Genomic DNA, 57,671 nt, shown 5'->3' on the forward strand with positions numbered 1-57,671 from the left:
AAGATGAAAGTTCCGAGAAGGGCCAACCCCACCAGCGCATAGTTTTTCCAGGTGCTGGAAGACTTAAAAAACCATGTATTAATAAGCGGGACCAGAATCACATAAAGACTGGTGAGAAAGCCACTTTTGGTCGCGGTTGTGAATTTAAGACCAATAGTTTGCAGCAGCAGCATTCCGCCCAAGAGAAGACCGGCGGGAAGAGCGCGAAAAAGATCTTCTTTAATTGTTGTGAATCGGGGCCCTTTGATGATGAGATAGAAGATCTCGCCGATCACCGCCGCAATGATAAATCGATAGATCAAAGTTTCTACCGGAGTAAATGCTTTGAGAGCCCACACCGCCGCCACAAAGCCGAAGCCCCAAAGGACTCCCGCAAATACCAACTCTAAGGCCGCGCGACTTTTAGTCAAAGGCTTCTGACCAAATACGGTGTTTGTCTAAACCATCAACTTCGATCAGTTGGTGTTTGACCTCTTTGATCATGCCGCCGTTTCCGCAAAGGTAGAAAGTTGTGGGGATGTTTTTATAGTCAAACTCTGAGATAAAGTTTTGAACATAACCCTTCTTCCCAGTCCATGTCTCCTGAGGGCGACTTAAAACGAATTCAAATTTAAAATCCTTCAACTCGTTGGTTAAAGCGGCCATCTCTTTTTCGTAGTACATATCCTTTTCAGTGCGAACACCAAAAAGCATGCGATACTTGAGATCGGGGTATTGTTCTTTTTTTGAAAGAAGATAGCAGATGTGTTGAGAAAGGCCCGTGCCCGTATTTAGGAAAACAATCTGTTCCGTCGGGGGCTCCTGGAAGAAGACTTTCCCGAAGGGGCCCGTGAAGTTGATAAGTTCCCCTCCTTTCAGACTCCAAACAAAGGTCGAGGCAATTCCGTTTTCGACGAACTTAAAGAGAAGTCGGAAGCCATTTTTAATGCGGTCATCCGAGGCAATAGAATACGCACGCAATACCGGTTTGGCCTCGCCCTGAGGGACGTTGAGCATGACAAATTGGCCGGCTTTAAAGTTAAACTCTGCCGGAGTCTCGGTTTTGAGAATCAATTCCCTGACAGTCGGGGTATGGTCGATGATTTGTTCAACTCTCATGTGGTAAACTGTACGAGCGGAAGACATAGGGCTCCTTAAGGTGATCTGCTCTTAATAATCTGAAAATCCCAGACAGTCCAATATTTTAGCTTGTTACCCAAGCCTGTATTCAATAAAATTCAAGATATAGAACAGCAGCGAGGTAACACCGTGAATATTGCGCAGCATCTGGTATTTTCCCTTCTTTTTTCTTTAGGAACAGTGGCGCAGGCTCAAGAGGCCGCTCCAGCCGCGAATCCTACCAACCCACCCGAAGCAACTCAGGAAGAGATCCCAGCTCCGCAAAGATCTTTGCTGAAGACGGCGGCAACTCGGGACTTCAATAAAGCCCTATATTTTGACCAATTGGACAATGGCGTTATCTTGCCTCCTATGGAGTTGGAATATGATTTGACCGGGGAAAAGGGCAATGTTTTGAAGGTCGGCAACGTAGCATTGAATGAAAAAAACTTTTTCTTTGCTTTATTGCCCTTAGGAAAAACTCACTCACAGTTGAATCAAGTTTTAAGCAGTGGCGAGTCAGGCAAATATGCTTTGATCATGTCTTGGCCTGATAAGCTCTTGAATCATGGAACTCTTGAGATGATTTCTCGGACGGGAACAGTTCTGTGGACTTATAACTTCACGGCTGAAGATCAAGCTCGCTGGATGAAGCAGCTTGAAGAGTGGCGCAAGGCTTTGATTGGCAAAGGGGTTCCCGCAAAAGAACTTGTTCGTTCGGGAATTTTCGCATCTCAATTTGCCATCTTAGATGCACAATCTGCCAATGCTCCTTTCTGGGGGCAAAAAGAAGTCTTTCGTTTCTGCGTGACTCAAACGGACGGCAAAAATTCGACGAAGATGTGTTCGCAAAGATATGGAACAAAGTCGGCCGGAAATAATGTGGTCATGGGAAAAGTGAGAGTGGATCCAACTCCGGCACGAGTGCTTGTGCAAAATGAGGAGGCTCCTTTAAAGAACTCTATTCCTGTTGCCGCAGATATGCCCACGGCCTTTTTCTCAGAATTGGCCAGTGGGGAGTCCTATGAGTTCGTCAGTTCTCCGAATAAGTTGGAGCTGATGGACATTTCGGATACAAAAAAGCCGGAGGTTCTGCGTATCGTGGGTTACGATACGCGTCCTTTGGGTCGCTCTGTTATTTTGAATCCGGATCAATACAGTGCTTTGACGAAACTTTTGGGTTTTGAGTCGACAATCGGCGATCCTCGTAAGTTTTGGGCGATGGCGATTCGTCGTGATGATCCTAAGGTCTATCTTCCCGGTCAAGGCGGTGGCGTTTTTAAACAAAGATTTGAGCTTTCGGAGATCCCTCGAACTCAGTCACGTGTTTATCTTAGTAAACGGACTCCGACAGGAACCTACATTGATGGCATCAAGCTTGAGGGGCGAAAACAACCTGTGGCAGATGTCAGTTCAGAGCAAAACTCTGTTGAGGTCAATGCTCAGGATCCGGCATCTTTTGTGTGGAACTTTAAAGCAACAGAGCGTGGTAAAATCAATCGCTCTTATCTGAATGTTAATTTCAACGGTAAAACGTATAAGTCTTATTACGAGATCTACAAAGGATTTCCTCGTGAGGTCTCTGGGCGTTTCACCGGAGTTCAAGCTTCGGGTGAATTTATTGTGATGGGGGAAATCGCCTATAACCAATGGTTTGAAGATCTTTTTGGTTGGACGAACTATTGGATGTCTCGTCAGAGATGGGGTGTGAGTGCAAAATTCTTCCAGTCCTTTAATCAGCTTAAAGTTGATGAAGCGGGGAATACAGCTCCGCTCAGCGTGTTGACGGTGGACTTGAAGTATCGTGCCACTCCAGGTTTGTGGGGGCGTGATGAGTCCGTAGGGGGGATGCTTTCATATCAGAGCGTGACCTTTGATCAACTGAAGGCTCCGATGTTGGGAGTGGGGGCGTTCTGGGCCCGTTCTATGCCGAAGGTGTTCGATGATCTTTTCAATATCGTGCCTCTTATGAGATATCCAAAATGGGTGGATATGGAGTTCATTTACTATACCAGCTCTATGGATGCGAATGTGACTCTTCAATCATCCATGTCGCTGAACTTTCACGGTAAAGTTCTTTGGTCTGAGCGCTACTTCGGGGAAGCGGGCTTCGGTATGAAACGTTATGGATTTACCGATGCGGCTTTAAATCAGAAAGCAGAACTGAATACCTTCTATGGAACTGTGGGATTGGGAATTAACTTCTAGTTTTTGACTTAGATCGGGAATATTAAAAGTTTGTTGGCCCCTTATTGCGATAAGGGGCTTTTTATTTTAATTACTCTGCAAAATTGACCCTCATCAAGGAAGGACAACTCTTTCCTTCCTACACTTGGAGTGGGGGGTATTATGTCAAATACTATCAATGACCTAAAAAATGATCACGTTGCCTTTGTTAATTTCTTGGAGAGCATCAAGAGCCTGGGACCTGAGGAGCAGAAGAAGCTATTGACCCTTAAGAAAGCCTTTTTGGATCATCTCAAAAAAGAGGATCAGTATTTTTATCCTGCGCTAAAGAAGGCGGCGGAACTGGATCCTGCACTGAAGAGCAAGTTGAATATGTTTGCTAATGAGATGGATAAGATTTCCGCCGAGGTGCTTGCTTTTTTCGATCGTTTTGAAAAGGGGGGGACTGCCTTGGAGTTTGCCAAAGATTGGGGGCGTTTGGTTTTCCAGTTGAAAACGAGAATGCGTCGGGAAGAAGATATTCTTCATCCTGAATTCCAAAAGCTACAGAAGTGACAAAGTCCTGCCATTTTAGTCACTGAACTGATCTCCTAGCCTGGTGATGGCACGAGGATTTGGAGGGAGGGAAGGACTTTGCTGGCGCTGCGTTCGGCACGGCATCCTGCCTCATCGCTCCTACCTCCGCTGTCGCTCCGGCAGGGGGCCATCCAGGCCCCGCGAAGGCCTCACTTCGGCCATCAAAGTCCTTCCCTCCCTCCAAATTCTGCCTCGACAGTCTAAGAAAATAGTCTGTACTTATTGTTCTTGGCGATTAGAAGATACAAGGCTCTTTCTAGATGCTCTGGAACTTTCGTTGTACACCAACTTCTTCTGACAAGTCTTTTGGTGAGATCTCGTGATCTTGCACAAATGTGATTGATGGGGAAAAGCGGATCAAAGATATGCTTCTCTGTTTTGAGGTCCACTGACCAACCTTCCATTTGCAGCAAATCAGTCACCTGACGATAGCCGTATCTACCATATTCAGAAGCAAGCTCGATGACTCGTGCCTCAAGCTTTTCTTGCTCGGGATTTGGATTTGGCTCATACCGCTGTGTGGAACTGATTTGTCCAATGACTTTGCATGCCCGACGTTCGCTGACTTTCAGCTCCCGTACGACCATTCGAACCGCATCCTTGCGCTTCGCCCGGCTTAGAAGTTTCCCTTAGAAACTTCCTTCAATATCAAATTATCCAGGGCTTGATCGGCGACGATTTTCTTTAAGCGGGCATTTTCTTGTTCAAGCTCTTTTAATCGCTTTGCTCAATCTCTGCGGTTCGCAGATGCTGTATGACTTCCTCAGGTGAATATTTCTTTTGTGCAATGATCGGGTCCTTTCTTGTCCAGATCATAACATAGATTCTGGAGCGGGTTAGCCCAGGCAGGTCAAAAGCTTTAGTCCCTCCTTTTTATTCCGATAAGAATATAGAGTCGGAGGATGTATATGGAGCTACTGGCACTTCCTTTGCTGAAATTATCATTTCTATTTCTAACTCCAATTTTTATATCCGCTTGCTCAATCGATGCAGCCATCTTAGGCTTAGGCCACCAGTCATCTTCTGACCTTGAAGTTCAAAATCGCAAAGAGCCTGATTTCATTTATGGCGAAGTTGTAACGACTCACGGCGGTCGCCCGGGTTATCAAGTGAAAGCCGTCTTTGGCGAGATCTCAGAAAAAACAAGTAGTCTTAATGGCAACAAATGGCAGATCGAGGGCGTCTTTTATGAGTAGACTCTACCGCATCTCACTTGTTCCACTCATATTTTTCCTACCAGGTTTGGTGATGGCCCAACATAAGGGAATTAGCTTCCAAGCCGTGATTAAAACGCCTGCGGGAAAATATCCAACGGTCAGTGGATTAACAGTTACAACGCAGATTCTAGATCCAGTAACTTACTGTGTTTTGAGGGAAGAAGAACACTCTGGCAAAAATCTTTCTAACGGATATCTTAACTTGGTCATCGGCGATAGCAATGCGACAACCCCATTGGGGAAAAATCCTACTCCCGTATTGTCGATTGCTGAAGTAATGGACAACAGTAAAAAACGTGAAGGCTTAAATTGCGTTGATATCAATGATAATATTGTGAGCACTAACATGACCTACACTCCCTCTAATTTGGATCGCCGTATTCTTCGTGTTCGGCTAAATGTTCAGGGTGACGAAGTAGTCGCAGATTTTAATATGCGTGCGATCCCCTTTGCGGTGAATTCAGAAATGCTCAATAGCAAAACGGATACAGATTTTTTGAATGTGAATGAGACAAAGGGTTTAACCCAAGAAAACGCAGAAAGTATTTTTAATCGTTTTAGCAAGCTGGATGCTATTCTGACTCAGTTCAATTCAAGTGGAACCACTCTTGATGCCAACATCACCGGGAATGCTGCGACTGCGACCAATGTGGCGGGAGTTGTAGGGATTACGAATGGCGGGACCGGAGCGACTACTCAAAGTGGTGCGGCGAAGGCGATCTTGCCGGATCAAAGTGGTCAAGGTGGTAAGTACCTAACTACCGATGGAAATGATGTTGCGTGGGTTGATCTTCAATCTATCGCAACGGGAGTTTGGGGAATCAACATAAACGGGAATGCTGCCACAGCAACCACTGCCACGAATTTTAGCGGTTCATTAGCCGGCGATGTCAGTGGAACCCAAGGAAGCACGGTGGTTGAAAAAATTAAAGGTCAAAGTGTCAGTGCCACTGGCAGCGCTGTTGGGCAAGTGTTGAGATATGAAGGATCTAACACTTGGACGCCGGGTTTTGTGGCGATGACGGATTTAAAATCGTCGGTCACTGGCGGTAACTCATTTGCTAGCTCTTGTGGAGCTAATCAGACGTTGGTGTATAATTCCGTTGGTGATGTGATGAGTTGTTCGAATATTTCGATCACAAAATCACAAGTTTCGGATTTTCCAACGCTGGGGACTTTAGCCGCAAAATCCAGTTTGGATCTTGCTAGTACTGACGCCATAGGAATTACTCCGGTCAGCAAAGGTGGAACGGGAACGAACAATGGATCCATCACGGGAACAGGAGCTTTAGCCTTTACTGCTGGTGGTGCAAATCAAAATGTGACACTGAACCCCAGCGGAACTGGCTATACGATTTTGAATGGAAATGTCGGTATAGGTACGACAACGCCGGGGGTCGCCCTTGACGTGATTGGAAATATTCGCCCCGGGTCAACTGGCGTAACGACGGGGGGTGCGTGTATTGGAGAGGGTTCTTTTGGGTATGATTTAACTGCGCATGCACTTGTATATTGCAGTAACACGGGATTGTGGACGGCATTGGGTGGCGGCGGAGGCGGATTTGGTACGGCTCAAACATGGACGGACGTGACTGGCAGCCGAACTCTTGGGACGACTTACACAAACTCCACGGGCAAAGCCATCGAAGTGCATATCTTGGGATATACGGGGGGAGCCGGTGGGGGCTATATTTACGCCATTATTAACGGCATTACGGTCCCAATGGGAAATTGGTATGCTGGCGGCGGATCCTATCCTTTTACGGGTTCTGTCGTGGTACCATCAGGTGCCACCTATTCTGTTAATTATTCAATCACGGCAGGAAGTCCTTCTTACAATCAGTGGGTTGAGTTGCGCTAAACTGAAATAATAGTATTGCAAATCGCATCTTTGTCCTGTCCGGGTTGTGCCGGTTGCTTCATTCACCGCCTCGATAATCTCTTTTTTGAGTTTGAGATCGTAGAGTTTTCCTTTTGCGCTTTTTGGTTCGACAAAGCCGATGCGTTTTAAAACACATTTATAGATCATCTCTTGGCGAAGGTGTCGCTGATACTGGCTCCTGATGTGAGATACTGAAAGACCTGGGGGTTTAGGTCGGCGGTCCGAACCTCGCCCAAATCAGAGCGAGGTCTTAGGCTGGTTGGTATGCACAGTCAAAGGGATCAGTTTTTATTTTGCTACCGCCTTCTTCGTCACTGTAAAACTCTTTGACAGCTGAAAAGCTTTTAAACACCCAAAGACCATGGATTGTGAATTGCTTTAGCGTTCGACGTTGTGAAAGAAAGGACGTCAGATGCGAGCTCTTGTACTTTTCTTAATCTTTGTGGTGGGTCTTATATCGTCTTTTGTGGTGACGGCGGAAAAAGCTTATGCCCAGAGCGCGAAGAATGCGCGTATCGTGAATGATTCTTTGGTGCAGAACTTAAGCTGTCAAAATTTAAGTGTCGACAGTATCTATCGGGCCATCCGAGATGACGCCTTTGAGCAAAGACGTAATATGCCTATCCGTAACTGGTCGTTTCGCAGTGGATGGGTTCCTTTGGCCGGCTGCTGGGGCCTGGCCAGCACTCAGCGTATGGTTTCTTATTTGGCCCGCTACAACACCTCCAGCAGTCAGCGCATGGAAAAAAGAGTTCCGATGCTGCTAGATATGGTTCGCCGCGAGACTCTTGAAGAAAACCCAGGCTACAATGAATACGATCACGACAACAAAACGGAGCCTTATTACTCCAAAAAACTGAAAAACTTTAACGTATTTGCGGTGGAAGAGTCCAACCTCAATGACAGTAGCTACAGTGGGGACCGAGGACTGTGGAATCGCCTTATGCGAGGATACACTCAAGAACTGAATGGTCAGACGGTGAATCGTAATTTTAAGAGTGATATCGAAGTGAATCAAGCCAACCACTTTTTCCGCACCGGAAATATCGGTATGGGAATGGGGAACGGCGTTCGCTCCGAAGAAAAGAATCGCGAAACAGTTGAGCAGTTAATGCGAAATCTTGACGGGAAACGTCTGACTTTGATCAATCTTCGTTTCAACCGCACCACTCAGCACGTGGTTATGGTCAAATCCTATCAGCGAGCTACCAAAGATCTTATTGAGTTTACAGTCTATGATTCGAATTCGCCTTACAGAGATCAGATCGTGTATTTCTCTTCACGTGTTGATCATTTCTATTCTCCCGATGTAATGGGTTTCTTTGAAGGCGTCGAGGGAAGCAAAGCCTTGGGCGTTTACATAGTGGATGAGGAAGAGCGGGAAAGTCTTGAGCAGGCGATGTTGGCGTTCTATCGCTCTATGTGTCGATAGGAACAGCAGTCCTATAATAAATACCAAAGACCGCAGGGAATAAGCGGTCTTTTTGCGTGAGAACGATTTTAGGGAAGAGCTATTTGGGAATTGGATGACATTTTTTGGCCTGCTCTTTGCTGAATCCGAGGCGGAACTCGAGAAGTGGGTCTTTTTGGCACTGCCCTGAAAGGGGTTTATTGAATGTCCCTGAGAATAGTAATTGTCTGTGCAATTTGTTTGATGATGCTCTCTATTGCGAGTGCCGAGAGTGTTTCATTGCCTTTGAAGGCTATTAAAAAGCCGTCGTCAGATTTAGTGAATAGTTCCGGGGTTCCTTTAGATGTGGGGCAGGCAGCGGCTTTGGCGGCTCAAGGAACTGATCTCAGCGCTTTAAACCCACTTGAAAACAAGATGTGGCAAAACCGCATTTATAGCGCGGTTGAGGATGTTCCAGGTTCCTATCCGGCGGCGATGGGTGGAGTTCAGTTTCTTTCTGAAGAAGCGGCCCTTCCTTTTACCTACATGTCTCGGGTTCAATCTTTGGAAAACCCCAATCTTTTTTATCGTTTGAGTTTGAGCCGCTACACCCACACCACCCTAATGCGCGCAGCACTTTTAAGAAAGCTGGGATACTATGTCCCCTCACCCAAGTACTATCGCAATTTGCGCGTCTACTTCTCAAGTGAAGAAGAAAAGAAGACCTTTTTAAAGAACGCCCAAGAGTCGATGATTTCAGACTTTGAAAGTCGGGGGTGGGTTCTTGAGGACAATACGGAAAATCATTCTGTGGTCTTCTCTGATGCCATGATGGAGCCTGCGGTTGCTGAGTACTTCGATATTCAATGGGGTTATGCTCCAGATCCAAACAATCCAAATCAACTTCCTGCAGTTCAAAGGTATTCAAGATCTCGCGCTTACCGTGCTTTGATTTTGCCTTTTGCTTTGGTCGATGTGCCAGAAAGTATCAATCGGTTTTCTCCGAAGCTGGGATCCGTCCTCTCGGGCCATGTTGTTATTAATCATCCTTCTGCAGAATCTTTTGCGGCTTGTACTTATGAAGACGCTCGTTGGTTGGTGCGAAGACTGGCGAATCTTCGCCAACAAGACTTCCAGGATATCGTCAAGGCCGGGGCCTTTCCGGCCGAGCTGGAAGAGTTGGTTTTAGCAAAGCTTCTTCATAGGGCCAGTAATGCCCTGGAGCTTTTTGACCTTAAGGGCAAAGCGTCTTGGAATCTTCCTTCTTTAGATATTAACTCCCGCAATGGCCTGGTTCAAAACGGCAAAGTGATGAAAGAGTTTGTCCCTGGATACCCTCAGCGTTTTGCTCACGGCGACCGTCAGTCTCCGTTCCAAGACGGAGATTTAGAGCGTTACATGGGCATTCGCGGGAAGACCGCCGCGATTGGAACACTTCTTAATCATATTAATGAGAGATTAGATCTTCTTAAAGTGAGTGATCTTTATGCCGATCGCCGCCAAGAGGTGACCGAGAGAATCTATAAACATATGAAAGAAAAACCACTGGAACCCCTCTATCAACAAGTGGAAGCTTGGGGCGGACCTGTTGGTGGCTTTAAAATGGCGGCGACTCGCCATGTGACGACGGGCACTTATTTTGGAAGCTCAGCTCCGATTCAATTAGTGGATAATCTCAGTGTCGGGGGCAATCTCGGATACTTCATGGCTTTAGATGGTGTGCCCAACATTACCCCCTTGGGCGGCGCCAATGTGATGGTCCTAAGAGACTATACCCATGTGAGACCTCTTCTTTCCATTCAAGAGGGAACCAAAGTCCCTTGGCAAGATCTTGTTGTTCCCCATTTTATGAGCAATCTTTCGAAAGTCCTTACTGAAAAAGAGGCGATAAAATCAGCGGAAGGAAAGACCACTCAACCTTTGGATGCCTTCCTGGCGGAGCTTCGTGAGGGTGAGGTTTTCACAGTGACTGATTCGGTCGCCTTGTCAGTTTATGCGCAGTTGGCGTCTTCCTTGGATGTTTTGATGGGGATTTCTCCATTAAGTTTTATGAATTCGGTGTCGTTGAGTGCGGATGGTTCCCGGGTGATTTTGCGTCAAACCAATTTCATGAGAACCAAAGAGGGTCTTCAAGTCTATGTTCGTTCGCAAACTGGAAAAGCGATGGGCATGACACTGGACTTGAACTACTTCATCAACGTTCTCAGAGTGCGTGCAAGCACGACCTGGACGGACCTCAACACCGATGCCTTCGTGATCGACTACAATCCCGAGTACGCGGATCTTTTGGATACGGATCGTGTGGATCAGAAGTTTGTTAAAGAGTTTATTCAAACACGGGACAACCTGAAGCCCGCCTTAAGAGCTCTTTTTAAGAGCAATGATCCAGAGCTTCTTTATGCCAAGTTTGCCCATAGGAAGTTTGAAATTGATCATAAACTGAAAACCAAGGAACTGCGTTCTAAGTTTTTGGCGATGAGAGTGAATTCTTTTAATGAAGATCATCTTTTAAAAATTCGCTACCCTCGCAGTCCTGAGGCTCCTGAACTCAATCCCAAAGATGAAGAGGTCACCTTGTTTGCCAATAAAAAAGGCGAACTGAAGGGGCGCGATCTGTTAGGTTTTGCGTTTGATTGGGTTGAAGGAATTCTGAATAAATGGTCATCAAAAAGCCGTGTGGATGTCGCCCGCAGTGATGATCCTAATCCCGCCAACACACCCTTTGGAAAAGCTTATTGGAGAATGGTCACCACCGAGTCTGATTTGACTGTGAACGCTAAACAATATCCTTCCGTGGCTGTGGTTCAACATGTGTGGGGCGGTTGGCATTTAAGTCGTAAAAAGTTCTTTAAGTTGTTGGATGAAGTTCAAGGGGAACTGAATGGGGCGCCACTGATGTCCTACCGTTTGATTGAACCGGAGGCTTTTGCCAACGTGACGGCGGTGGACTTCTATCGAATTACAGCGAATCTTTCGATTCTGCCTGGAGGACTAGATAAGATCCGTGATCTGGTTTTGCAGCCAGAAGCTGATGGTAAACCAGTGAAACGCTCAAAATTTATCAGCGGTTTATTTCAAAAGCTCAGTGAAAAACTAGGTAAAAAAGCTCGCGCCAATGACCGCGAAATGTTTGACGATATGTTGCGGGTCTTAGGAAATGGCGATTACAACCAAGGCAAGGCTCGTTTCCTTCAAGCCTGCGAAGAGCATCAGCAGAACTCAGCAGGGGGGCGTGATAATTCCAACAACATCCCGACCTCTGCCTGGATCAACGGAACCAACTACGAGTGTATGATTCCTTGGATGGAACAGCTTTTGAAGCTTTCTGCAAGTTATCCTAAGGATAAAAAAGCGCAAACCCAGTGGATGACGAATGTGATCTATGTCCTGGAACAGGAAATTCCACTTCCTCAATTGTTAAAGCTTCTGGGTGAAGAAAATTACATCTTCTTTGTTCGTATCAACGGCTTCCGCAGTGGCGATGAGGACGGGGACTTGGAATACTTCTCGAATTCTTTAGGTGATCCGAAGAAGAACATTGATTATGCCAGTGGTTTAATTGCGATGTTTGCTAATAAGACCCGCATTTCTCCAATCGAATTAGATCGCTCACAAGGAAGCTTCCGATGAGAAATAGTGTCGTAATACTTTCCCTTTTTATGTCTTTCTCGGCACAGGCGGCAGACCCCTTTTCTCAATTTCAATGGGGCTTGAGCAATCAGGGGCAACCGCAAATGGTCGACTTAGACCCCATGCAGACCTATCGCTTGCCGGCGCGCCCTCAAGAAGACGTGCGTCTGCCTCTTCCACAAAAAGCCACGAAAAAAGTTTTGGTGGCTGTCTTGGATACGGGAATTAATAAAAGTCATCCGGACTTAAAGAATGTCATCCATAGAAATGAATCTGAGTGTCGGGCTTTGACAAAGTTTCAGAGTTGCCTTGAAGAAAAAGACCGCAAACAGTGTGAAGCGATTTGGATGGATCTTAAAAATCCTGAAGTCGATCAAGATAAAAACGGTTACCCTTTGGATTGCCAAGGGTGGAGCCTTCTCGGGGGCGTGAATTCGGCCGGAATCCTCGGGCGTCCTGATTTTGATGATGACCAGGGGCACGGAAGTCATGTCGCGGGGATCATTGCTGCTGAAGTGGATAACAATATCGGCGTACGTGGTTTGAGCGAGAATGTCGAGATTCTTCCCGTGCAAGTAATAGGCGTTCAACCCAGCGAACCTATTAAGCCTCTGTCAATTTATGATTCTCCACTTGAAGAAGGCCGAGAGAATATTAAAAAAGGTTTGGGAGATCTGGTTGCTCGGGGCGTGATCTATGCCATGCGTTCGGGAGCTCAGGTCATCAATTTTTCAATGGGCTGGCCGCAAACATCAGATTCTGAATTTATGAGAAAAGTGATTGCTGAAGCGCAAGCTCGCGGGGTGATCATCGTCGCTGCGGCCGGTAATGACTCCACACGGGCTCTTTTAAGGCCGTGTGCGTATCGCAACGTCATCTGCGTAGGTGCCGCGGGACCTGACGGCGCGATGGCTCACTTCTCGAATTTCGGAAGCGGCGTGGATATCGTGGCGCCGGGTTTAAATATTTTAAGCACCTTCCCGATGGCGAAGCGTCCTGTGCGATTCCGCTCAACTTTGGGTTATGAATATCTTTCTGGAACTTCTCAGGCGTCTCCTTTCGTTGCTGCCGCCGTGGCTGAGTTAATGGCACGGGGTGTTCCTGCCGAAGAGGTTTACGCGCGTCTCGTCCTTGGTGCGCGCCCTCTGCAAAACAACCTGTCCTTGGTTGCTGGCGGCTCTCATGACAAAGGACAAATCTTAAGCCCGGAAAGGGAAATTTATAAAAAATATTCCGTCGCCGGAAATCTCGACGTGGAAAGAGCTTTAAAAGTTCAACCACAGCCTCTGATTGTCGTTGATAATAAAGAGAAGCTTGAGATTCCGTGGGATCGGAAAAGCAAAGATCTCTTTTTTGAAGTTTCCTTCGTGAACAAATGGGCTGACGTTGCAGTCTCAAAAGTTCAGATGAACGCCCAGTTTTTAAAACCTCACCCTGAAGCTGTTCGTCCGTGGATCACTTCGGTTAAAGAAGTGGCCCCTTATGCCTCCACTTGGAAGACGGGTGAAGTCCGCAAATATGTGGTGGCGATGAGTATTGTGGACAGCGCAGATCCTTCTCAATCGCGGATTCCCAGTGAGCTGGACCTGACTGTCGACGTAAAGGTGGAGGGGCAAGAGGCCCGTCGTTATGTGGTGGAAAGCGAAATCACCGTCGAAGTGAATGGGGATCTTGCGGGGAGCGATGTCCATGTCTTTCCTATTGAGGGAATGCCGAAGGGACGTTTGTCTTTTATTCCAGTTGATCAAAATCTAGATGCTCATCCTGAACAGCGCGATTATCTGGCGCTATCGGAACAAAAGAACACTTGGCAGTTATGGGTGGTCGCAGATTCAAATGCGGGGACCTATAAGGCCACGGGTGGAACGAAGATCCGTATTGAGGGTAATAGTGACAACTTAATGGATAAGATTACGGCCCGTATGGATCTGAACGGCGATGGGCAAAGTGAATATGTTCTCGGTGTGCTTGAAGACACGAGTGAAGACGAAGAAGCCAAGGGCATGCCGATGAGTTTCTTTGTCTTTGATAAATCGTTAAAACTGCTTGAAAGCTTCAAGTATGACGGTATTACGGCGGCTATGCCCTTAGATGCGTCTCAGATCTATTGGCAAAAGATCGGATCTACCAAACGCCCGGCATGGATCGGGGGAGGAAAAGATCCTGATCGTAAAAGATCGTTGAGAGATCGTTGGGAGAATCCAAACGACAATGAGCAACGCAAACTGCGATTTTATTTCTTAAATGAAAAAAATGAACTCAAGGCATTGTCGGAGCATGAGGACTACAAGATTGTCGACATCATTCAGCCTCGCCAGGATCAGATTGAGGCCGGTCGTATTTCCATTTTGTTGGCGAAAAACTTAGGCACGGATGCGAAACCTTCATACCTTTACAGTTTTGCGATCGCGGAAGTCACAGATGGCAAAATCGAAAACTTCATGGAGTTGGATCTCTTCCATGACGTTAATGTGTATAGAAACATTCTAGATACTCGCGTCGATAAGATTCAGTCCTTGGACTACAGCAAGGATGAGTCTGCGGGCAGTTTTTGGTTTGGTGAGGGGCTCAATCGCCAACAGCGTCTGACTTTGTTTGACAATAAAAACTGGGATCTTTTGGATAGACAGCTTTCTGCCGAGCGGTCCCAATTTGACTCCGCTTTGCGTGTGAGGGCTGTTTTCGCAGGGCTTCAGCGGAAAGGGGCCTTTGTTCTTACAAACTCTGAAATTCAATATCACGATCTGGTGACGGGGCAAGTGCGCAGCCGCAGTTTAGATAGATACACGTTTTTCCCTGACAATTTGTTTGTAAGTCTTTATATCCCTCTGACCGTTCGTGATGTACGCGACGCATCAGCAAAGCTTCCTGCTATGTTTACGACCGAAGGCGCGGGGCTCAGTCGTGGTGTCAAAATGTTGGTACCGATTTTTGCAAGGGATGGATCTGCGATCGAATTGGTGTCACCAGCTCGCTTGAGATTTAAGTCCTCTGGTTGTCGTTCAATGGAAACGCCAGTGTTTGAGGGCGCCAAGGGAGCTCACTCGTTCGATTATAACTGCGGGGATAAATTACTTAGAATTAACTTAACGTATTAATGAATTCGGGAGGAACCACAATGAAAAATATGATTCGTGCGATATTAGCGACAGTAGTAGCTACTAGCTTTGCAGCCTGTGGAGGCGGCGGAGGCGGTGGTGGGGGCGGAGGCCAAGTTCTTTACTACCCTTATGAGACTGTTTATGGTGATGTTTGTAAAACTCAGCAGGCCACTCCTGGTTGTACATTCTTCAAATCCAATGGACAGAGAATCACGGTTACTGAAGATCCTCACTATGGTCGTACGGGCAGAGGATCTGATGATATGTGGTATGTGGTCTTTGACTCTAATGGGAATGCCGAAGTGTATGACCAATATGACAGATTCCAATATGTCGCGGATGTTTCAGAATTTGCTGGTTACATCGGTGGAACAACTATCGGTGTAGGGACGACGGGCTTCTTTTGGGAAAACGTCGCCGGTGGAACATACTGGCTAGGCAAAAACGGAGTTCTTTACAGCGCCAATGTGGGAGAATCTAAGTACGGTCAAGCTGTGAATGATAAGACCGCTTCTTCTGCAACAGATACAAACTTCGCAGCCTTGAATTCAGATGCCAATAAAGCACTTGTAAAAATGGCTTCTGATAAGTTGATGAAAGAATACGGCTTCAAACAAGATAAAGCAGTTGCAGTTGCTTCTGCATTGAACTCTTGGGCTGTCGCGGCTTCCGAGCGTGGTGTGACTTCGACAAAAGATATGGACAAGACTTTCAAAGCGGTATTCGGAGTTCAGTTCTCTGACGCTTTGGCGGCGGCAAAAGATCTTTCATTGGGTGACAGCGCAGCGATGCAGGATCTGACAAACAGATCAGCTTCTGAATTGGGATTGAAACCTCACCAAGCTCAAAAGTTCATGAAGGGCATGTACAAAAAAGCTCTGGCAAGTTGGGGCTACGACGAGAACGCATTTAACTGGTAATCGTCTGATATTTAAAAATCAAAACTCAATAAAACCCTACTGCGAAAGCCGTAGGGTTTTGTTTTTTTCCGAGGGAGAATGCAAAATCTGGCCCTTGAAAAAATTCAACTTTTTACAAAAGCATGTACACTTTGCGTCACCAAGGATATGTAAGGGGCTCTTCACTGAAAGGTTCCTTATGAAAAGCTTTGCGCTATTCTCTCTTCTGCTTATTTTCTCTTTTGAAGGTCATGCTGTTATTAAGGCGAAGCTCAGTCTTACAAACAATCCCACGGCACAGCATATTTTAATAGCTGGCGAAGGGGGAGACTTAGGGACCATGTTTTTAGAGGCCGCACTGGGGAAAGCTCATCGAATTTTGGAAGCGGAGCCGGATGCGGAAGTAGTTCTTTACAGCAATATTAATTCTTCCTTGGAAAAAGAAACGCAAAAGGTCCTGGTTGCGGGGTTGATGATTGAGCGGGCCGATAAAAAGGAATTCGGTCTTCATAGTTTGGTTGAAGAGATTCAGAACGGTCTTCCCATAGCGTCTTTAAGTTTCCTCACTCACTCGGCCGTTTCTTATGGCGTTCACATGTATAAGGGAGGGCGCTTTTCTAGCTCCAATCCTCTTTGGGAGGGTTTGAAGGGACACTTCACCGACAAAGGTTATATCTTTCTTTCTGGTTGTAATACCGGTTTTGATTTGGCTCCGACATTGTCTCGACGGTTGGGAGTTCCTGTGGCCGGAACTTTGACGTCAGCGGAGTTTCAGTATCTGGATGAAAAGAGTCAATGGCGCTACTCTGCCCCGGTGAGCCCTGTTACTTATCCGGAAGTGAGTTCGAACCGTAAATCATTTTTGACGCCAGTGAGTTGTGAAGCGGGCGCCTGCATCCGCATGCAACCTCTTTTCAACTCTTACAGTGGCTACTGGGGCGAATACAAAAATGGCAGTTTCCCGGCATTCAAATTTTTCTGTGGAGGCGTGAGCAGCTCTCGATGTGAAAAAGTCATGGCGTACTCTGTATTTCACCAGTTGACTGATATTCCTTTGACTGCGCAGTCGTCCTATCGTGACTTCCGCAAAGCCCTGCAGTCCTATATGTGCCCGCGATTCAACTCGGCGGCTGCGATTCAAAAATGCGAGGCGGAGCTTGAACGAATTGAAGCTCAAGGGGAGTTCTCGACCTTTTCTCCGGCCTTGGATACGACGTTACAGTGCGATGCAAATGGTTGCCAATTTGCCTTCGAATGTAAAAAGGCTTTTTTCAGTCGTGATGAAAAATGCTCTCTCAAAAAGAGTGAGATCTTATCCACAACTTTCGTGGATGAATACAGAAGATATCTTCGTGGATTTTTAAACTAAAGACCTTTGAGATAAGATGGGATCTTCAGAAGAGCTCCCATCTTGGATTCTTCAACTAGAAGTAAGCCATCAGCCCGGCGGCCAGGTTCAACCCTGAGACGGTGCTTTCTCCGATACCGGATTGTTTTTGATAAATGTAGCCTGCATCCATGCGGAAACCGACATTGCTGCCGGTGGGGAACCACTTCATGAAGGGCCCGACAAAGAAGTCCATGATATCGACTTTGGATCCAGATCCGCTGTCACGTTGGCCGAAAGAGCCCGTGCCTCCGACGCCGTATAAGAAAGCTTCTCCGGAGATATTCGGAATCATGTTGTAGTCTGCAAATCCGCCCAGCCTATAAAGTGTCGTCGTGATACTTCCTGTGGCATCCGAAGAGTAAGACAGCGAGGGGCCCACCTCATAGGTCCCCATGTTCCAGCCAAACTTACCGGCAAGGGTGATGTCGGTTTCGTTCTCTGCACTTGCGGCATCCGACTTTGTGTTCATAAGGCTAAAACTCATGGCGACGACGTACTTACGGGAGCTGGAAGCCTCCGAGGGTTCGCTAAATTCATCGTGAGTTAACTCATAGACTTGTCCCTGCTCAAGACGTCCCCCCGCAAACTCGACGACCGCTTGGTTGCCTTTGACTTTACGAACTTTGATTTTCTGAGCAAAGGAAGCGGAAGAAAAAGTTAAGAGAGCCGTAACCAGAAGCCACTTTTTCATAAAAGACCTTTCCTAAGGAATTAAACGATAGTTCAAAGTCTTTCAATCCTCTCTGAGGCTGTCAACCGGAAGTTGTCTCATCTTGAGACTCAAAGATTTCTCTAATTTAAGTTTTATATATTTAAAGCCGAAAATTATAAAGTTAGGGGAGAAGGGAGCCATATGTCGTCTTCCTGGGGAGACATTCCTGCGTGGGCCTATGAGGCCGCTCAGGCACTCATGCAATCTTTGAACGTTGTGGATCCAGCGACATATGCGCATTGCTGTCGTGTGGGCGAAATGTCCCGTAAGTTATCTCGGGATATTGGCCTGAATGAGTACGAACAAAAGCTTGCTGAGTTCGCCGGACTCTTTCATGATATCGGCAAAATCGGCATCCCTCAGTCTATCATTGCCAAACCAGGGAAATTGGATGAATCCGAGTACCTGATGATGCAAAATCACTCTGTTATTAGCGAAGAAATTGTAAAGCCTTTGGCAAAACATAACTTTTTTGCCGAGATTCTTCCCAGCATCCGTGGGCATCATGAGCGTGTGGATGGGACGGGGTATCCTGATAAGATCCGAGGCGATGAGATTCCCCTGATTGCGCGGGTCATTTTAGTCGTCGATACTTACGATGCGATGTCGCAGACACGAGCTTATCGTAAAGGTTTGTCTGATGAAACGGTCTATGCGGAACTAAAAAGATGTTCCGGGACGCAATTTGATTCACAACTTGTGAAGACCTTCCTCGAAGTCCATAGTTCTTGGAGCAAACAAGAGGTGGATCAAGAAACTCTTCACCATCTTATCAAGCGAGTTGCTTAATAAAAATCAATGAAAAGATTTTGTAAATGGCGAGGTCGGCACAATGTGCTGGCGAAGGACTTTGGCCGACCTGTTATTTGTTATTAAAGTCGATTTGTACTTTCAAAAATCTTATCTGCAGAGGCCGCCACAAATCCCTGATAGAGTTTTCCATTTGCTAGAGGATAGCGTTTTGCGAACTCGTAATAACACCCGGGAATATTGTGAGTGCCATCGTCAAATGACACGGGAATCTCGGAAGCCATTGTGGAACTTTGCTCTAGGTAGTCGGCAGGGGACCCTTTGATTTCTCCGCCTGATTTATTCAAAGTATAGCCTTTGCTTTTAACAAAATCGTTTAAAGTTTGAATGTCGTTAAACTTCTTAAGATTGTTGATGTTCACTGTAAAATGATTGGGTCTGAAACCATAGGCCGCCACCCATGAGACGTATTCACTTTCTTTGGCAAGTTCTGCGTAAAGAGCATAAGTCATTTTCCAAGGGCGACCGGCCATAGCAAAAGCTTCATTCTGAATCATGGAATCGGGGATTTGATCCACCAATTTATTGACGGTTTCGCGAACGAAGGGAGAAACCTTTTCTAGTTCCAATTCACTAATAAAGATCTTCGGCATTTTTTCGTTAGGATGCTCATAGTGTTTTGCATAGAGTTTCTTCTCTACGAAAGTATAGTCTCCCTTTTCAACGTAGCCGTACTTTTTGAAGTGCTGAGCCAGAGACTCGATCCCGAGGCGAGGATGATTAAAGGTACGAAGGGCAATGTGGTCATTGAGGACCGTTTCTCCTTCGGACGTAAAAATATCATAGATGCGTTTTGCCGCAGGGTTGAGCTGGCAGTAGTCTGCCCACATTTTTTCCAGTAGAGTGTCAAGACTCATCATAGGCTGTTCTCCTCATCTGCGGAAGGTTACCGCTCTTGAAGAGGGGGCGCAATGTCCCATCTATGGCTTTGAGCGTTATCCATTGGAGGGTGGCGATAATTCGCCAAGAATGGAGTTTATGAGTTCACTTCCTGAGATCCAACAAATTGAAAAAAGAATTCAGACCTTGGGGGCGTTGGCGCGCTCGGAAGTTCTTGCCTACAGTGAGCAGGGATCACTGCGTTTTCCTATTTATAAAATCAGTTTTGGAAGTGAAGATCCGCAAGCACCCGTTTTAGGTTTTATCGGAGGAGTGCATGGACTTGAGCGTATCGGTGCCCAGGTCTGTGTGGCGCTGATGAATTCGCTTTCAGAGTTGGCTTTGTGGGACGAGACCTTGCAAAAAACTTTGCAGAAGGTGCGTATCTTTTTTATTCCGACGGTGAATCCTATTGGGATTTACAAGAAAACACGAAGCAACCCCCAGGGCGTGGATCTGATGAGAAACGCTCCCGTCGAGGCGGAAAATCCCGCACGCTGGGTCGGGGGGCATCGCTTCAGCAATCAGATTCCATGGTATCGGGGCCCCCTCGGGGCCGCGATGGAGATCGAATCCCAGGCTTTGATTTCGGCGGTAGAAAAAGAAATTGCGCGCAGTTCATTGGCGATCACAGTCGATGTTCATTCGGGTTTTGGCTTTCAAGATCGTCTGTGGTTTCCCTATGCAAAAACGGTGAAACCGTTTCCTGATCTTCCGTTGATGTATTCTTTGAAAGAACTGTTGGATCGCACCTATCCTCATCATTTTTATCGCGTCGAACCCCAAGCCCAAAGTTATACGACTCACGGAGATCTGTGGGATTATCTCTACGATCAACATTTAGGGCGCGATCGGCAGAATAAATATTTACCGTTGTGTTTAGAGATGGGCTCATGGATGTGGGTGAAAAAAAATCCTTGGCAGATCTTCCGAGCCGAGGGGCCTTTCAATCCGTTGATAGGACATCGCCATCAAAGAACTCTGCGCCGCCATAACACATTGATGGAGTTTTTAATTCGAGCCGTGGCGTCTTCGCAAGCCTGGGCGCAATTTCCTAAAGATAAGGAAGAGGAACTTCATAGAAAAGCAAAGGAGTTGTGGTATGACCCCGTCTAAAAAATGGATTCTGCTGCGTGGTTTGGCCCGAGGAGTGGGGCATTGGGGTTCTTTTGTTGATAAAATGAAAGCGCACTTTCCGCAGGATCAGTTTGAGCTGATAGATCTTCCTGGCAATGGAGCCCGCTATAAAGAGAAAAGCCCCACCAGAATTTCTGATTACGTGAAAGACCTACGAAGTCATTCTGAGTTTGTAAAGTCCGGTGAGCCCTTTCATATTTTGTCGGTATCGCTGGGGGCCATGATCACAGTGGAGTGGATGCGCGAGTTCCCTCATGAAGTGCAGAAGGCATTTTTAGTTTGCACAAGCTCGTCAGGCTATTCGCCTTTTTATCATCGCTTCCAGCCGGCGAATGTTTTGAAGTCCACCTGCCTTTTGTGGGCGCAAGATGAAGTGCAGTGGGAAAAGACGATTTTAGAGATGATCACCAATAGCCGTGAACGTCGAGATGCCGAGCTGCTTTCTTTGGTGACCTACACCAAGGGGCATCCCGTGAAAATGGAGAATATTCTTCGCCAGATGATCGCGGCTTCAAAATATCGCTTTCCTCATGAGGCTCCGGGGGAGGTGCGTTTGATAGGAAGTCATGGAGACCGCCTGGTCTCGCCAGACTGCACGCTGCAAATTGCCAAGGGGTGGGGATTAAAGCCCGCAATGCATCCTTGGGCCGGGCATGACATCCCTATTGATGACCCTCAGTGGCTGCTGGAGCACTTGCTCTAAAACCCCCGTTCCCTGGTAAATTTTTAGGGGTAAGTTTTTCAAAAGAAGTGACGTTTTTTTACCACCAAACCTCATATATTTGAGAGGGAGCCTGCCAACGCAAGGCTCCGTTGACTCTAAAGGCCTTTTCTTATTCTCTATGAGCTGGACTTTTATCCAGAGGAAAATGTGAGGGGAAAAACCTACATTGCCGCGGTGCTTGCAAGCATGGCGGTGACCACAAAAGCAAAAACTCAATCCCTAAGTTTGAAGGACCTTCAAGCTCAAGGGGTGAGTTCCATTGAAGGGCCTCAAAGCTCTTCTCCGGCGCAAGTCTATGGTCAAATCCGGATGGAAGGGATGCAGTACTTTACGCCCATCCCTGAGTCACCTCAATTGACGTACAGTCAGCTTCTTTCCGCACGTCTCTCAGCCCTCAAAGAAACCTCCTTGGTGGATCTTGCGGCGGATATCTCCGGCGGAACTTTCTTCTCGCGTGGTCAGTCTCATTTTGTCGTTCACGAGGCGTACTTGGCTTCGCATGGTATGGGCTCCTTCCGGGGCTTTCTAGGGCGCAAGAAGAAAGATTGGAGTGAGTTGGATCGTCGTTGGCAATTGGGCTTGTGGCAGCCGAACTTCGCGATCGATGCTCTTCGACCTGAAGAACAAGGACTGTCGGGTTTGTTTTTAGATTACAACACCGAGGGCTGGGAACTTCTTGGGTTTGCGACCCCGATGTTTATTCCAAGCATGGGCCCCGATATTCGCGAAGAAGGCGGGGGGCTAGTGGCGGACAGTCGCTGGTATCGTGCGCCCTCTCGTGATTATGATTTCAACAACCGCATTAATAACATCCGCTACGAGTTGGATATTCCCGAAACGGCGAAGCTTGTCGGCAATGGAGGCGTGGCCTTCATGGGGAGACTGGGGAATAAAGAAAAGGGCCCTTGGGTTGTAACCAGTGCCGGTTATCTTCCGGTGAATGAGTTGATTCTTAAACGCAAAAACTTTAAGGACGTTTCGGAAGATAAGGTGGACGTGACGGTGTCACCTGATGTGACCTATCACAGTATCTACTCTATGGATGTGGGGTACTCTTTTTCCAATCTCAAAGCCTCTATTTCCTATTTGCAGGATGACCCTCGTGAAAAGTTGCCGGAAACGGAATGGTCTATTCAGCGGTTGAATCCAATTCAAGCCTATGCGGCAGCTTTTGACTTTTCTCTTTCCAATGTTTGGACCAAAACTTTGGCCTTTCAGTTGGAGTATCTGAAGGTTGAGGGGGGGGGCATTGTGGACGTTCTGGCGAATGGAACTCCGGATGACTTCACTCTTTTCGATAAACGTTTGAAGTTCACCAATGCGTTGTCCTTCCGAGTAGAGGGGCAGTTGGCGAGCTTCTTCCGTCGTCCTTTTGTAACCAGATTTAAATATCTTTATGACTATGATCAAAGAGGCTCACTGTTAAATACTGAGTTCCTCTATTATCCAAGTCAAAAGTGGGCCGTGGTCATGGGAGGAGACGTTTTGGGCGTGCAGGATGAGTCCTACAATGCCTCCAGTTTCCTCAATCAATATCGTGCGAATGACCGGGTCTACGGAGGCATGACGTATGTTTTCTAGATTCGAATTTAAAAAATCTCTGATCGTGTTAGCTCTTTCTGTGGTGGGGTTGACCGGCTGTGATACCAAGGTGGGGGAAGAACCGCCTCCGCCCAGCAGTCAGGAGTTCAGTGGGACGCAGTGCCTTTCTGATATGAAACCGGTGGTCGAGTCCTTCATCAAGGGGACCGCGAAAAATGACGAGCTTGAAAACAGCTGGAATTGCGTGACGGGGGCGGTTGAGAAATTTAAGCGATATGTGCGGGGTCGTACCGCCGATCGTTATACGGCGCAGGAGCTGGCTACTTTTCTTGAAAATAATTTTTTAGACAAATCAAAAAATCAAAAAATCTCTACAGGTTTGCAGATCGAGTTCATGAAATTGAAACAGCTCTTTATTGGTGGCAGTCGAGAGCATATCACCCGAGCGGAAATCGATAAGCTGTTGGTGTTGTTTCAGAACTTCCGCGAGATGACGATTCGCTTGAACCCCTACATGAAGGTTCTTTCCTTGAATTGGACTGTTTCTGAGGCGAGCAGTTTGCAAAGTGATATTCGCTATTTTGAAGCCGCCAATAAAGAGATCCAAGTGGCCGCTCGCAATCTGGCCTCCCTGGTCGAGAAAAACGGGCAAGGGTATAAGCTTTCTGATTTTGCAGTTTTAATGGAAGAGATGGGAAATTTCTTTGGGGAAAAATGGGAATTTCCGAATGTCATTAAGAAGTACATGCCCATTGCAAAGAAGGTGAAAAGAGCCCTTGCTGGAGGAGATGAAAATACAATCGCTCCGAGTGAATGGGGACGTTTCTCATTGTTGGGCGCGCGCGGTTATGTTCAGTATTTGCGCTATTACTATTTCATCAAGTCTGTTCCTGAAACAGGAACAGGTTATCGTCTGTCGTACTTGTCTCGCACGGTTGAAGACGTTCTTTCCGTTTTTCAGGATCTTGTGGCGGAAAAACCCGAGGGTGTGGTGTCGCGTGATGAAGTCACGGACTTATTGAAAACCCTGCAAGTGGTTTGGCCGGACTTCAAGGTTTCAAACAATCTTGTTTTTGAAGCGATGAAAGTGAAGCAGCTTTTCTTCGGTGGCAGTGTGGATTCTTTTACGACCACCGATTTTGAGACGGCGCGCTTAAAGGTCAGTCGTATTAAGATTCTTATTGAAAGATTCTTACCCTATTACTCAATCTATGGACGCGAGTGGGAACCAGAAATCTATTCTCCTGAAGAGGCCCAAAAGCTTTTCCTTGAGTCACAGTTTGTTTTGGAAGCCACCGTCCGAGAAGCCGGGGTTCTGTTTGAGGGATCTTATGATCTTAATGACGTTGTAAGCCTGATTCGTGAAATTGAATCTCTTTACCCTCCTCACGGGGAAAGCTGGGCCGACAAAGTGAAGAAATATCTTCCCTTGGTTGTTGATTCCAAAAACATGATTTTAGGTGGCAATGACTCTTCGCTAAAGAAGGGGAATTGGAGTGTTCTGCTGGGATTTGCCGCGCGATTTTATACGGACTTTCTGTATTACGACTACTTCTTGAAAGAGAAGGCTTATGAGCAGCCTTTGATCATTAGTTATTTGTCGGTCTTATCCAATCAAAGTTTTAATATTTTACGAGACCTCTTGGTTCAGAAGAAGGACAATCAGTTCTCTAAAGCGGAACTGAATAAAATTGTACGCCATTTGCTAAATTTGGAGCTTCTTCCAAAAGGACTGAAAGCCGAGTCTATTGATCGTCTTTTGGGACTGGTTCTTAACAACTTGATGGTCGCCCCAGAGAAGCGCATTGATGGGTATGTTCCCAACGCTCTTAATATGGCCTCCATTGAGGTGGTTCGCAATGAACTTCAGGTGTGGTTGGATACCGAACTTTTTATTGCTCGTTTGACCGAGAACTGGCAACCGTCGGAAGGGCTTAATACGCTCAACCTGATCGAGCTTCTTAAAAAATCTCAGAATGCCCCCAGCTCCACTGAACATTTGGAGGCGGGACTTCGCGAATTGCTTTTGTCGGTGCAAAGCCCCGTGCCGGTAACGATTGATAGTGAAGGGCGTGTTATCATCTCCAACAAGTTTGATCAGCTTTACACCCAAAAAAGTCTTCGTCGTCTGAATATCAATAGAGCCTTGTCGCGCTTCCTCTTGCGTTCTTTTGTGACAGACAAGGGCCGCATCGCTAATTACTCCGGAGCGACTCTGGAGGAGGTAAATGGGGCCTTTATGGAAGTGCGACCTATTTTGGTTGAACTAGATCTCATTGAATCGAAAAACGTCAGTTTTGCTTCTTCACGTTTTCGTGAGGCCAATATCTTTACGCCTCATTCAGACGGAAATATTTTGGCGTCTTATGCTGAAGTGACGGACCTTGTTGGTTTGATTTGGTCCGGGGTTCATATCAACACCTTGTTAAGAAAAGAACTTGTTCGCGTTTGTTTTAACGGGCGAGACGATGTGAAGGACACAGAGACCGTGACCTTGAGTTGTGCACGAGCTTCCTATAAGGATGCCATGCCACAGGTGATGTCGGCCACTCCCGAGTACGTTCGCTTTATGAAGACATCCAGCAAAGATGAGTGGGCTCTATACATGAACAACGTCTTTAAGGCGGCGGGATATGTGCCGAACAGTAAAAATATCGCTCGTCTTGAAGAAATCGCTCTGACTCCGCATGTGATTCAGTATATCGAGATGGTTTTTGCTCGATTTGATAAGAACAAGGACGGCTTTATTTCCACGACGGAGTCCTTAAAGGCATTCCCGGCGTTTAAGGGTATTTTGCTTGAGTTGGCGAAAGATCAGATTCAAAAGGGCACCCTGAAAGAGTCAGATCTTTTGGATCTCTTTACGTATATTCTCCGATATGGGAAGCCCCCTGAGACATTGAAAGAGAAAATTCTTTTTGCGTTAAAGTGGAGAGGGAAATCCGAAAATTGGGATGTTTGGGCCGATCGTCTGCAATTATCTGAAATCTTAGGGTATATTGCGGATCAAGTGAACAAGAGCGCCAAAGCCGTTAAGACCCTGCCTGAAGGCCCTGTTAATCAAGAACCTTCTGAGACTCCAAACGGGCCGCTGACACAGTCGAGTTTTGAATAATCAAACCAACATAGGGGCCGACACCTTTTTGTGTTGGCAACGTGGACTCAAGATCTCCCGATCTGTTCGAGTCCACATCCGCCGTCTCTGGAGCATATTCCACCATATTTCTTCGCCAAATGAGGACTCGAGCCTTCGAGCCGACATTGTGAACCTCGACAATCACATCCAAAGAAGTGGGGAAGTAGTAGGACATCTTGGTGGTATTCACCATGGCGGAATTGCCGTTGATGCTGACTTGTCCATTGACGCTGGCACCAGAGCGACTGAAGGTCACCATCACGCCATCGTTTGTGGGAATACCAGAGTTTGCAGAATAGAAAACAACAGCTACCGAGCTTGAATTAAGCTGATCTAAAGAGGCTTTTAATGCGATGGACTTACTAGAGTTGAGGGTGAGGGCTTCTGTAAAACGAACGACCCCGCTGCCGCTGATGATGGAGTTGTCGTACTGAGTGAACGAGCCAGAGACAATCGTATTAGGATCAATACCGGAAATTTCTGTGACCTCGGCTCCGGAGCAGGCCACTAAGGATAAAACACTGATTGTGAGAAGGGATCTTAAAAAGAGTTTTTCCACATCATAGACTCTACAGGAATAGGTTTTTTGTCGTTATACTTCGCCGAAGGTTTGACGTTATAAGCCGTCAAAATATCGCCCTTCACTTCAAAGTATATCAACTGACCAATCGGCATGCCAGTGTAAATACGAACCGGCTGTTTTACCGAGATTTCCAGAGTCCAATAGTTACAGAAACCGACATCTCCTTTGCCTGCAGTGGCATGGATGTCGATTCCGAGACGACCTACACTTGATTTACCTTCTAAAAATGGAACGTGCTTTAGAGTTTCTGTGTACTCCATAGTGACGCCCAAATAGAGGGTGTCTGGCATTAAGACGAAACCCTCTTCAGGAATATCAAAAGTGCGAATCTTGTTATGCTTCTTTGCGTCCAGCGTCTTCTCTTCATAAACAGCCAGAGTCTTGCCCAAGTGAACATCGTAAGAGTTCGTTCCTAGGCACTCTCTGCGGAAGGGTTCTACTTTAATAGAACCTTGCTCCATGTGTTCGAGAATCTGCTGATCCGTAAGAATCATTACTTAGTTTCTCTGTGAACTGTGTGACGCTTAAGATTTGGATTGTATTTCTTTTTCTCAAGACGGCTTGGAGTCTTAGTTTTGTTCTTTGTCGTTGTGTAACGAGAAACAGGTTTGCCTTCAGCGCGAGCTTCAGTGCACTCAAGAGTGATGATGATTCTTCCTGATTTTTTTGCCATTGCGGTGCCCCTTATTTATTCACCCTGACCTCGTCAGAGTGGACTTCCTTACTACACCAGATTTGCCGGAGTAGGTTACTTTTGAATCAAATATATCGCCATGCGTAATTTAGAAAAAATGACAATACCTTTTCAAAGGGGGTCAAGGTATCAAAGGAATAGGGAAACTTCAACAGACAATTTGATGTCTAAAAGGGGAATTCATGAACTCTTGGAGTCTTTTTCTTGTATCGGTGCTTTTATCAGCCTGTGCTCATGCCCAAACCAGTGGCATTTTGAGGGGAAACACCCATCAGCCTGTGACCTTGGAAGAGGCTGTTTCCACCGTGACTCCCGGATCTATCGTTGTGATCGGAGAAAACCACGGATTTAAGGAGCATCAGGCTCAGCAAGTGGACATCATGAAGGCTCTTCGCGCCCGGGGACTTCGGGTCTCTGTCGGGATGGAATTTTTTACATACACTCAGCAGTCTTTAGTGGATTCCTATCGGGCCGGGGCTTTGTCTGAGGCGGACTTTTTGAAAGCCATCCAGTGGGGCAACCCCTCTTATGATTACTATCGTGACCAGGCTTTGTTCCCTAATATGAGTGAGGGCGCGCAAACCCTGGCTTTGAATGCTCCTCGCAGTTTGACGGGGAAAGTGTCGAAGAATGGTTTGGATTCTTTGACTGATGAAGATCGCACGTTGTTGCCGCCTCAGTTCTCCTTGGGGCGTGATAGTTATAAACAACGCTTCTTAAGCATGATGCCTCACTTGCCGTCTCCGGCGGCGGGCGAACGGTATTTTGCTGCTCAGTCGATTTGGGATGACACCATGGCGTGGACGGCGACAGAGTTCATCGTGAACCACCCCGAGCAGGTCTTGGTTATTGTCGTCGGGGATTTTCACGTGCAGTTTGGTGGCGGTTTGCCGGATCGAATTCATGCCCGTGCACCTCATGTCCCGGTTGTGAGTTTTTCCCAAGTGAACACTCTGGGACTTAGCGATGATGATATTGCTGGGGAAATCGCCCCCTCTCCGACAGAGGGGCCTCGTGCGGACTTCTTGTGGTTAGGACCCGCACAAAGTCTAGTGATGTAAAGATTCTTTGAGCTTCCTCGTACCTTTTTCCTAAAATAGAGGAAGCTTTAAGGAGTCCACATATGTTTCCTCCAGAGACCCGCATTCTAGTTATTGATGATATGCCGTCCATTCGTGATCTTGTGAAAAACACATTGAAGGTGATGGGATATAAGAACATTCAAGAAGCGGCGGACGGGGAAGAGGGACTTAAACTTCTTGTTCAAAATAACAATCCCGGGATGCAGTTTCAGTTGGTGATTTCTGACTGGAACATGCCCAAGATGAAGGGGTTGGAGCTTTTAAAACAGGTTCGCGCCACGGCAGAGTGGAGCAATCTTCCTTTTGTGTTGCTGACGTCGGAGTCTGAACGGGATCAGGTGACTGAAGCCGTTTTGGCGGGGGTTTCCCAATATATCGTGAAACCTTTTTCGGCGAAGATTTTTGAAGACAAGTTGAAAGCCGCTTACGCCAAGCATAACAAAGCGTAAAATACCGCAGACTTTGTATTAAGCCGCTGCGGCGGTTTTTGTCTGAGTTTTCTTAAATTCGGTAATATAGGGGACTTCAATCAAAAGTGTTGTGCCCTTGCCCAACTCGGAATCCACCCACACACGTCCTTGCAGTTCTTCCGCCGCCACTTTGATGGCATCCATTCCTACTCCGCGACCAGAAATATCGGTGACCTGATCTCGAGTTGAAAATTGACTGTCAAAAATATGTTGAATGACTTCGTGGTCTGACTTGTTTCTTGTGTCGACCATGCGTTTGGCAAGTTTTTCGCGAATCTTTGAAGGATCAATGCCTCCGCCATCGTCTTTGATGCGGATTTGCAATAGGGGACGAGGCGTTGCTTGATGAAGAACTTCAAGCTCCACTTCCACTTGTCCCTCGGCGGGTTTGCCAAGATCTACGCGCTGATCGGGGAGTTCGATTCCATGATCGACGGCATTTCGGAAGGCGTGCACCAGGGTTGAGAAAAGTGAATTATAGATTTCTGGAATGACCATGACAGAGCCATGGGTGATCTTTAAAGGCGCCATCATCTTGTCGACTCGTTCGGCAAGTCGTAACATCACTTCGTTGTACGGTTCTAAGAAGCGGGACACGGGCTCCATGGCAAGCTCCAAAAGCAGTTCCTGCGCAACAGCTCCGCCTCCGGGAAGTGTTCCCACTTTGCGGGCAATATCATTGAGCTTGCTAATCGCAATTTCAATCTGACGTTCTTCAGAGAGGGCCGAAGAACCCAGAATCTCTCTTGTTTCATGAAGGAACTTGAAGAAGTAATCTTCGATCTCAAAGCACTTTCCACGAAGGGCAATAAAGGCGGGGTGAGTCCAGTTGTCTTTAAGTTCGCTAAGAATAGTTTCCGCCTGATGGCATGATTCCGCGACCTCGGTCACAGAGAAAAGAGCGGCGCCCCCTTTAAGGGTGTGCAAGTGGCGATAAAGGCTTTCACTGTCATAAGGGCCTTCATCTTTAGAGACCTCTTCGCGGATGGCCATCAAGAGACCTTGAGCTTCTTGAATGAAACGATGGATCTCACGCTTACTCTTAATCATATTGATAATAAGTTTGGCGTGTTCTTTTTCATTTTCGGCTTGTTTTTGAGCCTCGACAAGCGATGTGATATCGGAGGCGACAACCACAACGCCATCCATGGTTCCTTCCGCAGAGCGAAGAGGATGATATTCCAAGGCGATATTGCGCGATTGAGAGTGTTCAAAAGTGGTGGGGCCCAGCGGAGCTAGGTCCTCAAAGGGCAACATTTCCATGAAAAGAGTTTGCATCCACTTTTTGAAACCTTCGACCTTGTTTGTAGGAAGCTTCAAAACATCCCAAATCAGTTTGCCATCGGGTTTACACTCCACCGTGTTTTCGCAGGCTTTGGAGGAAACATCCAGGATGTGACCTTGTGGATTAAAAATGAAGAACCCTTGGCCCAAACTATCGAGGAGGGCTGACATTGTTTGATTTAAACGTGACAACTCACGGGTGCGATCCGCGACCATCTGTTCGAGGTTTTTACTATAGTGTTCTAGTTGAGCTTTGGCGTCTTCCAACGCTTTGATCACGCCTTCTTTTTGCTCAAGTTCCGCGCGATATTTTTTTTGTAGACGTTCTTCGAGTGTCACGTCGCGAACAAAGACGATCCAGTTTTTGTCGCCCATGGCATCAAAGATAGGCTGCAAGGTGATTTGTACTTTGCCTTCGCCACCTTGAGGTGTTTTGAAGGTCACTTCTTTGTAAGGAGTGGCGTCGCAGACGTTGATAAGTTCATTCAGCCCCTCAATAGGCTCGCTGAATTCGAAGAGGTCACAGAACTTCATGCCTTTCGTGATTTTGCGAATAGAAAGGCCCGCGACGAGGGCGGCAGTTTCGTTGCAATAGACCACCTTTTGTTCTGTGTTTAGAACAAAGACGGGTTCTAAGAGAGTATCGAATAGTGAGTATTGAATCTTCATTTTACAAAAGTCTCATTCTTCTGATGGTAAAGGGTGAACTCACGTTGTGTTGCCCAATCCGAAGGCTCCACGTCTTCTTTCGCCTCAGCCCGTACGCGCCAGTAGATTTTTCCAAGCGGGACTTTTTCTTTAATTAAAAAACGATTGCCGGTGAGTGACTTTGCAATCAAAGTTCTCGAGAAATCAGGTTTATCTGAGATTTCGATGCGATAAGTGGAAGCTCCTTCGACCTTTTTCCACTCCAGCCAAATAAATGGTTCCATTTCTGTTTGCAGGAAGATGGAGGCGTTGTTGAAGGGCTCCGTCAACAGCGGTGCACTCAGAGGTGAACGGAAGGTGTAGAGAACTTCTTCGATGTTGGAAAATTCCGTCAAAGGTTTATTGTCTTCATCCAAGGCTTGAACGCGCACGCTGTAGCGACCGGGATCCGGCAAGGTCAAAGTCCCGCCGTTGGCATTGAATTCCATCTGTTGGGGCGCTGAGAAATCTTTGCTCTTATCCATTTGTAAAAGATATGACTTAGCAAAGGGGACTTCTGTCCAAGAAACTTTGGTTTCTTTGGGGACAGGAGTTGTGCCGATGACTTTGATTTCTTTGAACGGGTTCAGTGTCAAACCGCCGACGCTGACGTCAATGCTGCCGACCTCACTAGGTTCACTGAGAAGACCATTAAGCCCTCGAGCATACACTCGATAGTAGTGTTTGCCCGGCCGGTATTGCGACCACGAAACTTGAGTTTGTGCGACATCATATTTTTCTATGTTCTTAAATGTCGCGTCCTTGGAGATCTGTAGTTGATAGCTCTTCGTTTTTAGCACGGGCTTCCAAGCAAGTTTCGGAGCTTCGGGGGACGCTGGATTGCGATCTTTCTCTGTGGGGGTCTTGAACTCGACCGCCTTGGTGACGAGGATAGGAGTGGCGGGGCGTTCTTCCTTGTGAGCAAAGAGATTCAGCGTGAATGAAACGGGTTGTGACCACGGAGATATTTTCTGATCTTCCGTTTGGCCTTGAACACGCAGCCAGTAAGTTCCGCTGGGCAACTTAGGGGTCAGCGCGGCAAGATTGTTTGTCTGAGCTTCTTTAAGAATTTGCGTGAACTCCGCATCTTGAGCGATTTGCAAAGTGAAGTTCTTTAAGACAGGTTGTGCTTTCCACTGAACTTCTGTGGCCGTGGCAAGATCCTCTTTGGGTTTCACTTTTAGTTCCAAATCAAATTGTGCTGCCGGAGCGGGGAGAACAATTTGAGGTCCCGCCAAGTGAGAAATTTGCATTTGCTGTGGCGGAGTGATCGCTCCAATGTGTCCATTGGAGTCCAGAGCCTTCAGACGCCAGTAATAGGCGCCGGGCTCCAGAGGGTCCGTCACTTGTACGGAAGTTCCCGTGGTCATTTTAGAGACAGCAATAGAGCTAAAGTCTTCCGTGGGAGAAATTTCAAGTTCATAGCGAGCCACATCGCCTTTGCTTTGCCATTCAAAATAAAGGGGATCATCGGGATTGAGGCGCAACCACGAAGCGTTGTTGGCGGTGGTCAGAGTCAGCTCTGTTTTTTCAACCTGTTTGACTTCGCCCTGCTTGTTGACGGCCACCACGGCGTTCTTCGGCAGTTCTTTGACGGCTTTCTTTTTCTTGTCGATGTATTTGACGTCTCCAGAGAGGAGCTTCAAATCCACGGTGCCGCTATGAGCCTTGTTAAATTGAATTTTTGATTTTTCGGCAGAGTCTTTTTGGCTTTCTAACAGGAACTCTTCTGTTCCTGATTTAATTGTCAGTGAAGAGCCTTGGGCAAGTTCCCCGATCAAGTTACCGTACCGCAGATCCAAGTTCATTTGACCATTTTTAAGATTTAAGGTGATCAATGAATTGGGTTCGATTTTGATTTGTGTTCCATCTTGCAGTTGAATGGTCGCTTCCGAGCGATCTCCGGTGAAGATAGAGTCATTTTGGAAAACTTTGTCTTTATGAGAAGCTGGAACCCAGCTAAAAGTATCCAAGTTTTTTCGGCGAACATCATTCTGAGAGACGGCCACGCCGCCAATAAGCTCTAGTTTTTCATTGTTGGCTTTGGGGAATAGCAAGGAATCATCATATAAAAAATATGAGAACGCCATGAGAGTGATCATAGCGACCATAAAGATGATTTTTTCTGTGTGTCCAAAGCGTGACATAACACTCCTGCTTTAGGCCTTATCGGCTGGAAATGACGGATGATTTACGGACCTAAGGCTAAGTTAAATCAGAATTTCTTTTCGGGTTTCCGCGAAGAGGGCATACTGGAGTCGTGAAAAAACGTGGCATATCAATAAGATATAAGATTCTTTTACTGCTTACTTCGCTGCCTTTGATTACACTTTCTGTGTATTTGGTTTTGGCTTTACGCATTTTTGAAGACGACAAGATTGCTTATGTCTTTGATTCTTCCAGTAATATGTCAGGCACCATGGCGGCTCAAATTAAGACACAGTTAAACTCTGTCTTGGGAACCACCAAACCCATCTTCCAAGATTATCTGACCCAGCAAAAGTTCACGTCCATTTCTGATTCGATCTTTCTGAATGAATACAATTTGGAGGCCGTGGTCGTTTTTACTCCCGGGCAAGCGGGAAGCTATCAACAGACGGCTCTTCTTGAAAAGGTTCCTGGTCAGACGGTGGGCGTTTTGGGAGGTTTGCAAAGTCAGATGGCGACCTATTTTACTGAGGTCGAAGTCACACGGCGCATGGTGAAAGTTCCATTTAGTGATGATCGGGTTTTTATTTTTGAAAAGGTCAGTGACGAAACAAAAACTCGCAACACCATTTTTCTGGTGATCGCACGAATGAGTGAAGCGACTGAGATGTTTCGGACCGCTCTTTCTCAGAAGATGTATTTGATCTCTCAGGATGGAACTGTTCTTTTTGGACCCGATGGCTCGCCGGGGTATAAACTGCAAGAGACCGTGGCTCCCGCCTTTCTGAAGAACATCTCCTCACAGGTCGCGCAAGGGGCCGAGACGACCAAAGCCAGTAATGGGACAGAACTGCTGGTTTCGTTTTCTCGAGCAGGCTTTGGTGACTTGACGGTTGTGACGACAGTGGAAAAAGAGAAAGCTTTGGGGGCTGTTCAGATTCTGATTCGCAAGTCTTTGATCTTTTTCGGCATCTTGATTGCGGCCACGGTGATTTTAAGTCTGTTTGCTTCCAGCGGGATCACCCAGGCATTGACCCAACTTTTTTCGGCGACTCAAAAAGTGGCCGAAGGTGATTTCAATATTCGTGTCGATGTGAAGTCTAATGATGAAGTGGGCAGTCTGGCTGACAATTTCAATATCATGGCCGCAGAAGTGTCGCGTCTGTTGGAGCAAACTGCGGAAAAAGCACGGATGGAATCGGAACTTCAGACGGCAAAGACGGTTCAAGAAACTCTCTTCCCTGAAACTCGTGCGAAGATTGGTCCTTTGGCGATCGCAGGATACTACGAACCTGCCAGTGAGTGCGGTGGCGACTGGTGGCACTACTGTCAGATCGGAAATAAAATCTTTTTGTGGATCGGGGATGCGACGGGGCACGGAGCGCCAGCGGCTTTGATCACAAGTGCCGCAAAATCTGCATCGACGATTATTGAACGCTTGAATATTTCTCCGGCGAAGGCGTTGGAACTTCTAAATCGTTCAATCTATGATGTTTCCAAAGGGCGCATCATGATGACGTTCTTCTTGGCCTCTTTTGATTTGGAGACCGGGGAGCTGGTGTATTGTAACGCTTCTCACGAAGCTCCTTTTCTAATTAAAAAGGGTGAAGGCCCGTTAAAGAAGAAAGATTTAATTCCCCTGAATGAGGTGAACAACCCCAGACTAGGGCAAGCTCGTGATTCCGTTTACGAACAAACCAGTATTCAAGTGGAAGAAGGGGATTCCGTGTTCTTCTATACGGACGGCATTCCTGATATTCAGAATCCTGGTAAAGAAGCCTGGGGTGAGCGTGAATTTTTGAAGGCTTTAATTGCGGCCAATAAAGACTATCCGGGAGTGAATGATTCGGTGGATCGGTTTGTCGTGACTTTTCAGGGCCATCGTCAAGGGGCGCCCTTGGTCGATGACGTGACATTTTTTGTGGTCAAACATGAAGGTCTTCAATAGATTTGAAGATACGGGAACGAGGAGAAATAAGAATGGGTAAACTCGATGTGAAAATGAATAAAGCCGCCGATAAATTAACGGTTCAGATGGCGGGCACAATCGATGAAGACGTCGACTTTTCTCAGTTTAACTTAGCCGGCAATCAAGCCATTGAAGTGGAGCTGAGTGGTCTTAAGAGTATCAACTCTTGCGGGATCCGCGAATGGATCAAGTGGATGGGGACGGCTGGCGGAGCCAGTGTGTCTTTCAGTCATTGTCCCAAGGTCATTGTAGACCAGATCAATATGGTGGATGGCTTTTTGCCTGCAACAGGTAAGGTGACCTCTTTCTATGTGCCTTACTACAATGACGATTCGGGATCCGAAAAGAATGTGTTGTTCCGTTATGGGACAGAATTCCAAGAGGGGTCCGTGACGCCTCCATCCTCGGTGAAGGATGAAGAGGGCAATGAGATGGAGATGGACGTCATCGAGTCCAAGTACTTCAAGTTCATCAAGAAGTAAAAACGCTAGATAAAGGTCCAGATTCGAAAAGCGGGGCGCTAGACCAGCCCCGCTTTTTAATTTTTATTCTAAATAGAACCTCATGAAGAGCCGAAAAGAAAATGTGGAACCGAGTAAATCAAGTATTTTGATATTAGAGGATGATGAAAGCGTCGGCTTGGCTTTGAAAGAAGTCTTAGCGCGTGCAGGGCATAACGTCTTTTTGGCGTCACGTCCTGACGAGGCGAACACCGTTCTTTCCACGCATCCCAACATCGAGTTCCTTTTTTGTGATTGTCTTTTGCCGCAAATGACCGGTTTGGACTTCATCAAGCAGGCTCGCACGAACTATCCTTCATCGCGCTTTAAAGTGGTTTTGATGAGTGGTATCTATACGGATAAACAATTCATTCAAGAATCCACTCAGAGCACACAAGCTTTGGCTTTTTTAAAGAAGCCTTTTGAGATGGAGCAGGTTCTAAAAATCGTAAAAAAAGACGAAGCCCCAAAGCGTGAAGAATCCAGCGCGCGTAAACTTTTGTATCAAATGTTCGCGAATCCGACGGTGACCAGTCGCCAGAAAAGAAAGGTGATTGAGTCCATCGAGGAAGTGAGCGGTTTTGATTTACCTTTTCTATACTCCTTGTTGGTTGAGACCAAGAGCAGTGGCTATTTGAATATCTATAATGCGGATGGATCTGTATCCGGGATTTCATTCTGCAATGGGAACATTGTTGGTGTTGACGTTGACGATAAGACGACCTTTTTGGGGGAAATGTTGATTCAGAGTGGTTATGCCACCCCCAAGGACGTTCAGGCGGCCCTGCGCGATAAGAACAACCGCCGTATTGGAAATTATTTAATTCAAAATAATCAGCTCAGCCCTCATGCCTTTGATCTTATTTTGATGGAGCAAATGAACATCCGCTTGGTTCGCACTATTGTGGATCAGAAGATTCGCGTGAACTTTGCGGCGGCTGATGTAGATATGAGTAATCCCAGTATTGATGCCGACACTTTGTCTTACTATCTTCATGATTGGGTGGCTTCTAAGATCTCCATGAACTGGTTGAAGTCTTTGTATGTGATGTGGTCGGGCAATGTGATCGTCAAGAGTCCGGCCTTCCGGGAAGATCATCCCGCATTATCGATGTCTTTGGTGAAATCTTTGGATGGCTTCACTGTGAAGCTAGGTAATCAGATGACTTTGACTCAGCTTCTGGATGTCAAAGGATACAATGAAATTGCCGTATATAAAGCAATCCACTTTCTTTTGACCAAAGGTTTGATTGTTTTTGCGCAAAGGGCCGCTTTCGCAAATCCTCAAGAGCAATTGAAGGTGCTAAAGAAGATCTGGGCGGAGCTCGATGGGAAAAATGGCTATGAAGTCGTGGCTCATATGGAAACGGGCACAGGCGGTGGCTCTTTAGAATCCACATTGAAAGATTTTTTAACCTTGATCGGCGAGCCGCCTCAGGACTCGAGCTCGGAAGGTTACCTCATTTGGAATAACATTAAGAAAGCCGCAGAAGACGCTGTCGCGACAGCAAAAGACTCAAATAAAATTGATCAGTTCCGTCAAGCGACTCAAAAAACAGAGGCGGAAGCGAAGCTCAGAGCGACCTCTTTAATGGAAGAGGTCAAGAAGTCGTTGCAGTTCAATCAGTACGCAAAAGCCTTAGAGTCATTGGCGGAGGTTGCCAAGCTCAACCCTCAGACCCAGCAGATGCATCTTTACAGTTCGTGGGCAAAACTAGGCTCTATGGATCCAGCTAAGAAGCAATTCATCATGAAGGAAGTTGAGTTGGAGCTTATGCAGGTTCCTCCAGATGAACGCTATGACACTCTATTCCCCTTCGTGATTGGCCTTTTTAATAAGGCCAAGGGTGATGTCATTGCGGCAAGAAAATCTTTTGAGAAGAGTGTGGCCTTGGATCCTTCGTTTATCCCGGCACGCCGAGAGATCTCACTTCTCGTGGCGCAAAACAAAAAGCAAGACGTCTTCAACGTCGATCTGAAACAGGTTGTTTCGGGTTTCTTTAAAAAACGTTAGAACTTCCAAAGCAAACCGACATTAATACCCAGTTGGCTTTCTTCCTTCGCAGCCGCAGGATCGTACTTGTAGTCGCTAAAATCCAGTCCATAGCGCAGATACCATTGTGAGTTCATCTGCCAATAAGCTTGCGCTTTCAAGTTGTAAGCCGACTGCAATTTAAAATCACTTCCTGAAGATCCCGCAAAATATTGCAATTTCAACTCGGACCATTGCATGAAAGATTTAAGCCAGCGGGGAGGTTTCTTTAACCAAAAAGCCCCCAAACCGTAGGCCATGGCACTGGCACTTTCGCCATGAACCATCTGCAGGGGTAAAGTGAGTCCCCAGCTTTCGTCGACCAAATTAAACCCTTCTTTGGCTCGCCACAGAAGCTCTAACGTGGTGAAGTCCACTTTTGCGACTTCATCTTTTTCGAGGATGTGCTGTTTTCGCTCTAGCGAAAGTCCCCAGTGGAAACGGGACCAGTCCGCGTTGATCATGAGGAAGTTTTCAAGCCACCACTGAAACTCAAGCTCGGCAAAGGCGACTCCGGAGGGGGTTAAATAGTGAGCTCCTAATCCCAAGGCAAAGGGTTGGCCTCGGAACATATCGTAACCGACGATAAAGTCATGTTCATTGGCTTTGACCAAAAGATAGCGGCGGGTTTCAACGCCGGCGGGAATTCCTTTGGTTTGCCAAAGGAACTGATTCTTTTTGGGGAACTCAACTTTAGAAAGAGTGTCCTTTTCGGGAACCTGGATTTTGACTCCTTCGGGGGCGACACCTGAAAAAAAGAGCTGGGAAGAGTAGGTACGAGATGGTGAGCGAAGAGAAAGGTAGGGGCGGTTTTTCTCTCGAGGCAGGGTGCCGCGGATGTAAAACTCTTGGCGCATCGGAATGTCGCCATCGCCTTTCAGGTAAAGAACCGGGCGTCCTTTGGGAAGTGCAATTTGCCAGTCAGAGTCTGAGATCTTTTTAACTTTATCTTCTTCCACCGGTTCGGCTCCGGAGGCGGTCAGGATTATTTTTTCACCGTCATCTGAAACGACGACGTCTTTGAAGTCGACGTCCTTTTTGCGGGTTTCAATTTCCAAGAACGCTCCAGATTGAGTTTGCGCTTTGAAGGCGACGCTTTCGCTGCGCTCATTCAGATAGATGATCCCCTGGTTGCCAACCACTTTGCCGTTGATTTCAATCTGAGCAGATTTTTTTGTAGTGGAGCGAGATTTAACAGTCATCAGCCCCTGTTGCGAGCTTAGATAAAGTTCCTTGGAGCAGAGATAGAGGCGGGTCTCATCACTTTCACGGTAAAGACAGAACACCATGAAGGGCAGATATTTCATGCTATCAACAAGATTGGCCTCGACGTCATCAACGGTGAATGTGGCGATTTCGGAACGAAGACTTTCTTGTCCTTGTTCTTGTTGAGTCGTGGCTTGAGTAATATGCACTTGGGCTTTGGAAACCAAAGTGTTGAGAATCGCTTTGCCGGAATTGTTTTTGACGGCTAATTCGCCCTCTTTAATGAGTCCTGCGGGCCAGGTAAAGACAATGCGGTAAAAGCCCTTTTTGTTCGGGGACGGTTGAATCTGGAAGGTCACCTGGGTGGTATCAAGAAGGATGTCGCCGACCTTGAAGCGATCTTCGTCGAGCAAGGTGTACTCGAATCTTTGCGGAAGGACTTGCAGATTGTTTTTGTCCGCTTGGAAATAGAGAGGCTTTAACTTGCTCGACCGAGTTTGCGCCCAAGAAGGAAACGCCGACAGAAGGCACAACAGCAGCAGAGTCAATCTTAGCATTGCAGGATCTCCTTTTTGATCTCGTCGGCGCTTTTGTGCGCCATGATCGCGTGGATGACAGCCAAAGACGTTGTCATTTTCGAGAGAAAGTCCTCGTTGTGAGAGATGATCACGCGACGAGGGTGTCCCTCCCAGGCTTTTTTGATTTTAGCATTAAGATCCCAAGCCTCTTGAAACGTTTCCGTGCGAATGGGATTGGTGGTGTCGTAAAACTCCACAGAGGCTGTGTCTAAATGAATGACCCAGTCATAACGGGCGAATTCTTTTTCTTTGGAGCTTTCCATGGCTGAGAAAAAATGCGCTTCACTGTCAGGCCAATAAGCGACGCTATCTAAAGAGCCGCGATCGCAGACAATAAGATTTTTTTTGCTGACGATGCAAATCAGTTCTTCCAGTTCTCTTTGGGTAAAGTAGATCGCCTTTTGCGCATGAATCATGGCTTGAGCTTCTTTGTAGCGCGGGAAGCCTCCACGATACAAGATACTGGCCGCTTCAGGAACGATAGCGCACTTTTGGCCCAACTCTTTTTTTAGAGCTTCGATAAGAGTGGTTTTTCCCCCGGAAGGGCCTCCAGTAATAGCGATTTTGACGTAGGAATTCATGCTTCTAGGATCACCAATTCGCAGGCAAGGGTCAAAATAAAAAACTACAGCATATAACGCAGGCGGAAGGCGATGCTATAGAGGAGGCGCGCCAACCAAGAAGGGGCGGCAAAGTCTTTTTCTGAGACAAGTTTTGAGTTGTCGATATCCATCTGCCATTGTTGCAGCATATTGTGCAGGCTGTCTGGGTCGTTCAAAATAACTTCCACCTCAAGATCATGAAGAACGCTGCGATGATTCAGATTGAAGGACCCGATAAAGGCTTCATTATCAATGATCATGGTTTTGGCATGGAGGATGGTCTTTTGATATTCGTAAATGGGAACCCTTTTGTGCAGCAAAAAACGAATAATATAAAAGGCAGCCCACTTCACCATTGGAACATCGGATTTCCCTGGTATAAGAATTTTCACGTCAATTCCCCGGCGGGCCGCTTTCATAAGGGCTCTCAGCAAAGCTCTTTTGGGAAGAAAATAGGCTGTTGTTATGTAAATGCGGGATTGCGCCCGATTGAGTCTCATCAGAAGATCTTTGTAAAGACGGCGTCTCATGCGTTGTGTGGTGTTGAGTCGCAAAAGAGCTTCGTGGGGTTCGGACTTGGGGCGCCAGCGTCCCAGCCAATTAATAATCCCCTTGAGATAAGTGCGAAGATAACTGATTTGAAAAGCCAAAACCAGGCGGCGAACAGCGGGGCCTTCCACCCAAACACCGGTGTCGCGCCAGGCTTTTTTACCGATCAAGCTTTCACAGTGATCTTGAGTGAAGTTGAAGCTTCCTAAGTAAGCTCGTTTTTCATCGATGATCGTGATCTTGCGATGGGTGCGTCTGTTGATGCTTTTGAAAACCCAAGATCGTTGCGAGGTGTGTTTAGAGAAAAGCCGTCGAACCCACAAAAGGGGATAAGGGAAAGGGTGGAAAACGCGCATTTCAATTCCGCGCTGGGCGAAGAGTCTATCTAATTGCGGAATGGAATAGTAAGAGCCAAATCCATCGACGATGACTTTGACGGTGCACCCTCGTTCGCGGGCCTTTGTCAGTTCTTCTATAATCGAATTTGTAAGCTTATCTACGGCAAAGATGTAGGATTCAATGGTGACGCTGGATTTCGCCTGGCGTATATCTTGAATGAGACTGAGATAGTACTCGTCCCCAGAGTGAAATATGCGAACTTGGCTCCATGACTCCATATGTCGATTGTTCAATAACTTATTAAAAAAGTCGACAGCAAAGAGGAGGGGAAGGCAAACTGACTCTATGACTAAGTGCAATCTATCGAATCTAAAAAGCGTTTTGGCTGGAACCTTTATGATTGTGGCGTCTTGCGGGGCGACATGGGCTCAGGCGGCTTTGCCTTCAGGTAAAACAACCGTGATCTATTTCGGCCAACAGAAGGCTGAAGACTTTGAAACGAAAGTGAAACCCTTGTTTGCAGAACAAGCGCGTCCTTGTAAGTCTTGTGAGATTGTGAACTACACCCCTTATACGAAAGACGGCGCTGTTGACATGGAGGCTTTGCGAGAGCGTATTAGCTCTTTGCCCCAAGGAACGAGCTTTGTCTTTTTTGATTTTAATATGAAGGTGAATGATCACAATAAGGAGCTTGTTGAAGTCCTTAATAAAAAAGCCGAAGCCGGATTGGTCGTTGTAGGTACTGCCGGGGCGCCGCAGGCTAAAGAGGCTTCAAGTCCATTGAGTCGTACTGTTTTAGGGCAAGTGCATGGGGCTTTGATTATCGGCGAGCTGGCGGAGAGAGATCGATTGATGCCAACGGGCTTTTACGGACCTGAAATGTTAACAGCACTTCGTCCCCCCAAAGAAATTATGGGGCAGGGATACAGTCCTTTGATTTTTGCGGCGGTTTTGGCGGAAAACTGGCAAAAGCGCAGTTCGCAAGAATGGGTTGAGTATTTCCGTTCTAAAAAGATGAAAAGTCGCAAAATATGGCTCGATCTTGGAGATATGTTCTAAGCGTGCGTCTATCGCCCCGGAAAGAAGACGATTTTGTCTTTAAACTCCTGGGGAATTCTTTCGTTTAAAATTCGCAACGCCTCTTTGTCGGAGTAACGACTGGAGGCGTGAATCAAAACAATTTTTTCGCTTTCGATCTCTTTCAGGCGTGGGAGAATTTCATCCAGGTGGGTGTGTCCCCATTGGCGGGCTTGCTCGATGCTTTTACGTTCGTCAAGGTAAGTCGCTTCCATAAATAAAATTTTAGATTTGCGAACCCAGTCGCGAGAGTCGAGGAACTCAATCTGAGTGTCTCCCGTGAAACTCACGGTTGGGATGTGTTGAACTTCGTTCACCTCAAGTCCCTGGCGACGGAGGTTGATGATCTCGTCTTGGTGCAGGCCCAGATATTCAGATTTTAGTTTTTTGTGAATCTCAAAAACAGTGTATCCAAAAGATTCAATGCGATGTGTGGTTGGGAACACCTTTATATAACATTGAGGGTTGAGGGGGATCTCATCATCCGCCTTAACTCCTATGAAATCATATTTGTATTGATGGTCTTCGATCTTTTCCCAGATTTTCATAATTTGATCCAGGGGCTCTACCAGCGAAGACGGCATGTAGAACTTGCCAGGCTCTTGGGAGTTCATGGCTTTTTGAGAAATAATATAGGGGACGCCGGCGGCATGATCGAGGTGTCCGTGGGTCAGAAAAAACTGCTTGAGATTTAAAAGAAAGGGGTACCCCTGGGCCACGTCGAAACTCAAGGAAAGCTCAGGCATGGCGATCGCTGTGCGGATTCCCGACAGCGAAAGGCCATGAAATTTATATTTGGAATGATCCCAGCTTTCTCCGACTTGCACTGACATCCTACATGCAGCGAGCGACGAGGTCGTGACCTATCCAGGCCACGGGGCTCTTGGGGCTCCAGGAATCATGAAGCATGACATAACCACAAGATTTAAAGACCACTTCGCTGAGGACGGCCGTGAGAAGATTTTTTTCGTCTTTATGAAGGCTGAAAAGATAATCGGAGCCTTTGAGCATGTGCTCCATTTGATCCAGGCGCGAGTGCTGAGGCCATTGATCGTACTTACTGAATGCCAAAGTGAGATCGTCCGTGAGATATTTATCGGTGAACTCAATGATCTGTTCAAAACTGACGTCATCTTTAAGTAAAGCTTTGCAGTCGTTCAGAACTTGCGCCACGTGTTCTTTGTTTGTGCCATCTTTTTGGATAGCTGCAAGAAGAGGATAAAGTGATACTTCAACCCCTTGGAACACGGAGCTTGAGTTCGTAAGGATCTCAGGGCAGTTGTAAACACAACAATGAACGCCTTTTTGATAAAAGGTTTCAGAGATTTTCTCAAGAGCCATTTTGGCCCAGCCCTGAAAATAGCAAGTGTAGGTTTGCCATTTATACTGGCCGCGAATCATCACTTCCGTTCCGTGATAACCATAAGCCGTATAAGAAACATGAGCACCTTGGGCCTCAATTTTTTGGCGTAAAGGTGCTGAAAGTTCGATCAAGTGGCGGAGAGTCTCTGCGGTGACTTCATTGAAGCTTTTCAGGCAAAGTTGACCGATATCGGTGTTCAGCAGGTCTTGAGTTGAAATATGACGATCTCCGACACCTTTGAACGCACGATTTAAAAGCGGCATCAAAATTTTGGCGCGAGGAACACCCCCCGCCATAAGGTGAGCGAATAAAACATTGGCACCTGCGGGGATGTGCTTTTCAAGTTCTTTCATGAAAAGTTCGGTGTTCTTTTTAAAACGAACAACACCTTTTTTTTCAGACTCTTCAATCGAGGTCCAATTCAATTTTACCTGGTCCCATTCGCCCAGCTTTACGTCTTTCAATTGATCGCAGGGAGTCACGCCGTGAGAGTCCGGCTCCATATCAAAACCAGCTTCAAGAGGCACGTTGATAAAAGGCTGTGGAATATTGGCAGACTCTTCGGCGGTGAGGGGACGAAGAGAGCCATCTTTTTCGCGACGACCAACAGTGGCGCGAACGATGGTCATACCACGACGTTCGGCTTCTTCAACCAAGCCGTTGGCATAACCGCGAGAAAAGAGTTCGCCAAACAACACAAGAACGTCTCCCTTTTTGTAGGGACTCAATGCCGGCTTGTCACGAAGAGGGAAGAGTTGCGTCATAAATAACCTCACTGTTCAAGCGCCTATAGTGTGTTGGGCCTGTGGACTCGTCAAGTTTTGACTCTGGATGGCTCAGTGGATAATCTGGTTTTTTTGGAGGCAAAATGCGAGTGGTAAGCATGGTTCCGTCATGGACAGAAACATTATTACGGGCCGGAGTGCAAGTCGTTGGACGCACTCGCTTTTGTATTCACCCTCCGAAAATGATTACGAATATCCCCATTGTTGGGGGGACGAAGGATGTCTCCTGGGATTTGGTGGCGGATCTCAAGCCTGATCTTGTTTTGTTGGATGAAGAAGAAAACCCCTTAGAAATGGCTGAAGAGTGTCCCGTACCTTGCCTGACGACTCATGTTTCTTCGTTACAAAATCTTCAGGCAGAGTTGGTGCGTTTGGGAGAGTATTTTAAAAACCCGATGCTCATGGAGTTGGCTGTGGACTGTTTGGATGTCCTCGAAGCCCCGAAGCCGACTTGGAATTTCGAAAAGATCCCTGGTTTTCTGGAGTGGGTGAAGCCGCCATCTCGCGAATATAAAAACGTGGTTTATCTTATCTGGAAAAAGCCCTGGATGAGTGTAAGTCGCGAAACCTATATCGGATCAGTTTTAGAAAAGCTGGGCGCCACGATTGTGGAGTTTCCCGAGGGGGAGAAATACCCCGTCATTGAAATCGAAGACTATAAAGACTCTTTTTTTCTATTTTCGTCAGAGCCTTATCCTTTTCATAAAAAGATCAGTGATTTGAAGGCCCTCGGAATCGAGGGCGCCATCGTCAATGGAGAGTCTTATTCTTGGTTCGGCGTGCGTGGCGTAGAGTTTCTGCGCGAAGCTCTTTTACTTCGCTAAGTAAACTCCGGGATAAGCTGGGCCCGACATCTTAAAGAGTTGCTCCATCATCTGCGTGGCCTGCTCTTGAGTTTCTTCTTTTTGCTGGTGAGAAGCCGGCATATTGACTTGTCCTCTCATGGCCAAAACAAAACGGTTGAAATCATTGCTAGAACGAAGCGTGATGAAGAAGTTTCTGTTGCGCGCATCCCCGTTGTCCTGCATCTGAGAGCTGCCAGACTCTTGAGCGATCAAGTAGTAGTTTTCCATGATGTCTTTGGCTTCCGTGCGGACTTCACCCTCACAGATCATCAAACCACGTGTTGTCGCAGTCGCCATTTCCTCAGCGGAAAGCTGTGGATTGAGGATCGCCAAATAATCACGACGACCAAACCAAGACTTGGTGTCTTTGATGAATAGGGTTGGGTTCAGTCTGACCACGGCACATTGTTCGTGTTTATTGACGCGAACTTTGAAGGTATTTTGTTGCACCGTCATCGAGGTCGAACCACTGACGCTGACAGAGTTGCTGGAAGTCTTGGAGTCTGAAACACCCCACGACATGGCGTAACCAAAATCCACACCGACAGAAAGAACATCCAAGAATTTCTTAGAAAGTCCAATCTTGGCATTGATGCTTGTCGTGCGTGAAGAGAAGGCGGATTGCGATGTACTTAAAGAAAAGCTGGTCCCTACAGAAAGACCTTGATTCAATCCTTTGACGAATTGAGATCCGCCAACCTCTTTAATAAGAAGCTGTTTTTCAACCTGGAAAAAGCGAGCAGGATCTTTAGCGACCGCATGGTAACAGTCCATGCCAAAGCCCATCACGTGCTTCATTGTTACGCCCCCTTTTTCGGCGTAAAGTTTTTTGAAGTAGTCACCGCCCCAGAAAGCGCAAAGTTTTTGAGCCGTTTGTGGTGTCAAAGTTCCTTTGGTGATGATCTCTTGCAGATCCGCCTTCGTCACGATCAGGCGAGGGTTGAGTTGAGTCGAGCCCACCAAGGCTTTGACGAGGGGCGCTTGCGCGTCCGCCGTTTTCAAAGAGATCAGTTCTAAGTTGTTCTCTTTAGAAAACTGAACTTTATCAGCGCGAGCTTGAATCGTTTTATATTTTTCAGCGCGAACTTTTTGTCCTTCGGTGATCACTTTTTGAATGAGGAATTTTTCGCTGCTGTTGTTTTGGCCATGGCCTGTTAAAAGCAAGCTGCTGATGGCAGAAGCATCGATCATTCTTAACGGACGAGAAGCCTCATCTGTGTTCAAAGTGATAGGCCCAATAAATGTCGGAACTTCAAGGCCTGTAGATTCGTCAATCAAAGATGTGAGTGGCGCAGAAGTATCTTTCTGAATCACTTGGCCGTCTTTGAGGTCCACTTTGTTTTCGTCAACAGGATAAATCTCAACAAGTAAGTTGTTGCGATTTCCCAACGCCTTCAAATCTTGCGTCTGAAATGTGATGTCCGTATTGACTTGGCCATTGATCACATTAACCAGCTTGTCTGAAGATGTAACATAAGTGTTGTTGGTGTCATAGTCACGGTTTTGTACGACGGCCAGACGAAGCATGTAGATACCATCGCGGAGTTTTTGAACCTCGGCGCGACCGTTGGACAAACTGGAGTAGATAAGAAGACGCGTGTCCATTTTAAATTGAATCTTCTTCGTCACTGTCAGGTTTAACAAAGAGTCGATGCCATAGTTGTATGAAAGCGTATTGTAGCTAAAACCATCCAACATCACTTGCGTCTTGGGACGGTTTTCTTGAGAGCAGCTCAAGATCAGTTTTTCTGTAGGCTCGACATAGCGCATGTCGCGGGCCAAGGCACCACCGTTGGATTCCCAAGGATTGACGATGATGTCCAGTTTCTCATTCATTCCCAGATCTTGGTTTTCGATTTGCACAAAACCTTTTAAGTAGTGTTGACAGTCAAAGTACTTGAACGTGATTTTTTCATCCCAGTTTAAGCAGGAGTTGTTGTCCGTCTTAAGCAGGGCCGTGGAAGACGTCTCTGTCTCAGATTGTCGGAACTTGGTGATCTTGAATGTGTGAGACCGGGTGGTTTTTTGATCAAGACCATGGCGCACGCAGGCTCTGATATTGTAAAACACTTCGCGAGTCGCAGTTTTTTCCTCACCCACGCGAATAAAGCGGAACTCCAATTGAGAGACTTCAACCTTCGGCTTTTGGTAAGTTTCCGCCTCGACAGCTCCGGTTTGAGAGCTGCGCGACACTTCCGTCAAAGACGAGTTCACGAAGTTGGCAATTTTGAAGTCTTTAGTTTGTGCCACCACGGTATTGAGTTTCAAGAAGGAAGAACCTTTGATTTGATCGTATTCACCCAAAAGATAGATGCCATCAAAGCCTGTCAAACCTTGAGGGCCATTCACAGGTTGAAGCTCCATGCCGATAATAATCTGACCGCGCGTGGGAAGTGCCGGCAAAGACATAGAGGATTTGATCGCCAAAGAAGCATTTTCCATCTTCACCGTCATCACTTCAGATTCAGAAAGAAGACGGCGGATTTCTTTGTCATTTTGTTGATAGAGATGAATCAGCTTGAGGCGCGCCTTAAAAGTGCCTGCAGTGAGAGGGCGCAAGAAAGTTTCACCGTTCATTTTAGTCAGTTGAATAGAAGGATTGGGGCGCATTTCAACCAAAAGAACCACGCCGTCCTTTGTCATCTTTTGTTCGGTAACGAAAAGACGACCGTCTTCTACCCAAAGTGGGCGAACAGTGGCTTTGTTATCAGAAGAAAAGCCTTTTAAAGCCATTTTACCTTGCTCTTGATCATCGACCAGGCGAGGGATGTTGTTTCCGTCATTGGGATTCAAAACAGGAGTCAAAGTTTCGCCATGGGACCAAGGGTTGATCGCAAAAGCAACGTTTTGATGGCCCTTGTGAAGGCCCAGGCCTTTAATGCTTCTTTCGATACGGATGTATTGAGACTCTCCAAGAAAGTTGTAGTTGATACGCTCTGCCCAAGTCAGGCAGCCGGCTTTATCTGTGACCACAGTTTTGTTCACTTCTTCAACGAGGAATTCATGTCCCGAAATGGCTTTGTCATAAGCGACGTCCTTCACGCACGCTTGAAGATTGAATACTTTTGAAGACGGTAAAGCGAAATCGCCTTGAACAGAGGTCTCAAGGGCTTTTGACTTTTCCGCCATGGCTTGCACTGTAAAAGTGGCCGCACCGGATCCTGTGTCCGTCTTATCTTTGGGGCTTGGCAGATTGCAACCCGCCAAAGAGCTCAAAGCATAAATGCTAAGAATGGTTTGAATGAAGGTCTTCTTAGATGCTTGCATAGAAGGTCTCCAGCTTAATCAACAGGGTCTTTTCGCGTGACTGAATGGAATTTGAAAACATGACTTCGGCGTCCGTGTATTTGATGCCGATGTTAAAGCCCTCTTTCTTAAAGGAAAGAGAACTTTCCGCAGAATAACCAATGCGATTGGTTTCAAAGCCCGCAGCATTGAAGTAAGCGACCGCAGCCTCAGGAGCGACAGAGAAGTAGCTGCCCTCAACGATCAGGTCTAAGTTTTTGCTAAGATGGAATTCGCCGTTGGTAAAGTAGCGGTAAGCAGTATTTTGATCTGCAGGACCCTTGTGATTGATGAGATAGTCGGCACCAATAGTCAAATCCAACGCACTCATAAGAGGGAACTGCAATTCGGAAGAAGCTTCCATTCCTTGGTATTCACTTGTGAATACGTATTGAGCGTCTGAAATTTTGTTCACTTCATTTCCCAGAAGGCGAGACTGCTGAGCCACGGCCGAGGGCAAGTTATTATAGATGAAGTAGCCCACCGAGTTTTTCCAGTAAAGATTCTTGGCTGATTGCCAGTGAAGCTTTAAAGAAGCTGAATTTAAAGACGGTGTTGGCTCGAGTTCTTTTGTATTTGTACTCAAAGACGTTGAAGTGGGGATCGCGGACTCCACCGCCAAGCTTGTCTTGAATTCATTAGATTTGAGAACTCCCTCCACGCGAGCGGCAGGGAAGGCGATAGGATCCATCAAAAGACCTGTGTGCATATATTTTTGATTCAAGGCCCCAGCAGAAAGGCGAAGGGATTGGACGGGAAGATAGTGAGCCGCCGCTTGTGACAGGGAAATCTTGTTTTCGGGTTTGTCGGCCCCATCCACAGACTGTGTTTGTCCTGATTGCAGGCGCAGGGAGGGTTGGATGTCCAAATGAAGGGTATTGCTAAGAAGATACTTGGCTTTGATTTCGGTACGAATATCAACGATTTTGGATTGGCTTTGTTCGTCATGGACGTCGGAGCCGGAGAGGCGTAAGCGCCATTCCGCAGAGAACTTACTGTCTTTGTTAGCCTCAGGCAAAGCCGTGCTGATCTGACCTTGTGCCCATGCTTGAGCGGTCAGTATCAAAATGAGACAAACTGTTGATAAAGCGGTTCTTTTCATTCCAACCCCGTATTCCTACCCAGGTCATTTCAAGTTCCGTGCTTGCAGGAGGTTCATTCATTTCAAAAATAGAAGACTTGGCGAAAATGCTTTTTACAGATGACGTTTTTTGTCGGTCAGTCGGGACACAGGTCGAGCATTTCTGTCTCATATTAAAAAGCGGTGTTTTGATTTCTGGCCTAATGTTAGGATTTTTCTGGAACCTCTATGAGTGCTGGTGATTGATCTGGGAGTATCAGGATGAAACCATCTTTTGTTGTGCGTAGCGGAATGGTCCCTCTTTTAGTGTTCGTGGTTGCTTGTGCGGAAAAGCCTCGTCCAGAATCGCTGACCTTGAAAATGATGAGAATGCAGGCCGAAACAACCTATAAATCGGATGTTTCATCTGTCGACCCTCAAGATGTGAAGAAAGTGGAAAAAGTGGTTTTCACTTGTTGTGTTCACCAGAGCGGGGAGCAAAGTCTTTGGCAGCAAATAAATAAAGCGCAGCCAGACCTCGTGGTTTTGGCGGGCAACTCCGTGGACTCAGTTCGCTTTGATGAAAAACCTCTGTCAGCTCAATATAAAAAATTGGATCAAGTGGAGGGGTATCGCGATTTGCGATCTCGCGTGCCCTTCATGGCGGTGTGGGACGAACAGGATTACGGCGTGAAGAATGGCGACTCTGAATTTGCATCTAAAAATGAAAGTCGCGAAGCGTTTTTAAAATATTGGTCCTATATTCCCAAATTGCAGACGGCGGATGCCAAAGGTGTTGAACACTCCATTATCTTGGGCCCTAAAGGTCAGCGTTTGCAGTTGATCTTGTTGGACACGCGTTTCTATTCAGCTCCTTTGCGTGAGGAAAACGGTGAATTTAAAAAGAACTGGAGAAAAAAAGACTCTCGACTGGGAAAAGAGCAATGGAAGTGGTTGGAGTCAGAGTTAAGAAAAGAGGCGGATTACCGCATCATCGTGTCTCCAGTTCAGATGGCCGCAAACTCTTATCCTGGAGAGCGCTGGGGCCTGAGTCCCCTTGAACGGCAACGCCTCTTTGATACATTGAGAGAGGTGAAGGCGCATAATGTTTTGTTCATCAGTGGAAATCGCTCTTTAGGGGCGATCGGAAAAGTGGATATGATTGACTACGGTCCTTTATATGACGTCACCGTGGGGCCTTTCAACGGAACGGCAGCGACTTCAGAAAAAGACTGGCATTATGTCGGAAAGCAAGTGGAAGAGCCCAACTTTGGAATGATTGAGTTGGATTGGAAGAAAAGAGAAGCTCAAATAAAAATTCTTAATCGCGCTGGAGTCGAACACGGGACTCTCTCGTTGAAGTTTTAAGTTTTCGACTTTGGGCTGGCCCTTGTTTTTCGGATCTGATGCGGATCTAATAAAAAAAGATGCAATTTATCGCCCTAGTAAGCATTTTAATATTTTCACTCTCGGCAGCCGCTGAACGCTGGGTCGTCGCTACGGTGGAGTGGCCACCTTATACTTGCTCTAAATGTTATCGCAATGGTGCAGCGGCGGAGGCTCTTAGACAAGTTCTCGAGAAAAAGGGAATCTCTATCGAGTTCGTTTTTTATCCCTGGATTCAAACCCAGAAAAATGGCGGAAAAAGGTCTTTTGTTGGGTACTTTCCCGCTTGGAAGGACGAGATCCTTCCGGGGTTTTCCGGTGCGGGACCGCTTTTTTCATCGCCCTTGGTGTTTCTGGAAAAAAGAAGTAAGCCCCTTGTATGGAAGACTCTGGATGATCTGAATGGGAAGACATTTGCGATGACCGAAGGTTATGGCAGCACCGAGGAGATTGCTCGTAAGGTTCGACGGGGAGATTTTAAGACGATCTCTGTTTTAAGCGAAGAATCAACCCTCGTGAAATTGGCGGAAGGTAAGGTGGACGGGGTGTTGATGGATCTTAATGTCGGAAGATATTATTTGAAGAATATCTTTCCTCAATATCAAAACAAGATATCGATCAATCCAAGGATCATAGTTCAGAAAGATCTCTTTTTTGCGTTCAATAAGCATAGCAAAAATAAAGAGGAGCAGTTCAACGAAGCTCTTAAAGCGACGAATTTTGAAAGAATTGTCGATAAGTATTTAAAAAACGTACCCTAGGCAGCGATCACTTCAAAATTTTATCCAACGAGGACAAGACCCGCGTTGTTGAGTTGCGGTTTTTTCCGATCTCGGCCCGAATCTCTTCCTTGATATGGGGAATCTGATCTTGGCGCTTCTTCATTCTTTGTAAAAGAACGACCAGATCATCAGAGGAATGAATGACCTGAACGATCATTCCTGAAGAATAATTTTTCTTTTGATAATAAAGGGCTTCACGATTGTTGCGATGCTGGGGGCCGACCATGACAGGCAAGCCAGCGGCAAGGGCCTCCATCACACTGTGAACTTGCTTTCTAAAAGAGCCTCCAACAAAAGCGATGTCGGCCCAGGTGTAGAGTTCTGCCAAGATGCCCACCTGATCAATGATTAAAACAGATCCGGCAGGCCAAATCTGCGCCTGGGAATACCTGACGTAACGAAGGCCTCTTTGCGAGAGTTCTTTTTCTAATTTTTCTAGGTGGCTCGAAGTGGTTTCGTGCGGGGCGATGATGACTTGAATATGTACATTTTTGAGCTTTTCCAGAGCCGGCAATAACACAGCTTCATCTTCAGGCCACGTCGAGCCGGCGATAAAAACGAAATCTTCGGGACTGGGAATGAATTCACTTTTCAAGGTCTTGGGATTTTCCAAACGATGAAAGACTTGGTCAAAGCGAGTGTCGCCACTCACCAGCAAAGGGGGTTGCAGTTCTAAAGATTGCAAGCTTTGAATGTCCTCTGCCGAGACACAGTGAATCTCAGAAAGGTGATTCAAGGTGTATTGCGTGAGGTAGCGCGTAAGCCCTTTCAAGCGGGACGAGTTGTCAGCAAAGGTGGCCGAGAATAAAGCCAAGGGAATATGCTCTTTTTTGGCGACAGAGACAAGCACCGGCCACACATCGGTGCGCGCAAAAAGAAGAACGCGAGGGTTCCATTTTTTAATAAAGCGAGTGATTAAAAAATCCAACTCCCAGGGAAGAGCGGCCCACACGTCGACATCGGCGAGACCTTCTAAGATCTTTTTGGCCGAGGGCGACGAGTACGTCACCAGAATAGGAGCCTGGGGATGCTGTCGTTTGATTTCACGAATGACGGGGCGGGCGTACTCAATTTCTCCACTGGCGGCATGGATCCAGTAGGGACGTGCCCCCGCGATGGTTTGTTCAGTTTCTCCGCTCTTGATTTTATAGAGGCCTCTGTTTTTGTCTTCAATCATCTCACGAAGTTTGCCCTTAAAAAGGGGACGGAAGATCTGCATGAGCACGTAAGCCAAGGGCGCGAGAACTAATTTGTAAAAATAGAAAACGAAAAGACTCATGGTTGGCGACCTAGCAGCGTTTTAAGTTCGGCGGCGACCTGAGTTGGCGTGATATCGACAAGACATTGATGGAACTTTTCTTTATTCACGCAAGGGCCTTGGCCATGTTTACTGCACGGGCGGCAGGGCAACTGTATTTCCATGATTTTTGTCGAAGGACGGGAAGGGAAACCAAAGGGGGCGGGACCCATCAAAGCAATGGTCTTCTTTCCTAATTGTTCAGCGACGTGCAAGAGGCCCGTATCATTACTAATTAAGACGGATGATTCAGCAACCACGCTGGAACTCACTTGCAATGAACATCGTCCGGCAAGATTTAAAACTCTTTCGGGGGCGACGGCTCGGATGTCTTCGATAAAAGAGTCTTCGGGTCCCCCCAAGAGGACGAACTTATGTTCAGGACATAATAAGATCAGTTCTTTCCAATACTCTTTAGGCCATCGCTTGAGGAAATACGCGGCCGAAGGTGCTAAGGCGATTGTGCCCGCGTAGTCCTTTAAAACCTCGCGCGCTTTTTGACGACTTTCTTCACTAGGGAAGATCTGGGGTGCGGGCGGAGGAAACTTCGAAACACCCCAAGGCAACAGAGGTTCTAACAAATCTCTTTGACCAGAAAAGGGCATCTCAAAAGTATTGATGCGCAAACGAAAGAGCAAAAATCTTTTCCAGCGGCGAATGGACCGACGAATAAACTGCGGGCCCACGCCAAGAAAGCCCCAGGGTCTCAATATAGAAACGATGATGCGAGAACGTGCATTGTTGTGAGCATCATAGATGTGCGTGAATTTTTCACCGCGCAGGGCTCTTGTCAGTTTGATAAGTCCCAGGACGCCTTCTTTACGGTCAAAGTCCCACACCTGATTGATGGCGGGGTGCCCTTTAAGAAGAGGCGCCATATCCTTACGTGTGATCCAGTGGATTTGTGCTTCGGGATAGGTATTTTTGATGGCCGCAGGGACACTCAAAGTCTGCACGACATCTCCGAAGGCGGAGAAGCGAATGATCAAAAATTTAGCATTTTTAGGGTCCCTTACTAACATGGTCTCTAGCCTAGCAAAGGCGCCAAAAAAGGTCACTTGTTTAAAAGTTTTTAATAGGCCTGCTCATAAAATGTCCCTGGCCGGGCATGGGCTTTGATCTATAAGTCTATGAAGGAGGCCTATGCCTTTTATCGCTCGCCCCACTTTGGGGGGTCTTTTATCATCTTTGTTAGGGATGCTGCTGACGCTGTTGGGCCCCTTATCTGCGTTTGCCCAAGTGCAGACCGAGATGCGACTTTTTTCTGACTCCTTCATCAGTCCGTCCTTTGAGGCCACGCAAAAAACCAATTATCAGTTCGTAGGTGCTCAGATCAAAACGGACCCCTTTTCTGACGAAAATCTTAAAATGGACGTGGCCGGTGGAGTCGCCATGGGCGCCCCTCTTTTAAACTATTTAAATATCTCTGAGTTTTACGTACAGAATCGCCAAAATGAAACGGAGACCTTCTATTTAGGTCGTAAGCGTATGCTGTGGAACGAGCTCGATGCCCGCTGGGATTTGGGAGTGTGGGAGCCCCTCTTCAAATGGAATCCCTTGTCTCCAGAGCGTCAGGGACTGACCGGTATTTTCTGGCAAGTGGATAAACCTTTTTATACTTTGATGCTGTTTGCGTCGCCGTTTTATTTGCCGGATCAAGGGCCTAGTTTTGAAATTGAAAATGGAAGTTTCGTGAAGGGAAATCCCTGGTTCCGCCGTCCTCCCGAGAGCATTCGGATTTGGAGTGAGGCGACCGCTATTGACTATCGTTTTGAAAAGCCCAATGAAGCCCAAGTCGTTTTGCAGAACTCATTTGGTTTGAAACTTTCGTTTGGAGATCCTCAAGGGTTGCGCGCTCAAGTGGGTTATACCTATAAGCCAGCGAATCAGTTGGCGATCGGCTATGAGGGAAATCTGGACGTCGGGCAGCTCAAAGGGGCGGTCGATTTGCAGCCTCAGGTTTACTATCACTCTTTGGCCGGAATGGATGTCACGTATAAAGTTCAACACATCCGCATGGGCATCAGTGGCATGATGGATCGCCCGAATAAAGATAATATATTTGAAGAGAAATGGACTCATCCTCTCTTTGAGGACGCGTTCTTGGTCAGCCCTTTTATTGAATGGAATAATGGTCGCTGGGGAGTGACTCTTCAACATCTTGAGATCTCTGGTGGCGACGTGAAAGAAGAAGGGGAGTTGGCAAACCCCAATCGGGCCGCTTTGATGACTCGGTATCCTTATCAGCAAGCACAGCAAATCGCTTTTTTGACAAACTATGACTTTGGGAAAAGTCGTCGTTTGGTCGGAAAACTGAGTTACACCCATTCTCAGAAAAATGACTTTGATCTGATTCGTTTAAGCTCACGATTCCGACTTTCTAATTTGTGGTCTTTAATTGGTGAAATGCAGATGGTGAAGGCGGGGGCTTTAACCGCCAGCAATCAAAATGAAATTGCGCAGTTCGTGAATAATGATCGTTTGATGATAGGAGCGGCGTATGTTTTCTAGAAAGAAACTCAACCTCGCACTGGCCGCGGTGCTGACGGTTTCGTCGGTCGGATGTAGTGAATTTTTAAATGGAAAGAAAGCCGAGCCGGAAGTGATTGAATTTTCGGATGCGCGTTTCGCCTGCTTGCAAGCTATTCCAGGCCAATTACAAAAATTTTCTGTCGGAGACGCTGAAGAAAAAGATGTTCGTAGCGGCTTTGATTGTATGACGGATGCGTTACGCTATTTCAATAAACGCACCTTTGGTTCGATGGAAGGGGCTTACACTGTTGAGGAAATGCGCAAATTCTTTGGAAAGTATTTTCTTAAAGAAAACAACGTGACCCCGGAATTTGCCGCTGAACTGATGAAGATCAAGAAGGCCTTGTTGGGGGGCTCAACGGCCTATATTACCAAAGAAGAGATTGTTCGTCTGATTGATTTGCTTCAGGTGGTTCGGGATGAAACCGTACAACTGGCCCCGCACGTCAAAGTCTTATTGAATCAAACCAAGCAAGAAAAAACCGAGTGGGAAAGTATTTCGGCTGCGACGGAACAGTTGCGTCGCAGTTTGCAGCGACTGCTTGAAAAAACACAAATTGCCAAATCTGATTATAGTTTTGAGGACGCAAAAAAAGCCCTCTCTGGATTTGCGGGATTCATTAAAGGAGAACAGCCCTTTGCGCCCTATGAACGTTATGGCGAGTGGGTTCCTGTGGTTGAGGCCGTTAAAAATATTTTGATGGGAAAAAGAGCTCAATTTGCGGGCCTTTATCAGTGGAGCGAAAGTCTTGATACTTTGATCAACTTGTACGAATTGGCTTTGAAATATCACTATTCTTTGAGTGACCTGAAGGTGGAAGATCAAGTCAAGCTGCGACAAGTGAGTCAATTTATTGGCCAGGGTCTAAAGCTGCTTTCGGAATCTCATCAAATGAAGACCACCGGACGAATTCCTGTTGAAGATATTGATTATTTGATTGAGCAAGTTTTGCCGAAGTTTACGACTCATCTTAGAGTCAAGTCCCTTAAGAAGACGTATCGTGCGGTCCTGATCAAGATTCTGGACCCGGATCGTAAGAATGATTCACGTGGTCTTCAGGGATTAGAGAAAAAACATCTGGCGACGTTACAGAGAGAATTCAATATCTGGCGCTTGCAACAAAGTTTTATCGATCATGTGGCCCCGATGAATGCCTCGCAGAAAGATCTTATTGAGGGGTATCGTCGTTTTAACAAAACCTACGTCATCGAAAAGGGACTTTCAGAAGATCCTTTTGAACAAAAGGCGCTAGAGAACGCTTGGCTGGATCTTGGAGAGCTTTTGCAAAGACCCCTCCCGGTGAGTTTCAATGCGGAAGGGCGCCTGATCGTCGATCCGCAGGTTCCGTTGCAAAGACAGACGTGGATGTCATTGACGAAGGCTAATTTGATGCGGGCGTTGTCGCGACTTCTGTTGTTGGGTTATGGAGACAACACTCAAGGTCGCCTGAGTGAAGCGGGAATGACTCAAAAAGGTCTTATTTCTTGGTACGACGATTTCCAAGAAATTGGTTTGGACTTAGGGGCTTTTGATCCGCGTTCGGCAAACTCAGGCGCGCGCAGCTTTTTGGAAGCCAATTTCTTCACGTTTAGTGGCAATGGCAACGATTTGATGGATCACAAAGAAACTTTTGAGTTTGTAAGCACGTTGTTTGCGGCAGGCCTGGGAACCTCAGAGGATCTTGCTAAACATATGCGCGCAGCAGGTTGTGCGGTGTCTGAAAAAGATGTCTTCGGAAATCCGTTGCTGAAGGAAGATTGCTTCCAGTTCCAGTTCCGCAAGCACATTCAAGTTTATTTCAATAACTTGCCTGGCATGGTGAACTATGTGCGCTCCCTGACTCAAAGCGAGTGGGATCAATTCTATCGTCACTTGTCCGTGGCTTCGGAAGTTCAAGGGCAAAAACGAGGCTATGTCGAAACGGCAAATGTCCGTACAATGGTGATGATTCTTCATTATATCGAAGGGATCGTCGTTCTTTACGACAAGGACCGAAGTCAAAGTCTCTCTTTAGAGGAAGTCCATGATGCGACACCGCGCTTTATGTCTTTCATTAGAACGGTGACCCCCGTCAGTTATGAGACTCTTCTGAATGAAGGGTTTGCATATTTAGTGTTCAGAGGTCGTATCCCAGGCGCTTCAGATTTAATGGGCTTCCAGTGGGATAAAATGTGGGGAATAGAAGACGCCCGGCGCATGGAGATCGTACGCCTTTTTGGAACTCT

At 46.7% G+C, this 57,671-nt stretch carries 44 protein-coding genes (2 of these 44 cut by a window edge); 25 read left to right on the plus strand and 19 right to left on the minus strand.

Annotation, left to right across the window (positions count from 1 at the left end):
• On the minus strand, positions 1 to 410 hold the 5' end (the start) of the coding sequence (locus ACM64D_RS04265) for a DMT family transporter (protein ID WP_415061944.1). The gene continues 484 nt to the left of window position 1, outside the view; 410 of the gene's 894 nt are visible here — the first part of the coding sequence; the start codon lies at positions 408 to 410; its stop codon lies beyond the left edge, outside the window.
• On the minus strand, positions 403 to 1,125 hold the full coding sequence (locus ACM64D_RS04270) for an FAD-binding oxidoreductase (RefSeq protein ID WP_415061945.1): 723 nt from the start codon (positions 1,123 to 1,125) through the stop codon (positions 403 to 405). Before ACM64D_RS04270 ends, ACM64D_RS04265 begins: the two co-directional genes overlap by 8 nt.
• A gap of 63 nt (positions 1,126 to 1,188) precedes the next feature.
• Between ACM64D_RS04270 and ACM64D_RS04275 the strand changes: the two genes are divergently transcribed.
• Together ACM64D_RS04275 and ACM64D_RS04280 are read left to right on the plus strand one after the other, a co-directional pair.
• Entirely contained in the window at positions 1,189 to 3,306 is a 2,118-nt protein-coding gene (locus ACM64D_RS04275) for a hypothetical protein (protein ID WP_415061946.1), read from the plus strand.
• Between the two features lie 141 nt (positions 3,307 to 3,447).
• Complete coding sequence (locus tag ACM64D_RS04280) at positions 3,448 to 3,840, plus strand: hemerythrin domain-containing protein (RefSeq protein WP_415061947.1); 393 nt, start codon at positions 3,448 to 3,450, stop codon at positions 3,838 to 3,840.
• Between the two features lie 221 nt (positions 3,841 to 4,061).
• Here the strand turns inward: ACM64D_RS04280 and ACM64D_RS04285 are convergent, their stop codons facing one another.
• Entirely contained in the window at positions 4,062 to 4,448 is a 387-nt protein-coding gene (locus ACM64D_RS04285) for a hypothetical protein (protein ID WP_415061948.1), read from the minus strand.
• Positions 4,449 to 4,769: 321 nt separating this feature from the next.
• Here ACM64D_RS04285 and ACM64D_RS04290 point away from each other — a divergent pair, with 321 nt between their 5' ends.
• The 7 genes from ACM64D_RS04290 (at position 4,770) to ACM64D_RS04320 (ending at position 17,349) form a co-directional block, all read left to right on the plus strand.
• A complete protein-coding gene (locus tag ACM64D_RS04290; RefSeq protein WP_415061949.1) occupies positions 4,770 to 5,057 on the plus strand; it encodes a hypothetical protein in 288 nt (95 codons plus the stop codon).
• Entirely contained in the window at positions 5,050 to 6,939 is a 1,890-nt protein-coding gene (locus tag ACM64D_RS04295) for a hypothetical protein (RefSeq protein ID WP_415061950.1), read from the plus strand. Before ACM64D_RS04290 ends, ACM64D_RS04295 begins: the two co-directional genes overlap by 8 nt.
• A 433-nt stretch (positions 6,940 to 7,372) precedes the next feature.
• Positions 7,373 to 8,392, plus strand: coding sequence for a hypothetical protein (locus ACM64D_RS04300; RefSeq protein WP_415061951.1), 1,020 nt, complete (start codon positions 7,373 to 7,375; stop codon positions 8,390 to 8,392).
• 222 nt (positions 8,393 to 8,614) lie between these two features.
• The gene (locus ACM64D_RS04305; protein WP_415061952.1) at positions 8,615 to 11,980 is read left to right on the plus strand and encodes a hypothetical protein; all 3,366 of its coding nucleotides are present in this window, start codon (positions 8,615 to 8,617) and stop codon (positions 11,978 to 11,980) included.
• Positions 11,977 to 15,078, plus strand: a complete 3,102-nt coding sequence (locus ACM64D_RS04310; protein ID WP_415061953.1) for a S8 family serine peptidase — start codon at positions 11,977 to 11,979, stop codon at positions 15,076 to 15,078. Before ACM64D_RS04305 ends, ACM64D_RS04310 begins: the two co-directional genes overlap by 4 nt.
• A gap of 20 nt (positions 15,079 to 15,098) precedes the next feature.
• Positions 15,099 to 16,001 (plus strand): hypothetical protein, encoded by a 903-nt coding sequence (locus ACM64D_RS04315; protein WP_415061954.1) that lies wholly within the window; start codon positions 15,099 to 15,101, stop codon positions 15,999 to 16,001.
• A gap of 178 nt (positions 16,002 to 16,179) precedes the next feature.
• Complete coding sequence (locus ACM64D_RS04320; RefSeq protein WP_415061955.1) at positions 16,180 to 17,349, plus strand: hypothetical protein; 1,170 nt, start codon at positions 16,180 to 16,182, stop codon at positions 17,347 to 17,349.
• A gap of 55 nt (positions 17,350 to 17,404) precedes the next feature.
• On the opposite strand, the gene ACM64D_RS04325 is transcribed toward ACM64D_RS04320, so the two are convergent.
• On the minus strand, positions 17,405 to 18,061 hold the full coding sequence (locus ACM64D_RS04325; RefSeq protein WP_415061956.1) for a hypothetical protein: 657 nt from the start codon (positions 18,059 to 18,061) through the stop codon (positions 17,405 to 17,407).
• A 162-nt stretch (positions 18,062 to 18,223) separates the two neighbouring features.
• On the opposite strand from ACM64D_RS04325, the gene ACM64D_RS04330 reads away from it, so the two are divergent.
• The gene (locus ACM64D_RS04330) at positions 18,224 to 18,871 is read left to right on the plus strand and encodes an HD-GYP domain-containing protein (protein ID WP_415061957.1); all 648 of its coding nucleotides are present in this window, start codon (positions 18,224 to 18,226) and stop codon (positions 18,869 to 18,871) included.
• Positions 18,872 to 18,954: 83 nt separating this feature from the next.
• Here the strand turns inward: ACM64D_RS04330 and ACM64D_RS04335 are convergent, their stop codons facing one another.
• Positions 18,955 to 19,749 (minus strand): DUF1338 domain-containing protein, encoded by a 795-nt coding sequence (locus ACM64D_RS04335; RefSeq protein WP_415062103.1) that lies wholly within the window; start codon positions 19,747 to 19,749, stop codon positions 18,955 to 18,957.
• A gap of 121 nt (positions 19,750 to 19,870) precedes the next feature.
• Here ACM64D_RS04335 and ACM64D_RS04340 point away from each other — a divergent pair, with 121 nt between their 5' ends.
• The 4 genes from ACM64D_RS04340 (at position 19,871) to ACM64D_RS04355 (ending at position 26,289) form a co-directional block, all read left to right on the plus strand.
• Complete coding sequence (locus tag ACM64D_RS04340) at positions 19,871 to 20,887, plus strand: M14 family zinc carboxypeptidase (RefSeq protein WP_415061958.1); 1,017 nt, start codon at positions 19,871 to 19,873, stop codon at positions 20,885 to 20,887.
• Positions 20,874 to 21,611, plus strand: a complete 738-nt coding sequence (locus ACM64D_RS04345; protein WP_415061959.1) for an alpha/beta fold hydrolase — start codon at positions 20,874 to 20,876, stop codon at positions 21,609 to 21,611. Before ACM64D_RS04340 ends, ACM64D_RS04345 begins: the two co-directional genes overlap by 14 nt.
• A 168-nt stretch (positions 21,612 to 21,779) precedes the next feature.
• Complete coding sequence (locus tag ACM64D_RS04350; RefSeq protein ID WP_415061960.1) at positions 21,780 to 23,213, plus strand: transposase; 1,434 nt, start codon at positions 21,780 to 21,782, stop codon at positions 23,211 to 23,213.
• Positions 23,203 to 26,289: a hypothetical protein gene (locus tag ACM64D_RS04355; protein ID WP_415061961.1), complete on the plus strand. Its 3,087-nt coding sequence runs from the start codon at positions 23,203 to 23,205 to the stop codon at positions 26,287 to 26,289. Before ACM64D_RS04350 ends, ACM64D_RS04355 begins: the two co-directional genes overlap by 11 nt.
• On the opposite strand, the gene ACM64D_RS04360 is transcribed toward ACM64D_RS04355, so the two are convergent.
• The 3 genes from ACM64D_RS04360 to rpmG are packed head-to-tail and all read right to left on the minus strand — an operon-like array spanning position 26,231 to position 27,566.
• Positions 26,231 to 26,869, minus strand: a complete 639-nt coding sequence (locus tag ACM64D_RS04360; RefSeq protein ID WP_415061962.1) for a hypothetical protein — start codon at positions 26,867 to 26,869, stop codon at positions 26,231 to 26,233. The two genes, ACM64D_RS04355 and ACM64D_RS04360, sit on opposite strands and share 59 nt — an antisense overlap.
• Entirely contained in the window at positions 26,851 to 27,387 is a 537-nt protein-coding gene (gene dcd, locus ACM64D_RS04365; RefSeq protein WP_415061963.1) for a dCTP deaminase, read from the minus strand. The genes ACM64D_RS04360 and dcd overlap by 19 nt, the downstream gene beginning before the upstream one ends.
• Complete coding sequence (rpmG, locus tag ACM64D_RS04370) at positions 27,387 to 27,566, minus strand: 50S ribosomal protein L33 (protein ID WP_041873421.1); 180 nt, start codon at positions 27,564 to 27,566, stop codon at positions 27,387 to 27,389. The genes dcd and rpmG overlap by 1 nt, the downstream gene beginning before the upstream one ends.
• A 203-nt stretch (positions 27,567 to 27,769) precedes the next feature.
• Between rpmG and ACM64D_RS04375 the strand changes: the two genes are divergently transcribed.
• Positions 27,770 to 28,648, plus strand: a complete 879-nt coding sequence (locus ACM64D_RS04375; protein WP_415061964.1) for a ChaN family lipoprotein — start codon at positions 27,770 to 27,772, stop codon at positions 28,646 to 28,648.
• Between the two features lie 62 nt (positions 28,649 to 28,710).
• A complete protein-coding gene (locus tag ACM64D_RS04380; protein ID WP_415061965.1) occupies positions 28,711 to 29,118 on the plus strand; it encodes a response regulator in 408 nt (135 codons plus the stop codon).
• 18 nt (positions 29,119 to 29,136) lie between these two features.
• On the opposite strand, the gene ACM64D_RS04385 is transcribed toward ACM64D_RS04380, so the two are convergent.
• Together ACM64D_RS04385 and ACM64D_RS04390 are read right to left on the minus strand one after the other, a co-directional pair.
• Positions 29,137 to 31,092, minus strand: a complete 1,956-nt coding sequence (locus ACM64D_RS04385; RefSeq protein WP_415061966.1) for an ATP-binding protein — start codon at positions 31,090 to 31,092, stop codon at positions 29,137 to 29,139.
• Complete coding sequence (locus ACM64D_RS04390; protein WP_415061967.1) at positions 31,089 to 33,257, minus strand: FecR domain-containing protein; 2,169 nt, start codon at positions 33,255 to 33,257, stop codon at positions 31,089 to 31,091. The genes ACM64D_RS04385 and ACM64D_RS04390 overlap by 4 nt, the downstream gene beginning before the upstream one ends.
• 113 nt (positions 33,258 to 33,370) lie before the next feature.
• Between ACM64D_RS04390 and ACM64D_RS04395 the strand changes: the two genes are divergently transcribed.
• From ACM64D_RS04395 to ACM64D_RS04405, 3 genes are all read left to right on the plus strand, one after another.
• On the plus strand, positions 33,371 to 35,206 hold the full coding sequence (locus ACM64D_RS04395) for a SpoIIE family protein phosphatase (RefSeq protein ID WP_415061968.1): 1,836 nt from the start codon (positions 33,371 to 33,373) through the stop codon (positions 35,204 to 35,206).
• Positions 35,207 to 35,238: 32 nt separating this feature from the next.
• Entirely contained in the window at positions 35,239 to 35,709 is a 471-nt protein-coding gene (locus ACM64D_RS04400) for a hypothetical protein (protein ID WP_415061969.1), read from the plus strand.
• 82 nt (positions 35,710 to 35,791) lie between these two features.
• Positions 35,792 to 37,741, plus strand: coding sequence for a response regulator (locus ACM64D_RS04405; RefSeq protein WP_415061970.1), 1,950 nt, complete (start codon positions 35,792 to 35,794; stop codon positions 37,739 to 37,741).
• Here the strand turns inward: ACM64D_RS04405 and ACM64D_RS04410 are convergent.
• From ACM64D_RS04410 to ACM64D_RS04420, 3 genes are read right to left on the minus strand one after another with little or no spacing between them, the layout of a single operon-like run.
• The gene (locus tag ACM64D_RS04410) at positions 37,738 to 39,522 is read right to left on the minus strand and encodes a hypothetical protein (RefSeq protein WP_415061971.1); all 1,785 of its coding nucleotides are present in this window, start codon (positions 39,520 to 39,522) and stop codon (positions 37,738 to 37,740) included. The genes ACM64D_RS04405 and ACM64D_RS04410 overlap by 4 nt on opposite strands.
• The gene (locus ACM64D_RS04415) at positions 39,516 to 40,124 is read right to left on the minus strand and encodes an ATP-binding protein (RefSeq protein ID WP_415061972.1); all 609 of its coding nucleotides are present in this window, start codon (positions 40,122 to 40,124) and stop codon (positions 39,516 to 39,518) included. The genes ACM64D_RS04410 and ACM64D_RS04415 overlap by 7 nt, the downstream gene beginning before the upstream one ends.
• 44 nt (positions 40,125 to 40,168) lie before the next feature.
• On the minus strand, positions 40,169 to 41,311 hold the full coding sequence (locus ACM64D_RS04420; RefSeq protein ID WP_415061973.1) for a phospholipase D-like domain-containing protein: 1,143 nt from the start codon (positions 41,309 to 41,311) through the stop codon (positions 40,169 to 40,171).
• 67 nt (positions 41,312 to 41,378) lie between these two features.
• On the opposite strand from ACM64D_RS04420, the gene ACM64D_RS04425 reads away from it, so the two are divergent.
• A complete protein-coding gene (locus ACM64D_RS04425) occupies positions 41,379 to 42,092 on the plus strand; it encodes a hypothetical protein (protein ID WP_415061974.1) in 714 nt (237 codons plus the stop codon).
• An 8-nt stretch (positions 42,093 to 42,100) separates the two neighbouring features.
• On the opposite strand, the gene ACM64D_RS04430 is transcribed toward ACM64D_RS04425, so the two are convergent.
• Positions 42,101 to 42,943: an MBL fold metallo-hydrolase gene (locus tag ACM64D_RS04430; protein WP_415061975.1), complete on the minus strand. Its 843-nt coding sequence runs from the start codon at positions 42,941 to 42,943 to the stop codon at positions 42,101 to 42,103.
• A 1-nt stretch (position 42,944) separates the two neighbouring features.
• Positions 42,945 to 44,237 carry an enoyl-acyl carrier protein reductase FabMG gene (locus ACM64D_RS04435; protein WP_415061976.1) on the minus strand — a complete coding sequence of 431 codons (1,293 nt, stop codon included), beginning with the start codon at positions 44,235 to 44,237 and terminating at the stop codon, positions 42,945 to 42,947.
• Positions 44,238 to 44,341: 104 nt separating this feature from the next.
• On the opposite strand from ACM64D_RS04435, the gene ACM64D_RS04440 reads away from it, so the two are divergent.
• Positions 44,342 to 45,082: a helical backbone metal receptor gene (locus ACM64D_RS04440; protein WP_415061977.1), complete on the plus strand. Its 741-nt coding sequence runs from the start codon at positions 44,342 to 44,344 to the stop codon at positions 45,080 to 45,082.
• Here the strand turns inward: ACM64D_RS04440 and ACM64D_RS04445 are convergent.
• Together ACM64D_RS04445 and ACM64D_RS04450 are read right to left on the minus strand one after the other, a co-directional pair.
• On the minus strand, positions 45,071 to 48,370 hold the full coding sequence (locus tag ACM64D_RS04445) for a hypothetical protein (RefSeq protein WP_415061978.1): 3,300 nt from the start codon (positions 48,368 to 48,370) through the stop codon (positions 45,071 to 45,073). The genes ACM64D_RS04440 and ACM64D_RS04445 overlap by 12 nt on opposite strands.
• The gene (locus tag ACM64D_RS04450) at positions 48,357 to 49,490 is read right to left on the minus strand and encodes a hypothetical protein (RefSeq protein ID WP_415061979.1); all 1,134 of its coding nucleotides are present in this window, start codon (positions 49,488 to 49,490) and stop codon (positions 48,357 to 48,359) included. The genes ACM64D_RS04445 and ACM64D_RS04450 overlap by 14 nt, the downstream gene beginning before the upstream one ends.
• A gap of 240 nt (positions 49,491 to 49,730) precedes the next feature.
• Here ACM64D_RS04450 and ACM64D_RS04455 point away from each other — a divergent pair, with 240 nt between their 5' ends.
• A complete protein-coding gene (locus ACM64D_RS04455; RefSeq protein WP_415061980.1) occupies positions 49,731 to 50,816 on the plus strand; it encodes an alkaline phosphatase D family protein in 1,086 nt (361 codons plus the stop codon).
• 59 nt (positions 50,817 to 50,875) lie between these two features.
• Positions 50,876 to 51,595 carry a substrate-binding periplasmic protein gene (locus ACM64D_RS04460; protein WP_415061981.1) on the plus strand — a complete coding sequence of 240 codons (720 nt, stop codon included), beginning with the start codon at positions 50,876 to 50,878 and terminating at the stop codon, positions 51,593 to 51,595.
• A gap of 7 nt (positions 51,596 to 51,602) precedes the next feature.
• Here ACM64D_RS04460 and ACM64D_RS04465 read toward each other — a convergent pair whose 3' ends face one another.
• Both ACM64D_RS04465 and ACM64D_RS04470 read right to left on the minus strand, forming a co-directional pair.
• The gene (locus ACM64D_RS04465) at positions 51,603 to 52,895 is read right to left on the minus strand and encodes a 3-deoxy-D-manno-octulosonic acid transferase (RefSeq protein ID WP_415061982.1); all 1,293 of its coding nucleotides are present in this window, start codon (positions 52,893 to 52,895) and stop codon (positions 51,603 to 51,605) included.
• Positions 52,892 to 53,869, minus strand: coding sequence for a glycosyltransferase family 9 protein (locus ACM64D_RS04470; RefSeq protein WP_415061983.1), 978 nt, complete (start codon positions 53,867 to 53,869; stop codon positions 52,892 to 52,894). Before ACM64D_RS04470 ends, ACM64D_RS04465 begins: the two co-directional genes overlap by 4 nt.
• 187 nt (positions 53,870 to 54,056) lie before the next feature.
• Here ACM64D_RS04470 and ACM64D_RS04475 point away from each other — a divergent pair, with 187 nt between their 5' ends.
• Positions 54,057 to 55,424 carry a hypothetical protein gene (locus tag ACM64D_RS04475; protein WP_415061984.1) on the plus strand — a complete coding sequence of 456 codons (1,368 nt, stop codon included), beginning with the start codon at positions 54,057 to 54,059 and terminating at the stop codon, positions 55,422 to 55,424.
• Positions 55,414 to 57,671: the 5' portion of a hypothetical protein gene (locus ACM64D_RS04480; RefSeq protein ID WP_415061985.1), read on the plus strand. 31 nt of this gene lie beyond the right edge of the window; the window shows 2,258 of its 2,289 coding nt (coding positions 1–2,258); the start codon lies at positions 55,414 to 55,416; its stop codon lies beyond the right edge, outside the window. The genes ACM64D_RS04475 and ACM64D_RS04480 overlap by 11 nt, the downstream gene beginning before the upstream one ends.

It is taken from the genome of Bdellovibrio sp. (assembly GCF_047637665.1).
GTDB lineage: Bacteria > Bdellovibrionota > Bdellovibrionia > Bdellovibrionales > Bdellovibrionaceae > Bdellovibrio.

Excerpts from the sequence above, each read along its gene's own strand:
- ACM64D_RS04385 (WP_415061966.1), bottom strand. The coding sequence starts at position 31,092 with ATGAAGATTCAATACTCACTATTCGATACTCTCTTAGAACCCGTCTTT.
- ACM64D_RS04325 (WP_415061956.1), bottom strand. The coding sequence starts at position 18,061 with ATGAAAAAGTGGCTTCTGGTTACGGCTCTCTTAACTTTTTCTTCCGCT.
- ACM64D_RS04285 (WP_415061948.1), bottom strand. The coding sequence starts at position 4,448 with ATGGTCGTACGGGAGCTGAAAGTCAGCGAACGTCGGGCATGCAAAGTC.
- ACM64D_RS04445 (WP_415061978.1), bottom strand. The coding sequence starts at position 48,370 with ATGCAAGCATCTAAGAAGACCTTCATTCAAACCATTCTTAGCATTTAT.
- ACM64D_RS04290 (WP_415061949.1), top strand. The coding sequence starts at position 4,770 with ATGGAGCTACTGGCACTTCCTTTGCTGAAATTATCATTTCTATTTCTA.
- ACM64D_RS04340 (WP_415061958.1), top strand. The coding sequence starts at position 19,871 with ATGAGTTCACTTCCTGAGATCCAACAAATTGAAAAAAGAATTCAGACC.
- ACM64D_RS04425 (WP_415061974.1), top strand. The coding sequence starts at position 41,379 with ATGACTAAGTGCAATCTATCGAATCTAAAAAGCGTTTTGGCTGGAACC.
- rpmG (WP_041873421.1), bottom strand. The coding sequence starts at position 27,566 with ATGGCAAAAAAATCAGGAAGAATCATCATCACTCTTGAGTGCACTGAA.
- ACM64D_RS04345 (WP_415061959.1), top strand. The coding sequence starts at position 20,874 with ATGACCCCGTCTAAAAAATGGATTCTGCTGCGTGGTTTGGCCCGAGGA.
- ACM64D_RS04465 (WP_415061982.1), bottom strand. The coding sequence starts at position 52,895 with ATGAGTCTTTTCGTTTTCTATTTTTACAAATTAGTTCTCGCGCCCTTG.
- ACM64D_RS04455 (WP_415061980.1), top strand. The coding sequence starts at position 49,731 with ATGAAACCATCTTTTGTTGTGCGTAGCGGAATGGTCCCTCTTTTAGTG.
- ACM64D_RS04295 (WP_415061950.1), top strand. The coding sequence starts at position 5,050 with ATGAGTAGACTCTACCGCATCTCACTTGTTCCACTCATATTTTTCCTA.
- ACM64D_RS04390 (WP_415061967.1), bottom strand. The coding sequence starts at position 33,257 with ATGTCACGCTTTGGACACACAGAAAAAATCATCTTTATGGTCGCTATG.
- ACM64D_RS04460 (WP_415061981.1), top strand. The coding sequence starts at position 50,876 with ATGCAATTTATCGCCCTAGTAAGCATTTTAATATTTTCACTCTCGGCA.
- ACM64D_RS04320 (WP_415061955.1), top strand. The coding sequence starts at position 16,180 with ATGAAAAGCTTTGCGCTATTCTCTCTTCTGCTTATTTTCTCTTTTGAA.
- ACM64D_RS04315 (WP_415061954.1), top strand. The coding sequence starts at position 15,099 with ATGAAAAATATGATTCGTGCGATATTAGCGACAGTAGTAGCTACTAGC.
- ACM64D_RS04405 (WP_415061970.1), top strand. The coding sequence starts at position 35,792 with ATGAAGAGCCGAAAAGAAAATGTGGAACCGAGTAAATCAAGTATTTTG.
- dcd (WP_415061963.1), bottom strand. The coding sequence starts at position 27,387 with ATGATTCTTACGGATCAGCAGATTCTCGAACACATGGAGCAAGGTTCT.
- ACM64D_RS04430 (WP_415061975.1), bottom strand. The coding sequence starts at position 42,943 with ATGTCAGTGCAAGTCGGAGAAAGCTGGGATCATTCCAAATATAAATTT.
- ACM64D_RS04310 (WP_415061953.1), top strand. The coding sequence starts at position 11,977 with ATGAGAAATAGTGTCGTAATACTTTCCCTTTTTATGTCTTTCTCGGCA.
- ACM64D_RS04435 (WP_415061976.1), bottom strand. The coding sequence starts at position 44,237 with ATGACGCAACTCTTCCCTCTTCGTGACAAGCCGGCATTGAGTCCCTAC.
- ACM64D_RS04380 (WP_415061965.1), top strand. The coding sequence starts at position 28,711 with ATGTTTCCTCCAGAGACCCGCATTCTAGTTATTGATGATATGCCGTCC.
- ACM64D_RS04280 (WP_415061947.1), top strand. The coding sequence starts at position 3,448 with ATGTCAAATACTATCAATGACCTAAAAAATGATCACGTTGCCTTTGTT.
- ACM64D_RS04375 (WP_415061964.1), top strand. The coding sequence starts at position 27,770 with ATGAACTCTTGGAGTCTTTTTCTTGTATCGGTGCTTTTATCAGCCTGT.
- ACM64D_RS04450 (WP_415061979.1), bottom strand. The coding sequence starts at position 49,490 with ATGAAAAGAACCGCTTTATCAACAGTTTGTCTCATTTTGATACTGACC.
- ACM64D_RS04300 (WP_415061951.1), top strand. The coding sequence starts at position 7,373 with ATGCGAGCTCTTGTACTTTTCTTAATCTTTGTGGTGGGTCTTATATCG.
- ACM64D_RS04270 (WP_415061945.1), bottom strand. The coding sequence starts at position 1,125 with ATGTCTTCCGCTCGTACAGTTTACCACATGAGAGTTGAACAAATCATC.
- ACM64D_RS04415 (WP_415061972.1), bottom strand. The coding sequence starts at position 40,124 with ATGAATTCCTACGTCAAAATCGCTATTACTGGAGGCCCTTCCGGGGGA.
- ACM64D_RS04410 (WP_415061971.1), bottom strand. The coding sequence starts at position 39,522 with ATGCTAAGATTGACTCTGCTGCTGTTGTGCCTTCTGTCGGCGTTTCCT.
- ACM64D_RS04400 (WP_415061969.1), top strand. The coding sequence starts at position 35,239 with ATGGGTAAACTCGATGTGAAAATGAATAAAGCCGCCGATAAATTAACG.
- ACM64D_RS04335 (WP_415062103.1), bottom strand. The coding sequence starts at position 19,749 with ATGAGTCTTGACACTCTACTGGAAAAAATGTGGGCAGACTACTGCCAG.
- ACM64D_RS04330 (WP_415061957.1), top strand. The coding sequence starts at position 18,224 with ATGTCGTCTTCCTGGGGAGACATTCCTGCGTGGGCCTATGAGGCCGCT.
- ACM64D_RS04440 (WP_415061977.1), top strand. The coding sequence starts at position 44,342 with ATGCGAGTGGTAAGCATGGTTCCGTCATGGACAGAAACATTATTACGG.
- ACM64D_RS04475 (WP_415061984.1), top strand. The coding sequence starts at position 54,057 with ATGCCTTTTATCGCTCGCCCCACTTTGGGGGGTCTTTTATCATCTTTG.
- ACM64D_RS04420 (WP_415061973.1), bottom strand. The coding sequence starts at position 41,311 with ATGGAGTCATGGAGCCAAGTTCGCATATTTCACTCTGGGGACGAGTAC.
- ACM64D_RS04355 (WP_415061961.1), top strand. The coding sequence starts at position 23,203 with ATGTTTTCTAGATTCGAATTTAAAAAATCTCTGATCGTGTTAGCTCTT.
- ACM64D_RS04305 (WP_415061952.1), top strand. The coding sequence starts at position 8,615 with ATGATGCTCTCTATTGCGAGTGCCGAGAGTGTTTCATTGCCTTTGAAG.